Origin of the sequence: Snodgrassella sp. W8158, from assembly GCF_016100435.1 — a bacterium.
In the GTDB taxonomy this organism is placed as follows: Bacteria; Pseudomonadota; Gammaproteobacteria; order Burkholderiales; family Neisseriaceae; genus Snodgrassella; species Snodgrassella alvi.
Map to the genome: position 1 here is coordinate 1 of NZ_JACFSM010000008.1, position 57,671 is coordinate 57,671.

Consider the following 57,671-nt stretch of genomic DNA (forward strand, 5'->3'; position numbering starts at 1 on the left):
GCAAAGATAAAAATGATTTAATTATCTATGGTTATAACGAAGAAGATTCTATCCGCGTCACCGACTTCTTCTATAGTGACACTTATGCCATCGAAAATTTTGTCTTTAAAGATAAATCCTTCACATCTAAAGATGTGCATATTTATGTGCGTTCAATTGAAATTCACCTAAACGGCACTCAAAATTATAATATTTCTGCTTTTAACAATACTCCAAGTAGAAACAACATTTTGGCTTCTCAGGCACAAAATTTAATAATGGCCATGTCTAATTTTACATCTTCGCAAAATGGATCACTGGTAAATTCTGATCAAACTCAACATTTTAATCAGAGCAACATTATTGCCACATCTTGGAATAATTAAGTAGTTTATTATTATAAATAGCCACTGAAATAAAGTTCGGTGGCTATTTATAATTTCATAATTATTTAATATTATCAATAAATATAATATTATGTTCTATCAAGTAGCAATTTCAAATATCATAAAGACAAAGCAATCTTGTGATAAATTGTGTTTATGCTATAAATCATATCAATCAATTTCAACATAATTCAACCATTCATGCTCTGAACAATATCACTGTTTCAGTGGGATATAACACTAATAAATTAAACTTTAAAATCGTTTGGTAGAGCCATTTTGGTTTAGTATTAAGAGCAATACATAAGTACATTCCTCGGAGTAATTGCAGTGAATAGGTTATGATTAGCTGGTTATTACTAAGTTATAATAATTCATATAATCAGGCTATTATTTAAGATTTACATAATACTTTACCTGCAATAAAAATATCATTACATATACTATACCGGTGTAGAAAAGTTACACGGATGCAGTCACCGTGTCGTTCCCGACCGCATAGAGGCCGGAACTTTTTTCTGTGCAGTGGCTATGACCGGCGGCAAAGTCGTTCTTAAACATGCTGCACCTAAAACCATGCAGGCCATTCTGGAAAAACTAAGTGAAGCCGGCGCAATTATTGAAGCCGGTGACGACTGGATCAGCATCGACATGCAACAGCGTCCCAAAGCTATCGATATCCGCACCCTCCCCTATCCGGCATTTCCTACCGATATGCAAGCACAGTTTATGGTAATGAATAGTATTGCCAGCGGTAACAGTAAAGTAGTAGAAACCATTTTTGAAAACCGTTTTATGCATGTACCCGAACTTAATCGCATGGGTGCCCGGATATCCGCTGAAGGTAATACTGCCATTGTGGAAGGCGTAGAACAATTATCCGGTACAACTGTTATGGCTACCGATTTACGTGCCTCTGCCAGTCTGGTACTTGCCGGTCTGGTAGCCAGTGGTGAAACTACAGTTGAACGTATTTATCATCTTGATCGCGGCTATGAAAATATAGAACAGAAGCTAGGCGGAGTAGGCGCTATCATTAAACGCATCAGCGACCACTAATCATCAGTAAAACTCAAGGGCATATCTGCATATAGCCAGATATGCCCTTTTATACATTACGAAGCAATTAAAATTCAATTTGTCATAATTTAAATTTCATAAATATATTAAATAACTTAAAAATAAAATTAATTATGCATAATTTTTAATAATAAACAGATACCTACACAATAAAAAAATCATAGTATTTTAAAAAAAATATATATTGTTTGATATAAATCAAATTTTATACCGGTTATACAGAGTATATATACACTCAGATTATGATGCATAAAGCTTTGATTTATAATGATTAAAACTTAAATATCATAATTAGCGCTGATTCTGAACAGTCAGCAAACTTTATTTAAGAATATAAACTTTAATCAAGGAGATTCAGGATTATGGAAACTTTAAACAATTTATACAGACAGCAAAATAATTCCCAGCCAAAGACTGAAAAAAACTCTCTGAAATCAGCAGTTTTTGCAGAAAGTCCGAATTCAGCAAACACTAATGGTCTTATTCAGGGTAATGACTGGGTAAAAGACAGGTACGTATTCAGAAACGGCCACGGACAGCATACTATCAGTGATCAGGGGTACGATAGTTCTGACTCTTATTGGCAACAACAACGCAATGATATTGTTTTTGAAAATATCAATTCCGCTGAGGCATTATTTAAACGCTCCGGTAATAATCTGATTATCTACACTAATAACTCCAGAGACTCTGTTATCTTAAATGATTATTTTGACTATAACAAAAACAGCCGTGCCTTTACCTTCATTTTCAATGATAAAACGATAACCTACGAAAATCTGAAAAGCAGTTATACATTTAGTGTAAACGGTGATAATAATGACAATATCATTAATGGCTGGCAGGGTAAAGATCTTCTGTATGGAGGTTACGGTAACGATACACTTAACGGCAACGACGGCGATGATACTCTCTACGGCGAAGCCGGCAATGATATCTTAAATGGTGGTAATGGTAATGACACCCTTTATGGCGGTACCGGTAATGATACTCTGAATGGTGCTGATGGCGACGATATTATCAACGGCGATGACGGCGATGATATTCTCTATGGCGATGCCGGTAATGACCAGCTCAATGGCGGTTATGGCAACGATACCCTGAACGGAGGTAATGGCAACGATATTCTTAATGGTGATGGTGGAGATGATATTCTCTATGGCGATGCCGGTAATGATGTGCTTAATGGCGGTTACGGCAATGATACGATAACTGGCGGCACTGGTTTTGATATTCTCAATGGTGGCTACGGTAACGATATTCTCAATGGCGGCGATTACGAAAAAGATCAGTATATCTTCCAGCGGGGACATGGGCAGGATGTTATCAATGATAAAGGGGATGATTACGCCATTTCTTACTTACAACAAAAGCGCAATGATCTGGTATTTCAGGGTGCCAATTCAGTAAATGCCCTATTTACCCGTGCCGGTAATGATCTGATTATCCGTGCCTACGGCACTACTGATTCCGTTACCTTGCCGGATTATTTTGATCTGAATAAAAGCAGCCGTGCCTTTAACTTTATCTTTGATGATAAAACCATCACTTACGAAAATCTCAAAACCGATTATGGTATTACATCCAATGGTGATGCCGGTAACAATACCCTTATCGGCTGGGTAGGTAAGGATATTATGAACGGAGGTTATGGTAATGATGTCCTGTGGGGCAGAAATGGTGATGATATCCTGAATGGCGGCGATGGCAATGACGAACTCAACGGAGAAAACGGTGACGATATTCTTAATGGCGGCTACGGTTATGATACATTAAATGGTGGTGCCGGTAATGATATTCTTAATGGCGGAGATTTTGAAAAAGACCGTTACCTGTTCCAAAAAGGGCACGGACAGGACATTATTAACGATATGAGTAAACCTAATCAAATTTCTACAATTAATGACCTTGTCTTTCAGGGTGCGAAATCTGCGGATGCTGTCTTTACCCGTTCTGGCAATAATCTGATTATCAGTGCCTATGGTTCAAATGATTCTGTCACCTTAATTGATTATTTTGACTACATATTAGGCAGTAGCGCAAATAGTAAAATAGATAGTACGTTAGACAGTCGTGCATTTAATTTTATATTTGATGATACAACGATCACTTATGAATATTTCAAAAATAATTACACCTTTACTACTAACGGCAATGATCAAAATAATATTATTAGAGGCTGGGAAGGCAAAAATATTCTGAATGGCGGTGCCGGCAACGATACAATATATGGTGATGGTAGTAATGATATTCTTATCGGCGGGACAGGTAATGACATACTCTATGGAGGAGGCGGACAAAAAGACATTTTTCAGTTTGAAAAAGGACACGGACAAGACATTATCGGTCGAGGGGTTTTTGCCAGTGATACAGCAAACAGTAATGATCTTATCTTTAAAGGAGCCTATTCAGCCAATGCTGCATTCAGCCGGTATGGAGATGATTTGATTATCCATGCCTATGGTAGTGATGATTCTGTTACTATAAATGGTTATTTTCTCGGTAGCAATAAACAGGCTTTTAATTTTATCTTTGATGATAAAACTATTAATTATCAATATATAGTAAATAATTTTACCCTCACTTTTATAGGTGATAGTCGTAGAAACTACGAATATGGCTGGGAAGGCAAAAATATTATCAGTGGTGGTGCCGGTAATGATGTTATATATGGAAATAAACAAGATGATATTCTAAACGGCGATGACGGCGATGATTATTTAACTGGACAAGACGGTAACGATACGCTTAATGGTGGTGCCGGCAACGATAGATTAAATGGTGGCCATGGTTCTGATATCCTCAATGGCGGTGCCGGCAATGATATTCTTGATGGTGGCTACAATGAAAAAGACACTTATGTGTTTCAGCGCGGACACGGGCAGGATATCATCCAAGAAAGTTATTATATCAATCAATCTGTAGAAGTGAATGACGTTATATTCAAGGGAGCAAATTTTGCAGATGCTGTATTTACCCGTTCTGGCAATAATCTGGTTATCCATGCCTATGGTTCCGATGACTGCGTGACTATAAATAATTATTTTTACAAAAATGGTTATCTTTATCCTAATAGTAATAGCCATGCATATAATTTTATTTTTGACGACAAAGTAATTACTTATTCCGACCTTGTTAATAACGATTACTCTTTTACTGCTACTGGTGATAATACCAATAACAATATTTATGGCTGGGATGGTAAAAATATTCTTAGCGGCGGTGGCGGTAATGATTTTCTATATGGGCAAAACAAAGATGATGTTCTGAATGGAGATGATGGCGATGACGAACTCAACGGAGCAGACGGTGACGATATACTTAATGGTGGTAATGGTGATGACAAATTATATGGAGGAAAAGGTTCCGATGTTCTGATCGGAGGTGCAGGCAATGACATCCTAGACGGTGGCACTAATGAAAAAGACACTTATCTGTTTCAGTTTGGTCACGGACAGGATATTATCAATGAAGGATATTATGGTAACCAGCCAGTATATGCTAATGACGTTATTTTTGAAGATGCCTATTCTACTGATGCAGTTTTTACCCGTTCCGGGAACGATTTAATCATACATGCTTATCAGTCTGATGATTCTGTTACACTAACTGATTACTTTACTAACCGTTTCAAACAAGCTTTTAATTTTATTTTTACTGATAAAACTATCGATTATGAATATCTTAAAAATAATTACACTTTTACGCCCACGGAGATTATTAATAAAAATATAACGGGTACCAATGGTGACGATATTCTGAACGGAGGTGTGGGTAATGATACTCTAGACGGAAACAGTGGCAATGATACTCTGAACGGAAATGATGGCAACGATATCTTATGGGGCGGTAACGGCAATGATATCCTGAATGGCGGTAACGGCAATGATACCTTATGGGGCGATAGTGGTTATGACATACTGAACGGAGGCGCCGGTAATGATATCCTGAACGGAGGCGACAGAGGAAAAGACCGTTACCTATTTCAGCGCGGACACGGACAGGATACTATTAATGATACTGGATACTATAACTACTCAAATGAAGTCGATGATATTGTTTTTGAAGGTGCCAATTTTGCCGATGCAGTTTTTACCCGCTCCGGCAAAGATTTGATTGTTCGAGCCTATGGATCAGAGGATTCTGTTACCCTGACTGATTATTTCAACGGCTCAGCTAATGCTTTCAACTTTATTTTTAACGATAAATCCATTGATTATCAATATATCAGAAATAATTTCACTTTTACTGCAAATGGTGATGATACTGATAACACAATCAATGGCTGGAGAGACGGTAAAAATATTCTGAATGGCGGTGCCGGTAATGACATTCTGAGCGGCCCAGAAGGCACAAATGTGGATGATGTTCTGAATGGCGGTGATGGCAACGATAGATTATATGGTGACGGTGGCAATGACACCCTGAATGGCGGTGCCGGTAATGATTTTCTTGACGGTGGTTATTCCTCAGACCGTTATTTATTTCAGCGCGGACACGGACAAGATGTTATTGATGATAGCTTCCCCTTCGATGATGAAGTTAATGAAGTCGTTTTCCAAGGTGCTAAGTTTGCAGATGCCCAATTTACCAGCTCTGGCGAAAATCTGATTATTCATGCCTATGGTTCGAATGATTCTGTTACTATTAATGATTATTTCTATAATGGCACTTATAAACCAGTCAAGGCTTATAAATTCATTTTTGAAGATAGAATTATCACCTATCAAGATTTTCAGAATTATTATACCTATATTACCTATGGTGATAGCAGTAATGACACAATTAATGGCTGGGAGGGCAAAAACATTATCAGTGGTGGTTATGGTAATGACAAGCTATATGGTCAAGACAAAGATGATATTTTGAATGGTGATGATGGAAATGATATTCTAAATGGTAAAGACGGAAATGATATTCTGAATGGCGGTAACGGCGATGATTACCTATATGGAGGCAGTGGCTTTGATATACTGAATGGCGGTGCCGGTAACGATTATCTGGATGGTGGTAGAAATGAAAAAGATCGTTATCTGTTTCAGCGTGGTCACGGACAGGATATTATCGATGATAGGGGGAATGATATATCCAGTGAATATAATGATATTGTTTTTGAGGGAACAAATCTTACCAATGCTGTATTTAGCCGTTCCGGTTATGATCTGATCGTGCGGGCATATGGTACTAATGATTCTGTAACTTTGAGTAGATACTTTGATTCTAGTGCACGAGCCCATTCTTTCAACTTTATATTTGATGATAAAACCATCAGCTATCAAGATATTATTAAAGGAAATTACTTGTCTGCCCAAACCGGTAAATCCGGCTATGGTATAACTTCAAAAAGTTTACTTAACCGTGATTTATTGACCAGAAATTCTACTCCTGTAGCAAATGAAAGTCCGGCTGTAGCCACTCAGGCTCAGCAACTGGCTTCAGCTATATCTGGTTTTACCGCCAGACAGGATAGTTCTCTTTCCGGCACACCGGATCAGACACAACAATTTGTTCAGCACAATAATTTTGCTGCCTACTGGGGCAATTAAATCATAGATGATTTAATTAAAGCGGCTACCGAATATCATTTCGGTAACCGCTTTTCTTATTTAATCATATTTATTGTGATAAATTTTTGAATTATATCTTTATTGGTATTGATATCTTAGCTGTCATTTAATTAATCTTTTTTCTGCAGATAAAAAATACCTGCAATTAATATTCTCTGACTTAAAATATTTGAAATTATACAAATTAAATATAACCGAAGCAGATTTTATTCTAATTTAATTATTTATATACTTTTAGTATAAGATTAATATAATTAAATCACGTAATCCACCATCTCCGGCAATCTGAACATAGTCAACCGCTGAGGTCTGAACCATACTGTCTGAGCCGGCTGCAATGACAGCGTACGAAACTCGGCCGGCGACAGCCATACCTGTATACGCTGATTATTATCCTCCCGGCGCAACCATAACCTTATTTGTGCACCGATAGCATGTATTTCTTCTACGCATGCACTGGCAATTACATTATCCTGAATATGTGTTAATACCTGTATTTCCTGAGGCCGGATATAAACAGCTACATTCTGACGGTTTTTTTCTCCTGTGGTAATAGGTTCATGATAATGCCCCAGACACAATTGCCCGTGTTCAATACAGGCATCTTCAAATACATTAACCTCACCCAGAAACTCAGTAACAAATACATTTTCAGGATTATCATACAAAGATGAGGCAGCTCCGCTTTGCTCAACTTTTCCCTGATTCATCACTACTATCTGGTCGGCCATTTCCAGTGCCTCTTCCTGATCATGTGTAACCAGTACACTGGTAATCCCAAGCTGATGATGAATTTCCAGCAGCCACTGGCGTAATTCCTTGCGCACCTTGGCGTCCAGTGCACCAAACGGCTCATCCAGCAGCAGCAGCTTTGGTCTGGTTGCCAGAGCACGTGCCAGAGCAATACGCTGGCGCTGACCTCCGGATAGTTGCTGCGGATATACTTTAGCCAGCCAGTCAAGCTGCACCAGTTGTAATAATTCATGCACCCGGGCAGCTATTTCTGCTTTATTCGGGCGAATGCGTTTAGGCAGTACCTGTAAACCAAAAGCCACATTATCAAATACGGTCATATGTCTGAATAAGGCATAGTGCTGAAACATAAACCCGACCCGGCGCTCACGCACATGAAGATTACTGACCTCATCATCAGCAAAAAACAGCTCACCTGAATCTGCGCGTTCCAACCCGGCAATGATGCGTAACAAGGTGGTTTTTCCACAACCGGACGGACCAAGCAATGCCGTCAGTGAACCGGTTGGTACCTGCAGATTAATATTCTGCAAGGCATGATAATCACCATAATATTTATTTAATTGTTTAATACGAATACTCATAATCGCTACCCAGCACGGTACTTTACTTATTCAGTCGCTTACTGCAATCTGCTCGCGCCGTGCATCTTTGAACAAACGTGTCTGCCGCCAGTCGAGATACTTCTGTAATACCAGCGTGCATAAAGCCAGCAAGGCCAGTAAACTGGAAACAGCAAATGCCCCTACCATGTTGTATTCGTTATACATCATCTCTACCAGTAAAGGCATTGTATTGGTTTCACCGCGGATATGGCCTGAAACCATGCTGACAGCCCCGAACTCACCCATTGCACGGGCATTAGTCAGAATAATGCCGTAAACCAGAGCCCATTTCAGATTGGGTAATGTGACACGCCAGAACATTTGCCAGCCACTGGCACCCAGTATCAGTGCAGCCTGTTCTTCACTACTTCCCTGAGCCTGCATTAAAGGGATGAGCTCACGCGCCACAAAAGGGAAAGTAACAAACAGAGTCGCCAGCACCATACCCGGTACTGCAAAAATAATCTGTATTCCATGTGTTTCCATCCAGCCACCGAACCAGCTGTTACTACCGAAGAGTAAAACAAACATCAGACCCGCCACGACCGGTGAGACTGCAAATGGCAGATCCAGCAAGGTTGTCCATAACTGTTTACCACGAAATGAAAAATGGGTTAACAACCAGGCCATTGCCACACCCAGTATCACATTCACCGGCACAACAATAACAGTAATCAGCAAGGATAAACGAATGGCAGAGAGTGCCTCTTCATCAGTCAAAGCAGCCAGATACAATTGCCAGCCCTTTGCCAGCGCAAAACTGAATACCGATAACAGCGGCAAAAGTAACAGCACACCCAGACACAACAGCGTTATGCTTATCAGCAAGTAGCGCAGCCAGCGCGGTTCGGTAAGCAACTCATTGGTTTTAACTGTGCTCATCAGTATCGTCCCTGCATACGCCGGCTCAGACGCCATTGCCATAAATTCAGCATAAACAAAATGGTAAAGGAAATTATTAACATAAATAATGCGACCGCTGCCGCTGCAGGCAAATCAAACAATTCAAATTTACTGACAATAATCAGCGGCAGAATTTCTGATTTAAATGGCACATTACCGGCAATAAAAATTACGGAACCGTATTCTCCGGTAGCGCGTGCAAAAGCCATACCTGCCCCCATTACCAGTGCCGGTAAAACTTCCGGCAGCAGCACCCTGAATACAATGGTTAATCTGGAAGCACCCAGAATAGCCGCAGCTTCTTCATATTCTCCTGATAATTCTGCCAGCACCGGCTGTACTGCGCGTACGACGAATGGCAGGCTTACCAGCAACAATGCCAGCCAGATACCTGCCGGTGTAAATGCTATCTGCAATCCAAACCGGGTTAATACTGCACCTATCCACCCTGTAGGTGCATATAAGGTAGCCAAAGCCACCCCTGTTACTGCAGTAGGTAAAGCAAACGGCAAATCCACCAATGCATTAACCAGATCCTTACCCCAGAAGTGGTAACGTACCAATACCCATGCCACCAAAGTTCCTAGCAGCACACTGGCCAGCATTGCCAGTAAAGACATTTTCAAAGTCAGCCATACCGCAGCAAGTGTCCTTGGTTCAGAAATGACTTGTATAAAACCATGCCAGCCCAGATCAGTAACAGTCCATACCAGCATCGTAAATGGCAACAGCACCAGTACTGACAGCGATAACACACTTATGCCGAGACTAAGCGAAAAACCGGGCAGTACAGATGGCTGTTTTAAAAACAGCATAACCTTCTCTCCCACAGACCTGGCAGGCACAAACAATACCGGTAGCTGTATCAGACACACCGGCACACATTGGAAGCATCCTGTTCGGGCTATGTTCCAAGCGCAAAATACCAACCACAACAAGAAAATAATTAATTAAGTCAAAAAAACAGAATGTAAAAACAAATTCAATCATTCTGTTAAATCAGAATCAGCCAACAATATAAAAGGCTGTTCGGGTGATTGAGAAAGAATATATTTTTGTAACCTAAGAAGCTGAGGTTATAACTCTTATCGAATCAGTAGTATTGCCCGTATCATCACCACGTAATATCATGGACGCAGGTTATTCAATATAAACACAAGTCTGCAAAAGCGAGAACACAATGCCAACATCACTTCTGGACGAGCGTAAAGATGCGCCCCTGTCGGCAGATATCAAATTCCTGACTGAAGCACTATTTAACGTCCTGCAAAACGAAACCACAGCTACTGTACAAGCTGTATTGCGCCAGCTCCTCAGTGGTAATCAGCCACAAACCATCATTCAACAGGTGGTGCCTACTCTGGATTTACAACAACAGCAAGATTTGATTCGTGCATGCAGCCTGTTTGCACAAGTACTGAATATTGCCGAAGATGCGCACCATGAACGGCGGCGACAGGCATATGAAAATGACAGACAGCATCCCGGACGCACCAGTTTTACTCATGTTATCAACCAGATTCAGCAACAGCAGATTAGTGCTGCACAACTGGAACAGATTTTGCAGCAAACCAGTATCAGTGCAGTGCTAACCGCTCATCCGACTGAAGTACAGCGCCAGTGCATTCTGTGCTTTCATCGTCATATCCGCACCATTCTCAGTGAATACGACCACTCTGATAATCACTGTAATGAACAGCTAAAGCAACAGGCTGAAGCTATTCTGCTGGCCTTATGGCAGACTGATGAAACCCGCCATTTCAAAATCAGCGTAAGTGATGAAATTTATAATAGCGTTACCTATTTTCCATTGAGTTTTTTTAAAGCGGTACCAGCCCTTTACCGCAAACTGCAACAGCAGCTCACGAGCACGTATCCGCAAATAACTCTTCCTGATGTACTCAGTATCGGTGGCTGGGTTGGCGGAGATCGTGACGGTAATCCGTATGTTAATGCAGATACTTTACAGGAAGCTTTCATCTTTCAGGGTGATACTTTGTTAAAGCATTATCATCAATGTCTGGATGAGCTGCATCAGTTGCTGCCGCTTTCTTCTCGTCGTGTTCAGATTGACAGCAGCGTGTATCATATGGCCGAGCAGTCACCGGATACCGCAACGGCTCATAGCGAAGAACCATACCGCCGTGCTCTTACCTATATACAGGCACGCCTGAATGCTACCTCCCGGCAACTGAATATTGCTCCACACAACCAGCATCATGGTCTGCCTCCATATAAACAACCGGCGGAACTTTTGCAGGAGCTTAATAATATAGCCAGCTCTTTACAACAAAATGGCAGTGCCCTGCTCACACAAGGCAAACTGGCTGACCTGATTCGTTCTGTTTCCCTGTTCGGTTTTCATCTGATGTCCATCGACTTGCGTCAGCATGCAGCCAAACATGCCGAAGTTGTAGCCGAACTGTTTACACATGCCGGTCTTGAAACGTTTGAGACATTAAGTGAAGCAGCCAAACAGCGCGTGCTGTTACGTGAATTAAGCACCCAGCGTCCGCTATACAGCCCTTATATTCAGTATAGTCCGCACACCATGCGTGAGCTGGCTATATTCCAGACTGCGGCGAATATTAAAAATAACTATGGTGAAACCGCTATCAATCAGTGCATTATTTCTAACGCCGAAACCGTTAGCGATATATTGGTGGTAGCGTTATTGCTGAAAGAAACTGGTTTACTGAGCATCAGTAATGAGAAACCGACCAGCCGGATTAATATTGTTCCTCTGTTTGAGACCATTGATGCCTTGCATAATTGCATCAGTATTATGGATAAATTATTTAATCTGCCCTGGTATCGTGCTTTTTTGCGTAGTCGTGATAACCTGCAGGAAATTATGCTGGGCTATTCCGACAGTAATAAAGATGGTGGTTATGTAACCAGCCAGTGGTCACTTTATCAGGCTGAATCGAGACTGGTACAACTGTTTGGTCAGCACCATATCCGTCTGCGCCTGTTTCATGGCCGCGGTGGCAGTGTCGGTCGCGGTGGCGGACCTTCATTCGATGCAATCATGGCACAGCCGGCTGGCAGCGTAGCCGGACAAATACGCATTACTGAACAAGGAGAAGTTATTACCGCCAAATATGCTGATCCGACCAATGCAGAACGTAATCTTGAAGCACTCATTGCTGCTACTCTTGAAGCTACTGTTTTACCTATGCACAACAGCGAGCCTGACAGCGAACTGATGAATGCATTGTCTGCCAGCGCATTCACACATTACCGGCAATTAATTACCTTTCCGGGCTTTATTGATTATTTTCTGCAAACCAGCCCGATTCAGGAAATTGCGAGCCTGAATATTGGCAGCCGCCCCGCCAGCCGGAAAACACTGGCTAAAATTCAGGACTTACGCGCCATACCATGGGTATTCTCATGGACCCAGAACCGCCTGATGCTGCCGGCCTGGTATGGCTTCGGTAGTGCAGTAGCGGAACTGATTGAACAGGACAGTACCAATCTGCAACGCTTACAGCAGCAGGTCAAAAACAGTCCGTTTTTTCAAACCATGCTTTCCAACATGGATCAGGTCATGGCCAAAGCCGATCTTACTATTGCTGAGGCTTATGTAGATCTTGCCAGTGATCAGCAAGCTGCCAGAACCATTTACACCATGCTATCTGAAGAGTTTGAGCGCAGCCGGCAGGCTTTGCTTAATATTTTGCAACGTCAGCATTATCTGAGTGATAACCGCACTCTGGCACGTTCTCTGGCCTTGCGTATTCCCTATCTGAATGCACTGAACTGGTTGCAGATACATCTGCTGCAACAACTGCGCCAGCAGCCGGATAATAGTGAGATACTCCAGCTCATCCATCTGACAATTAATGGTATTGCACAAGGGTTGCGTAATACCGGCTAGATATCATCCTGTTTTGCGGACAGTATTTCCATTCTGTCCGCTCATCACCAGTACATATAACTTGAATTTTCCAATGAAATATTTACTTTTATATCCAAAATAAAACACTTGGATATTGATATATAAATATATTTAATTTTTAGAAAAATCAATGTATTAAAATTAATAAATAAAAGTGATTACAAATCTGTTACAGTCGCTTGAAATCGATATACAACGACCCAATTTAATCATATAACTTACCCTTTTGCAGAGGAAAAAATATGCAACCGGAAAACAATACCGAAAACGAAACACAGGTTAACGATAATACCGAAACCACAGAACCAATTGTCGCTCCTGAAGCTACCGTAGAAGAGTTACAGGAACGTATTAGCGAACTTGAAGGACAACTCAAAGACGAACAGTTACGTTCACTCGCCAATGAACAAAATCTGCGCAGACGTCATCAGGATGAACTGGAAAGCGCACACAAATTTGCCGGACAGAAATTTGCCAGTGCTATGCTGCCAGTTAAAGATTATCTGGAAATGGCCCTGCAAGATCAAAGCGGTAACTTTGACGCACTGAAAATGGGCGTACAAATGACGCTGACCGAATTACAAAAAGCTTTCGATCAGTCTAATATTAAAGAGATCGATCCTAAAGCCGGCGACAAACTTGATCCACACCGTCATCAGGCCTTGCAAAGTGTAGAAAGTGAGCAAGAACCCAATACAGTAGTTTCGGTAATGAAAAAAGGTTATACCCTGTCCGACCGTGTATTACGCCCTGCTATGGTAACTGTAGCTAAGGCTGCTGACGCAGAATAAACCTGCTTACACAAAAACCGTCAGACACACCCAAGGTCTGACGGTTTTTTATGTATACAGTTTCATCCCCATCCAATTAAATTACGATTCAAAGAGCAAAAACATGCCGCTCCGGTTATCCATCTGAGCAGTAAAACTGTACCTGAAATTATTGCTCAGCAATCACATCAATAAACACCAGCGGCTCCTTACCTATATTGGCCAAAGCATGCGATTGCCCCTTACGCGCAATTGTCACATCACCAGCCGTAACCTGATAAGATTTACCATCAGAATCAGTAAACAGACCTATCCCAGAAACAATAATATAAGTATCCTCATTATGCTCATGCCGATGAAAACCGATTGAAGCACCCGGTTGCAACGTCATCCAGCCAATCTCCTTGATCGCCTCATCCCTCTTTGCCGCATCTCGTCTGAAAGCAAACTGCCCATACAAAGTACCTTTACCACCAGCCGCCGCATCACGATTAAAATCAATCAATTCATCTTTTAAATAAACATCAGCCCATACCGTACTGGCCATAGCAGCCAGCATCAATGCAAGCAACCATCTGGCAAACATCATTCCGCCCCCATATCAAAATTTATATATTTAATTAAGTCTTTAGTTATAACTTCCATATTTTGCTCCATGAGATTAGATAATTTTGCTATATATTGAAAAATATCATTATTTATTTCCTTATTTTCTTCCTTAATAATATCAATCAGAGTATCTAAAGCTAATCCATATTCACCATAATCAACAAAATCTTTTATTTCATCTATTTCTTTAGAGATAAAACTCTTATTTAGTAAAGAAATTAAATTACCAAAATTTTCTTCTACATCCTGATATTCAATATTCATTTAATGGCTGTCTTGAAACAAAAGTCACTTATAATCCGGCCATACCTTTTCAGAAGCAAGCCGGGTAACATTACACACCAGTATTACTTCACACGCTCCCGCTCCCCTGTCAGTGCGTGACAATGACGATAAAACATACCTATTTCCCATATCGATCCTAACCAGCCAACCATCCACACGAACATTATCCCCAACCTTAATACCACTAATCTGAGTAGCTATTTTTTTATTTGCCGGAATCAAATGGACATTCGAAGCATTCAGGTACATATCATCATAAGAATATGACATAGAGCCCCCATCTTTAGTGCCGGCAATACCACCAAAACGAGCTCTCTGCTCAAATTTCAGGCGCTTTACTACCTTTTCATTAGCCATACCCCCCACCCCACAAACCAGTCAGTTGTAGAGATACTAGCGTGTTCATCATAAAGATAAGAAGCGCGATGTAGTACACGTGCGGGCATACTAAACCCAGCCAAAGGAGTAAGTTTCACTTTTGGAAACACAAATGGCTGCATTCCTGTAGGTACTTCTGTCTGCAATGGTTCATCACCCATAGCCATTGGCGGAAACTGCGAACAATCCACACCAGCATTTAAATATGCTGGCATAACCACCCGTGGTGAATAAGGTGAAAATCGCCACCAGCCAACACATAATAACAAAATACCTATCAATAACTTCCGATATTGATAAAAAAAATCCATGGCAAACCTAAGCAAGAATATTTAATCCAGATTTTAGTTTTATACCAAAAATAATATTTCTGTCTTAAACAACTGACAAAAATTAATAGTCAATAAATATTAAAATAAACATTCTAAGTGTGTAGCGCCTGCCTAAAAAAAACAAAAATATAACCAATCTGTCTGATTATTAAATTTAATTGTTCTTGCCTATTACCAATTAACCAAGTATAAACGCATAGTACCAATATTACCCCATATTGTAAAAAAGGATAAAATCCATGCGTTTATCAAGCCTGTTTTTTATTTTTATATGCATAGCCATAAAAACGGCCATGGCAAAAGAAGTAGTATTACCGGTAACCTTTACCAAAGATACCCATATTGCCAAAGTAGTCTTAAATATCAACGGTAAACCAAGCCAGTTTCAGCTTGATACAGGTTCACAGACAGCCTTGCATTTACCGCTAAATACACTGCAACAACTGCCAGATACGACCAAAAACCAAAATACCAATAAAAGTCTGGATTTAAGTGGAAAAATTAATAAAACACAAAAATTTCTGATAAAACATCTAGATATCAACGGGCTTAACTTTGACAACATCAATGCAGAAGAACTGAAACCATGGGGCTGGAGTTATTCCAGCACTACGGAACAGGCACCTGCACCAGATGACAACCTGCCAGTTATCGGTTTGCCACTCTTTCAGAATCACATCTTTACCCTAGATTTTGCGCACAAAAAAATCATAATCGACGATGGTCAGGATTCTACCCAGATAAACCAGCAATGGATTGCTTTTCCCTACAACATTCATCCCAAAGAAGGCATTATCATCAACCTTACCGACCAGAAAAAAACATACAGTCTTGTTCTGGATACCGGAGCATCAATGTCCTTTATCAAAGGAAAATCACTGCCAGCAGCAATAAAACCACCCGCAGCCAAATCCGAAGAAGCCACCCTGCGCCTGAATAAAAAAGGCAATCCCCAGACTGTTAAAATCATTCTGACTAACCCATCCATCCGTAAAATCCCCATTCGGGCGGCTATTATGGACGGTATGCCGGAACAATTTGAATCAGACGGCTTACTCGGCGTGGATTTCCTGAAAAAATATAGCGTGAAAATAGACCAGAAAAACCAGCAGCTATGGATTAAACCGGCAATATAATAACAAACTATATATTATAAATTTATCTATTTCGAATTAAATTTAGAAGAGCATTCTAGTAATTCTTAATTTGTAGTATTATCTTATCATTAGACTATGAACAAGTATATTCTTTCTAGAATATAGAAAGAATATACAATACTTAAATAACATAATGTTAAATTAAAGAGTTGGATGAGCAAATCAAGCAATAAAATAACTGACCAGTAAGATATCTTTTAATTAATCCAATTTCAAGATAAATCAAACTATCTCCTATATGCCAATATCATTTTTAGATATTAATACTTTCCTAAATTTTTATTGAATTAAAATTTTACCTTAGGTATACTTTAAACAAATGGATTGGGTAGCCCAGTCGGCGCTGTAGCCTTGAGTATTCTCAAGGCTCTTCTGCTTTTTGGACTTTATTTTCCGGCAAAATATTTAGCCCATAATTCAGATAATTGTTTCCCACATTAAGCCGGCCACCTTCACAATAAAATTTTAACTTTAATACCTCAAAAGCCCTATTGAGTTTTTTCCCAGAATTATTAAAATCTAAATGATTCCTACCAATAGGTCTAGCACACAAATCAGCAAACTGTAATCCAGTGCTATTAGTGTCTTTTTTCTTAATCAAAATCTCAAATGGAAAATTAGTCTTTAATGAATTATGTCCATCACAAATACGCCTAAATGCTAATTCAATGCTTTTATCTTCCTTTGCGCCCCGTGATTCTATGACAATATAAGTTTTTCTAAGGTGACTATTTTTCTCTCTCATAAAATTATAAAGATTAACCAGACATACTTCCATAGCTACATTATATAAATTATCTTCACATTTACCCTTGCGTTTATCGATGATAGTGGAAATTAAAATAAAATTAGTTTCGCACATTACTTTATTCAAATCATTTAAGAATTCATCAGATAAAGCATTGAAATTAAAATTGAAAGGGTATTCATGTTTTCTTATTTCTTTTTCATGTAGAATAACCATATCATGCCCAAAAAATTTAAATTTCAATGCTTGGATTAAAGGCACCAATTTTTCAGTATAAATACGCTTATTAAAAATGCAAAACGCCAAAACAAAAACTGGATAATTTTTATCATTATCCATAGTTGGCGTACCGCTCTCATCTGCATAAACAATAAATGGGCTAAAAGAATTATAATAATCTGCTAATGATTTTTCTTTACTATTAGCAGATTCATCCAAATCTAAGGCTAATTGAACCTGATTCTCAATATTATATATATTGTTAGTAGCTATCAAATTACTTTTAGTCATATTTATTACTACATACTGTTTAGTACAGAATGCATATCCCCGCATTGATATTTAATCAAACATTTAATATAAACAATAACTACAACTTGTATAAACTTTAATATTAATAAATTTACTTCAACATCGAGCTCAAAAACGCCTGTGTCCGTGCATGCTGCGGATTAGCAAAAAAGCTTTTCGCTTCACCCGATTCAACAATCACACCTTTATCCATAAACAGCACCTTATCAGCCACCTCACGCGCAAAACCCATTTCATGAGTGACCACAACCATAGTCATTCTGTCTTCAGCCAGTTGCTGCATCGTTTTCAACACTTCGCCGGTTAATTCAGGATCAAGCGCTGAAGTAGGTTCATCAAACAGCATAATTTGCGGCTGCATAGCCAGTGCACGGGCAATAGCAACCCGCTGTTTTTGTCCGCCGGATAATTGAGACGGATAATAATCCTGTTTATTAGCCAGACCAACCTTGCGCAACAACTCCTGTGCCAGCGGAACAATCTCATCACGCTTCATTTTTTTCACAGTTATTGGAGCTTCAATGATATTTTGTAATACGGTCATGTGCGGAAACAGATTGAACTGCTGAAAAACCATACCCATCCGAGTACAGATTTTTTTTATCAGACCTTCAGATACATAATGGGCACGATTGTGGATATTGTTCTGTACCAAAAAATCATTTTCAATGGTAATACTGCCCGCATCTATCTTTTCCAGATAATTCAGACAACGCAGTAATGTAGATTTGCCTGAACCGGAAGAACCGATAATGGCAACTACTTCTGAGCGTGCTACCTGAATATCGACGCCTTTGAGTACTTCAGTATTACCAAAAGCCTTATAAATACCGCGGGCATCTATCATTAAATCAGTCGTCGTAGCGTGCATAGCGTTTCTCCATTTTCTGGAAGCCCCAGGTCAGAATCAGAGTCATAATCAGGTAGAATGCAGCCGCCACAAAAAACGGCATCAGATTAAATTCACGCTGTACCAGCTGATAAGTTACCCGCATTACATCCTGTAATGCCAGCACATATACCAACGATGTATCTTTAACCAGTGTTATCGTTTCATTGCTTAACGGCGGCAGAATTTTTTTCCACATTTGTGGTAAAACAATACGACGCATGGTTTGGCCATAGCTCATCCCTAATGTCTTTGCTGCTTCATACTGTCCCTTACCTACCCCCTGAATTCCGGCACGGAAAATCTCTGCAAAATAAGCAGCATAGTTAAGCACAAACGCTACTACCGCTGTAGTATATGCCGGCAGTAAAATATTTACTGCCGGTAAAGCAAAGTAAATAAAGAAAATCTGTAGCATCAAAGGTGTGCCGCGCATCACCCAGATATAAAAATTAACAATATAATCCAGCACCCTGATTCCGGAAAGGCGCAATAATGCCAATACCAACCCTAACGGAATAGACAGTAATAGGGTAATGGCAAACAGGCTCAGAGTAATTTTTGCTCCTGTCCAGAGTTCAGGCAGCATATTTAACACATAATTCATGTGTATTCCTTAAAACAACAATAACGCTGCCTGAATAAATTCTATTCAGGCAGCGTTGATTCCAAAGTAAAACAACATTTATTTAATGATGTCTTTACCGAACCATTTTGTAGCAATTTTAGCAGATGTACCATCTGCTTTCATACTATCCAGAGCCCCTTGAATTTTTTGCTCTAGAGCCTGATCATCTTTACGGAAAGCAACAGCATATTGTTCTGTACCAAAATTATCACCTAATACTTTATATTCATTAGGTTTTTTTGAAACATAATAGCGACCGACCACTTCATCTACAACCAGTGCATCTACACGTTTGGCGGATACATCCATTAAGGCTGTCACATTATCTGCATATTTCTTCAATTCTTTGAATGATTTGGCTGTATTCTGATCAGCTTCTACTGCATCAACAGCACTACTGCCATCTTGAACTGCCACAATTTTACCATTCAGCTCAGCTTTAGTATTAATTCCGCTATCGGGACGGACAACAATAATCTGATGATTGTCCATATACGGTTTGGATAATAATAATTGCTGCTGCCGCTGCGGAGTAATGGTTAATCCGTTCCACAGCATATCAACACGTTTACTGTTAAGTTCCGATTCTTTAGCACTCCAGTCAATTGGCTTAAGCTCAACATTCAGACCGGCACGCTTGGCTGCTTCACGAGCCATATCGATATCGAAACCAACTAACTCATTTTTTTCATTACGAAAGCCCATAGGCGGAAAGCTGTCATCCAGCCCCATTACTACCTTTTGACCTGTACTCTCACCGGAGCTGGAAGCAGTACCTGAGGCAGATTCACCACCACAGGCAGCTAACGCCACCGCAACCACAGAACCAAATAAAAAATTACGTATGGCGTTTTGCATATATAAAGTTCCTGATTTAAAGGTATTAGATAATTGTGTCATACACACTATACCGGAATTTTTTAACACTTTCATCAGCCGGCAATCAGGTATTTACTGCAAATACCAGAACACACAGCAGACAAATACCAAGTTATTATTGGTCATTTTATCTCTGATTCAGCATGAACCGTGCTGATACTAACCATGAAGATTCACTGCGATATTATGCGGCAGCCGAATGCAACGCTTGATGGTTCATACGAAAAAACAGTTTACCATCCTCTTCAATACGCCGGATGGGCCATTGATATACTTCACTCAGCAAAGCAGATTGCATAACATCCTGAGGTGTTCCTGAAGCAACTATCTGCCCTTCATTCATTAATACAATAAAATCAGAATGATTTGCTGCCATAGTTAAATCATGGAGTACCATAACAACAGAAAAATCATCGTGATGCTCATGCAGATAATGCATCAGCTGGTGCTGATGACGAATATCCAGATGATTACATGGTTCATCAAGCAGTAGTAATGGCGCATTCTGAAGCAGCGCACGTACCACATTAGCACGCTGCTGTTCACCTCCGGATAAACTGCCTATGCGTTGCTGTGCCAGTGAGCATAAGTCGAAAACATCAAGTAACTGCCGGAGCTTTGCTGCGGGTGCCCGGGCTTTCTTAAACCAACCGCCCTGAGGAGAGCAGCCAAGCTGTACATACTCAACTACCGTAAGCGGCAAATTATATTGTCCGTGCTGCCCCACCCATGCAATCTGCCGGCGCTTTAAACTATTGTCAACCGGTTCTTCAAATAATTTGACACCGGAACCATGCAGACCTAACAGTGCACGCAGTAAAGTTGACTTACCTGCACCATTCGGCCCGATAATACTGATATGCTGATTGGCCGGTAAATCAAGTTGTGGTACCGATAAAATACAACGGCCACGTGGTTGTACATGTACATTGCGAATGGTAAATAAATTTTCCATATCCAGATCCTAGCGACGCAATGGCTGTAAAAACAACCACAGAAAAAATGGTCCGCCAAGTAAAGAAATTACAATACCCACAGGTAAATCAACCGGATAACTCAGCCAGCGCGATACACTGTCTACCAGCAGTAAAAATATTGCCCCCAGCCAGGCAGATAACAGAATAATTTTACGCCGGCTACCACCACGATTACGGGCAACCACATTCGGTACCATCATACCCAGAAAACCAATAATACCGGCCATTGATACTGCTGCTCCGGTTAACAGAGCAGAGCCTATCACTGCCCATATCCGGGTACTCCCGACAGCAACACCCATACTAATGGCTGTTTCTTCTCCCAGCATCAGAATATCCAGTCGCCTGCCCACTGCCACCAGAACACACAACCCCAGCAGCATTACTACCAGCGCATACCATGGCGAAGTAAAACCGGACTCAGCCAGACTGCCTGCCAGCCAGCTAGTTGCACTGCGTAAAACCATATCATCCGACATAAACAGAATCATGCTTACCAATGCACCACAAAAGGCACTGATAACAAAACCCATCACCAGTAGCCCCAATGTTCCTCCGCCTAGTAGACGATGTACCGTCAGAATCAGAACACATACCAGCAAAGCCCCCAGAAACGCAGCCATTGGTACTGTTACTGCACCCCAGCCACCCGCCAGGACGGCAATAACCCCCAGTGCGGCACCACCGGAAGTACCTATCAGGCTCGGATCCGCCAGCGGATTATCAAATAATGCCTGCAATGCAGCACCAGAAGCGGCCAGTGCGGCACCCACTATCAGCGCTACCAGTACTCGCGGCAGCCGGATACCTAGTGTTATCTCATCCATGGATTGCGGCCATTGCCAGCCACCCATACCCAGTCCCAGACAAAACCAGCTCAACAGTAAACTGAATAATATAGCGGCGATAAACCAAACCAGTTTAGGCCAGAACGCACTTTTCACCCTGTTGTTATCAGGCGTACCGGCCGTTTGCTGCACTTGCGTCATAATTATTGTGCCAGTTTATAAAGTTTAGGAATAACCTGCGGAGTGTTCAGACCATAACGAAAAATATCATTTGACGGCATAAAATAGATTTTCTTTTGTTTTGCGGCTGGAGAAGCAGCAATTTCCGGTCGTTTAATCAAGCCCTGCACGCCGCCTGTCAGTTTTTGGTTACGTTCGGCAATCAGAATGATATCCGGTTTCGCGGCTAGCCATGCCTCGCGTGACATCGGTTTCATACCTTCAATAGCAGCGGCTGCATTAATACCACCAGCCCGCCTGATGAGTTCATCCGCAGCAGTACCCCGGCCGGAAACATAACGACCATCATAGCTAATCAGATAGCGCTTACCGGTTTTTGGCATCTGTTTCACCTGACTGAGCCAGCGATCTGCCAATGCATTGGCTTCTTTACTCTTACCAATAAGCTGTCCGATCTGGCGAATACCGGCCGCATAGCCATTAATATCATCCTTTGGCGCAACATTCACCGCTTTAACACCTACCCGGTTCAGATTGGCGTAAATACTGGTTGGCTGAGCCATCCACGAACCCAGAACAAGAGTTGGTTTTCTGGCCGCAATCGGTTCCACACTCAGCCCGTGAAATAAGCCGATACTGGGCACATTCTTTAAAGCCGGATTAGTAGAAGCCCTCTCACGCCCTACTACTTCTTTAGCACTACCCAACTCCACCACAATATCTGCCACATCAGGCGTCAGCGTAACAATACGAGCAGCAAACGCAAATGGAAAAGCAGCGCACATAGCCGCTGCCAACAGTAATTTTTTCATAATCCACCCTTTAATTACTCATATTACAATGGCAGATATCCATATTCCTAGTAATTTATGATTTCACCATAACTACAAAATGCATATCTGCCCCGGCTACTTAGCCTGCTAACAAGCCATCCATCAGCTGATGCCATGATTGCATTTCATCATTACCTTCTTCACGGCGACCAAAAATTTGCACCACAGTTTGACGATTTTTGTCGAAACCTTCTATACAAGTAACATAACCTTCACTGATCGGACGACGTACCACCCAGGTTTCCACAATATCACTATCGCGCAGATGCAAATCAAAGCCTTCTTCCGGTACTTTGGCATCCAGTACATTCAGATAGCCATGTGAGCGCACTACATTGTGTAGTTTACCAGTCTGAATCTGCACTAAGCCACGGTTACCGACAAATACCATAATTTCCAGATTATTCGCCTGAACATACTGCAGAACTTCTTCCCATACACTGCGATCGACTTGCTTAGTACTGCCTGCCGGTGCATGACGGTAAGACTGCTGGCGGTCAATTTTAAAGGTCTCCAGTAAACCGCCAAAATGATGTACATCTTTCAGCTCATTCCAGCGCTCCTGAAAAGCCTGCTCGCGCTCTGGTGACAATGGTTCCGGTATCGTTACATTAATTTCCGGTGCCGGCAGAAATTCCGGTTTGCCACTGGTTGCGAATTCATCAATCAGAGCCTGCCATGCGTCCAGTTTAGTTTCATCACGCATGAAAACTTTTTCAATACTTATGCCGTATTCGTCATAAAACTGAATCGAACGCATGGTTCTTTCACCAATCACCACAGTTGTAGCGATAGCATGATGCCAGTTATGCAGGAAAAAACGTAAATCCAGCCCGCCCACATTCAGCGCCAGTCCTGTACGCGCAGTCAGCGTTACATGTTCATAAACACCAACTTTTTCATGTACTGCGGCATCATTACGCACCACACTCAAAACTTCTCCCAGGGTTTCCAGCTTAAGTACCAGATCGCGAATCCGGCTGCCCAGATAAACAGAGTCCGGAGCATCTGCCATTAATGCGCCTTCACTCACACCCAGATCAGCTGCTGCCTGACGCGGAAAGTACATTCCTCCTTCGACAGTTGCCTTTTTATCCAGATATTGTTGCCATAAACTCATGTCTCGTTCCTTTACAAAGTTATTATTGATAGTGATTTAGCAAATAATTCAGCTAATTATTTTAATTTCAGATTTATTTAAAAGGTGTAGCGCAACCCTACATTAAATGTCCGTCCCGGAGCAGAATAGAAATCAGCATTGTCTCTGGTTAACTTAGTCGCATTGCCGTCGCTTTGCCCGGAAGTGCCCGACTGACTGTTTACATTCGGCATCATGTAAGCAATATCTGCCCAGTTCCAGTATTTCTTATTAAAAACATTATTCACACCAGCACGGAAACTCAGATGCTTAGTTGGTTTCCAATAGCCACCCAAATCAACCAGCGCGTAATTTCTGGACGGATTATAGTAACCTGTTCCTTTTGGAACATTTTGAATGTCGCTATCATCTTTTTTCGCCACATAGGTTAAATCAACATTGGCTCCCCACACTTCCTTATCATAGGCAAGACCAAGTTTCACTTTAACCGGCATCACTGAGTTAAGTGGTCTGTCTACGCCTTCCTGGCGAATCGAGCCACGCGAATAGGCTATTGAACCATTTACTTTCCAGTCTGGCGCGAACTTCCAGCGTGCATATGCTTCACCGCCGTAAATATGTGCCTTACTGAAATTCTGTGCCTGCAATACCAGCGTCTGTTTACTGCCCGGACGGCTCCATACAGCATCAGCCGGTAGCTTCACCACATCAGAAATATTTACATAATCAATAAAGTTTTTATAGTGATTGTCAAATCCGGCTATACCGTATTCAAAAACATCATTTTTACCGCGTAAACCAAGCTCAAAATTATTTGCAGTTTCCGCTTTTAGATTCGGATTACCCCAGGAACTGTAGTTTCCCGGATTCCATGAAGAAGCCAGCTGCTGAGATGATGGCGCATTAAAACCACGGGCATACTGAAAATACGGTACCAGCAATGGAGTAATCTGATACGAAATACCCAGACGAGGTGTTAATGCACTTTGATGTTTTTTGCGCAATTCACCGATTTCACCATTGATTCCGGTTACAAAGCCATTGGAATTAGGCTTCATATTATAGTAAGCAGCCGATAAACCTGGACTGACAACCAAATTGCCCCATTGCAGATCTGCATCTATATACGCACTGGCCTGAATAGTAGTGTTATCGGCATTAGGCTTCGATCTGGCATAATATCCTTGCCAGTCACTAGTTAATTCATGGTGCGCAAAACTCAGACCATAGCGCCATTCCTGACTCAGACTACCTGTATCAAAATGCGATGACCAGTCTGTTGTCAATCCCCATACTTTATCTTTATTGGTAAAGTCAAAAATGCAACGATTATTCCGGTCAGGAACCATACTGGTACAACCTTTGACATAGTCACGCTGGGTACTTGAATCTGTTTTAGTCTGTTGCCAGTAAATCTGAGTTTTACCTGATTGAATCAATCCCTCATCACTGTGATAATCATGTCCCAGTGAAAACCGTGTTTTCTTGTTGTCATCTATACCGCGTACATCAGTATAGGTACTATTTACCTGAGACAATGAATCAGTCCACTGATTCCGGCTCAAATATTCAGCAGTAAAATTCAGGGTATTTTTGTCATTAATATCAAATTCGTGCTTAGTAAGAAAATACCGGCTATTGTGATCAACAGGGTCTGATTTAGTACGCAAAGCCCCTTTGCCGCCAATATTACCCCGGTTATCCACTTCATCACCTTTACGGTAAGTACCCAGTACCATTCCGCGCCAGCGGTCACTTCTCATTGCACCGACACCTGTTACCGCTGTAGATTTATCCACACTGTTATACTGAGTATCAATATAACCACCCTGATCTTTATCCTGCAAAATCTCATCAGGGGTAAGTGTGTGCATAGCAACAACACCGCCCAAACCAAAACCACGGGCATTTTTACTGATATCAACACTACTGAGTGCGGAAACATCCATAAAATTACCACGACCGAAAATCGCATACTGTCCCGTATGCTTCATTTCATTTGCTTCGGGCAACTCAATTCCATCAATGGTCATACCAACCCGGTTACCACTTAAACCACGAATATTGACACTATCATTACCCTGTCGTGTACCCTGAGTATCCAATACCTCTACACCCGGAATATCTTTTAATGCCGTTTTTAAATCCACCGCACCTTGTTTCTTAATAGTATCTGCCTTGACTTTAGTATCTTTGAATACACTTGGCGTAACACGTTTACCCTCAACATGAATTGTTGGCAAATGAGCTTCGCCTTCGGCATAAACTACTGCAGGAAAGCCGATATAAGCTACAGCCAGCGCAATAATCTTGGGTGAGCGGCGCATATTAAGTTAACCCCTTTTGACACAAATTAATATAAAGATGCCGCATTGTAATCAATAATGATTCTTTTATACAAGTGCAAATAGGAATTATTCTTATTAATTTTAAGTCATATTTTTCTAATACTGCTCAGCTGCTTTTTACAGTATTCTTATAAATGACAGTAAGCATAAATATGTTTTAAATCCGGACAGATCGGCCTTGCAAAAATATAATTTTTTATTAATATAAAAACATCACTTCTTCATAATTATTAAAAATTACTCTTGTATAAAATTATACAAACCTTGTTTTAGGTTATTTTATATTCTGAATTTATCTTTCAGAGTAATAAAAAATTTATTTTATCAATTATATTATCAGAATAAAATTTGCTGATTTCTATATAATAAGTTTCTCTCATCACCGCTTACTGTCGGTTTACCACTGCCTAATTCAGATTATTATTTTTTTAACATTCTAAATGTATCAATGAGAACCAGACAAATACAAAATACTTCCTGAAACCATCATCATAATTAAAATCACACATCCGGATTACAAAACCGAGCAGCCTGCTACCAGAACTTAATCAGGCTATATTACAATTATTCCATTATTTATATTGATTATCACAGACAGCCATGCAACTTGACCGTACTCTTCAGTATCAGATCCTTACCGAACTTACCGATTGTTTTCCGAATCCCTCATCGCAGGAATTTTTTGACCAGTTAGTAACACAATATAGCCTTGATCATGTACTGGGCAATCTTATCTATCTGGACGGACACGGATTAATCCGGTTAAAAATCGATCAGGGATTTAATTATAAAGAAATTCTCTGGACACTAACCGAACCAACCGTAAAGGCATTTGATTTTCTGGCAGACGATGGTGGTTTAGCAGCTATTCTGCAAACCGGAACAGAAAAACCGAATAATAAATAGGCAAATACCTGACCTGGTCAGAAAATTTAATAAAAATGAGACATTAAAGTATATAAAATCATTTGTTTTTATGTATTCTAATGGTAGAAATGTATTTAGTTTGGTAAATTACAGACTCTTAATTATTGTTAACTGATTCATATTGCTTTTTTCCGTAAGATTACGAAAGAAAGTAATATAGCAGGTGATTATCTTGCATAAAAGTACAAACCTTCATATCTTTTCGCTCAAAGAGAAAATCTATCTTTTTTTTTCATCATTTTATTACCACTTATTAGCATTCGCCTAAGCATTTACTATTATCCCTCCTCATCACAAATCCAGAGCATCAATCAGGAAATCTTTCAGCTTTCATTACAACAGCAAGAGTTACTACAGCAGCCTGAAAGTTATGAGAATAACTGCAAGCGTCAGCAAATAAAGCAAGAAATTAAAAAGCATAATTTCGCACTTACATATGCCAGACCACTCGCTACAGGCGGCATAGTTAGCGGTATTATGTGTCTTTTTTCCGGAGTAGTTGCTTTATTCCTGATTCAGCATTTGGGTAGAAAAGCAGATAAATCTTTAAAACAATTGCGCATTAATTTTACTCGTGCGTCGCATATGATACAGGCAATTTTGCTGATATTGCCCATCAGTCTTATTCTGTCTTTTTTATTCGTTTTCATAATACTTACTGATGGTACAAGACCGGAGAAGGCAATCATTCCTCTGTTTGTTGTAGCAGGATTATGCTTTTTCTATTTACACAGATATAACAAACAGGATAACACAGGAACAGCCAGAGTAAGCGGTGTGCTGATCACGACTGAAACCAATCCGGAATTATGGAAATTAATTAGGGAAATTGTACAAAAGCTTGGGTTAAACGCTATGCCAAACCATATTGTACTTTGCATAGGAAATGGCTTCAGGGTAAGTAATAAAGCAGTTCGTCTGTATCCGGACAGAATAGTATTAACAGGAAATACTTTATATCTGGACAGTACTTATATTAATTATTTAACCTTAGCAGAATTATCCAGCATAATTGCGCAGAGATTAAGTCATATTGCCAGTAATGATTTAAATGTATCTGCAAATTTTAATCGTCAGATTGATAAGTTAACTGAAACAGCTAATTTTTTATACCAGAATTATTTATCCTATTCTTTATTCGAAAATTATTTATTCTACCCTCCGTATTTGCTAGCCAAATATTTTTATTGTTCGTTCAACAAAGCAATTCATTGGTGGTATCGTTCCACAGAAGCTATGGCGGATTTAAATGTTTTAAAAGTTACCCATAAAGAGCAATTTGCTTTAGCCTTAAGTAAAATGCATCTTTTGCAAACACGAATTAATCAGGCATTGGAAAATTATTACTATAAAACACATATAAACTTTCTGCCTTTAGATTATGTTACACACTATGTAGAACACTCAGAAACACCATCGCTTAGCAAACTTCTAAAAAAATCACCTTCTGTTTATGCCCGGCACCCGACTTTAGCTCAACGACTGTCTTACATTAAATATGGCGAATTAAACCGTTTGAGTGGTTTGCTCATCAACATTAGTCCAACCACGCTTCTGAAAGATTTATTTAGTAAAGAACTAAACATCCTGCAATCAGATTATCAAAATGATATACAGGAAACAGCAGAAACTAAATTAAATTATCTGAAACATATCAGTAGTCAACATCAGGAAACCATTACCTTAAAACAGGGCGGAATAATCAGATCGTTTCTGCGATCCCTGCTGGCTGGTCTGTTTATCTTAATAACATATGCTTGTATTACAACTGATAAAGCACATGATTCAGAGTGGCTGATAACTGTCATTATCCTATCAATGATCAGTGCTTTTTGCTTATTCAGATGCTACAAAATGTATAAAAGCATTGGTTCAGCACTACTTACCATGAAGCCACGCGGATTAATTCTTCCCTGCTTTGATAAAGCTATTCCATGGAAGCAAATAGACTCTTTTGAGATAACTGGCCAAATGTACAAAAAGCTAACTCTTTATCTCAATCCAGCATTCAAACCGGGAGAATTCAAACCATGTAACGCAAAAATAAAATATAACAAACGAAATAATCATATCCAGATAACTGCATATGAAATCAGAGGCAAATTAAAGTTACCGGATTGTGAGTCTTTAATATCAGACTACATAAGAGTTGCTCATGCCCGAATAGAGCTGCAGTTATTTATGCAAAACAAAAAATAATCAGTAGATTATGAGTAAATTCATTATTATTCCTATTATTCTGCTTCTTCAGATGGCCGGCTATATATTTCTGTTTTATGAAAATAAACATGGACATGCTGATTTTCCTATTGAATGGGTCATATTTAACATTTTGGGAATTTTTAACCTGATTGTATTGGTACTGTCTTATTTTCTTTTTTTTAATTCTGAAAATAAAATTTCTTTTTGGTGGATTCCTGTAACAATAGCTGTAATTACTATTATCAAACTGATTATTCAATATATAAGAATGGCTATGGGTGAATTCTAAATTTATTAGCACAAAACGAGACAGGGAAAAGAGAAAAATTTATTTTTTGCAATAATAGAAAGAAAAGGAGGTAATATAACCGATATAAAATCTTATATTAATTATTTAACTTTAACAGCATAATCGCACATAAATTAAATCACATTGCCAGAAATCATTTAAATGCATCAGTAAGTTTTAATCATCAAATTGATAAGTCAACTGAAACAATTGATTTATTTAAAAATTATTTATTTTATCGAATATATCTGCCATCTAAATATTTTTTATCATTCATTTAACTGGACAATTTATCAATGGAATCGTTCCAAAGAGTTTTTGGCAGATTTAGATGCTTTAAAAATGATTCCTAAATAGCACTTTACCTTAGACGTATCTTTTGCAGGAGCCAATTATTCAGGCATTGGAAAATTATTATTACAAAACAGATATAAATTATCTGACTTAGATTATGTTACATATTATGCAGGAAAGTCAGAAACACTGTCACTTAGCAAACTACTTAAATAATCACCTTCTGTTTACAACTGATACCCGAATTTAGCTCAACGGCTGTCTGGTATTAAATATTACCAGCCTAAATCATTGAATATTTTACTCATTAGCATTACTCCAATCAGGCTTTCGGAAGATCCTTTTAATAAGGAATTAATCATTCTGTAATCGAATTACCAAAACGATGTACAGGAATTAGTAGAAATTAATTTAGATTATCAAAAAAGCATCATTAATGATCATCAGGAACCCATTATCCTAAAACCGGGCGGAATTATCAGATTATTTATGCGATCCCTGCTGGCTGGTCTGTTTATCTTAATAACATATGCTTGTATTACAACTGATAAAGCACATGATTCAGAGTGGCTGATAGGTGTCATTATCCTCTCAATGATCAGTGCTTTTTGCTTATTCAGATGCTACAAAATGTATAAAAGCATTGGTTCAGCACTACTTACCATGAAGCCACGCGGATTAATTCTTCCCTGCTTTGATAAAGCCATTGTATGGGAGCAAATAAACTCTTTTGAGATAACTGGCAAAATGTACAAAAAGCTAAATCTTTATCTCAATCCAACATTCAAACCGGGAGAATTCAAACCATGTTACGCAAAAATATAATATGACAAAAAATAATCATATCCAGATATCTGCATACAAAATCAGAGGCAAAATAAAGTTACCGGATTGTGAGCCTTTAATATCAGACTATATAAGAGTTGTTCATGCCCGAATAGAGCTTCAGTTATTTGTACAAAACAAAAAATAATCAGTAGATAAATTACGACTGATGATAATCAATAAAATTTTTACCGATATTTAAGTAATTTCTTTATGAATAAATTTTAAAATTAACGAATTTTAGTATATTAAATATGTTTAAAGTCCTGCATTCTTTACTTTATCAGAGTTTTTAATTTGTATATCAGTGTATGTATATGCAACAATCAATTTCTGTTCTGGGAAATAATTTGAATAATAGTACAACCCAAACGACTCAATACAAGCCCATCAAAGAGCCAGTTTAGTTCAATTGTATTTGTATTATATTATTGTTAAAATAAATTAACTTAAATTATCTTTTGATATTTAATCAAAAAAATATTAAAATTTAAATGGTTATAAGGCAACAATCTTAAAGACAAAAGCATATTTATATATATATTTATTTTAAGAGAGGATCTATTTTTAGTTCAACAACTATCTTAATATCAGTACAGGAACAATATAGCTTATGCAGTTAACCTATCAATATCAGTGAAACAGCTTTCTCTAAGCAATTTATTTAATAATGAATTAGCACATCTACATCAAATTGATACACGGAAAGTAATAAAAATGAACCAGCGTGAACCAAACCATCATGTGAATTATGATCATAATCAAGAAACCATTACCATAATACAAGGCGGATATATTCGATTATTTTTTCGCGCATTAATAGCAATTTTTTTCATTATTATGACATATTTGATAATAAGATTTGGTCATAAAATGGATTATGGAAGTAAAATATCTTCGGTTCTGATAAGTATTTATTTTTCATCTAGATGTTACAAATTGTATAAATGTATAGGTTCTGCACTACTTACCATGACGCCGCAAGGATTAGTTCTTCCTTGTTTTGATGAAGTTATTCCCTGGGAACAAATAACCTCATATCAGATAATTAAAAACATGCATATCAAGCTAAAAATTTGTCTTAATCCTGCATTTAAATTAGGGCAACCTAAATTTTGCGGCGCAGAAATAGACTATTATTGTAATAAAAAAGAAAATCGTATTGAGATAACTGCATATGAAATCAAAGGAAAAATACAGTTATCCGACTGTATTCAACTGATATCAAAATATAAAACACTTTCCGAAGCGAAAGTTTGAATACTTAAATCTACACTTAATAAATAGTTTATACATCAACTAAAGCAGATAACAATCAGAAAAATTTCACAGGATATCTAAATAAATTTTCTTATGAATAAATATTTAGATATAAAATTTTTCACTACTATTGTAGTTAAATTTCAATTCTCTATCAGTAAACTGCATGCTATACAGCTAACATGCAGCTTACTAGCTACATTTTCTGATTACAGGATTTTAAAAAATTTAATTATGCAATGATTATAAAAGCAAAGTATAAGATGTAATCTTACCAAAACATTTATCATTGATAATTAAATGCAGTCTCTACCATTCGCCCACTACAATAACGGCAGGTAAACTTTCCGCTCAAGAAGCAACATATTTTTTATCAGTTTTAATCCTATTTCAGACATAAATTTGAATAATAATATAAAAATTTGATCTCTGAATAATGCCCAATATTCTATCTAGAGAATATTTATTCAATATATATTTATTGAAAACAACTGTATACTATAGTTGTCAGTACATCTTATAGCTAGTTCAATATTTTTTCTGCTAGTTGTCTGACTTTCTTTTAACCTTTACCGGTTAATTTATCCGGGGTGCCGCTGGCTGAGATTACACCCGTAGAACCTGATGCGGTTAGTACCGCCGAAGGGAGTATAAAACACACTTTTTTCGAATAATAAGTCTGTTTTGTTACTCTTTAATATATTATTTATTAAAGGAGCTTTTATGCCTTCATTTCAATCACTCACAGAAGCCTGTCAGGATGAATGGAACCGCTATATTCAGCATGATTTTATCCGCCAGCTGGGTAAAGGAATATTAGATAAATCGTGTTTTCAGCATTATTTAAAACAGGATTATCTTTTTTTAATTCAGTTTGCGCGTGCATGGGGACTTGCGGTTTATAAAAGCCATGATGTATTTGAAATACGCAAGGCATTAGCAGGTCTCAAGGCTATTATGGATACTGAGCTGGAATTACATATACAGTATTGTAAGGAATGGGGCATAAGTGAACAGGAACTTAGTTCTCTGCCCGAAGCCAAAGCAAATATTGCATATTCACGCTATATACTCGATGCCGGACAACAGGGGGAATTACTGGATTTACATGTTGCACTGGCACCATGCTTAATCGGATATGGAATTATTGCCTGTTGGCTTAAAGATCAGCCATGGTATCAAACAATTAATAACCCTTATCAAAGCTGGGTAGAAATGTACGCAAATGATGAATTTCAGATTGCTATGCAGGAAGAAATTGACTGGATTAATCAGCGTTTAGCCGATATTGATTCACAGCGCTTTCAGCAACTGACCAAAATTTTTACTAAAGCGACGCAATTAGAAGCTGATTTCTGGCAAATGGGGCTGGATAAAAGCTACTAAATATTTTATATACATGATTTTCCCGTCAGGATAACTGATGGGAAAGTTTAATAATATTCATACAGAATATTATTTCTATTAAAATAAATTTAAATTTTAAAACAACACTAGAAATTGTATGATTGTTTATTCTCTATAAAAAATTGTTTATTTAAAACTCTGCTTCAACATTTATATTAATCAGATTTCCAATTAATCAAAACGCAGTACATCTGAAATTGAAATTTTCTGCTTTGTAATATTCCGGACAAAATTAATCAATAATGGGGCGGAATTTCATTAGCCGGATTAAATGGTTCGTTACCATTTTCTATCTTGTCTGGCAAGCGCTGGTAAAGCAGACGCAGTTGTGCCTGCTGTAAATCCAGAGTTTGCTGAATTCGTGCTATGGTATCACTCAGGCTCTGGATAGTTTCCGCCTGTAGTGCACTTTCAATTTCCAGCTCTTCGATTCGGTGTTGTAATACTTCCAGGATTTCAGGCATATTATTGTCCATTGTTTGATTATTTAATCTTTACCGGCAAAGATAATCTGATTTTGATTATTTGTAATAAAAAAACCTGAGCAATAAACTGCTCAGGTTTTTCAAACCAGTAAGAAATAATTATTTCAGTTTGGTTTCTTTGTACAGTACATGTTTACGCACTACCGGATCAAATTTTTTGATTTCAAATTTACCAGACATGGTGCGTTTATTTTTGGTAGTGGTGTAGAAATGACCAGTACCAGCAGAAGATTCCAGTTTAATTTTGTCGCGCATTGCTCTATCCTTAAATCACAATATGATTAAGCTTCACCGCGAGCGCGCAGGTCGGCCAATACTACATCGATACCTACCTTGTCGATTGTACGCAAGGCGGCGTTAGAAACGCGCAGGCGTACCCAACGGTTTTCACTTTCAACCCAGAAACGACGTGATTGCAGATTAGGCAAGAAACGGCGTTTGGTTTTATTGTTGGCGTGTGACACGTTGTTGCCACTCATCGGGCGCTTACCGGTCACTTTACATACACGTGCCATGGTTAACTCCAAACTTCTAATAATTTTGTAAAACGCGATTTATACCATGAAAAGCGGAATCTATTCAAGGGTTAAATCATTTTGTATGACATGAACAGCTGAAAATGTTGCTGTTGAATCAGGCAAACTGTAGTAAGTACAGATCTGATACAGGCTGATTACCGGTTCAGGTTACTGCCTGCACTGTATTTTCAGTAAGCTGCTTATGTCGTCAGACGGATGGCAGAGTAATACTGCCATCCGGATTTCAGACAATTACCGCACTGTGGTTGTGGTAGTAGTTGTCGTGGTAACGCTAGTGTTTTCTGCAGGTGTGACCGTTTGCTGATTCAGGCCGCCACCCAGTGCTTTATAAAGATCGGCACGGTTTTCCAGCAGAGTCTGCTGTGTATTGAGTAATGCCTGCTGTGCTGCATAACTGTCACGTTCTGCGTCCAGCTGTTCCAGTGAGCTGGCTATGCCGTGTTTATACCGTAACTGTGTGAGCTTGTAGCGATTAGTTTGTGCCTGTTCACCACGTGATTTTGCCTCATACTGCTTTTTAAGGGAATCACGCGCCACCAGTGCATCGGCCACATCACGGAAAGCAGCCTGTACAGTTTGCTCATACTGGGCTACAGCAATGTTTTTACGCGCTGTTGCCAGATCCAGATTACCTTTGTTTTGCCCCCATGTGAAAATCGGCAGGGTAATCTGTGGCGTAAAGCTCCATGTACGGTTCGGACCATTGAAGAGATGACCAATATCGTTGCTGCCGGAGCCAATACTGCCGGTCAGGCTGATGCGCGGGAAAAATGCTGCCCGTGCCGCACCGATGTTGGCATTAGCAGATTTAAGCGCAAACTCAGCTGCACGTACATCCGGCCGCTGATACAAGATGGTCGACGGCAAGCCGGCCGGCAGCTCCACATTCACAAACTGGCGGCTCAGTGGTGCTGCTGCCGGTAAATCGTCCGGCAATGGTTTACCCACCAGCAAAGTTAAGGCATTGTGCGCCTGTTCACGCGCCTGTTTAGCCGCAGCATAATCGGCACGGGCTGTTTCGATTTGTGCTTCTGCTACATCTACCTGCACCTGTGAAATCACACCGGATTTGAATTGCAGATCAGTCAGACGCTTGCTTTCTTCACGTGATTTTAATACACGGCTGGATAAGTCCATTTGTGCCTGAGCAATACGCTCAGCAAAGTAGGCTTTGGCCACGCTGGCAATCAGGCTGATCTGGGTAGAGTCGCGCACCTGCTTTTGCTGGAAATACTGATTCAGAGCCGCATCAGACAGGCTTTTAACCCGTCCGAATAAATCCAGCTCAAATGCGGTTACACCTAAACCGACATTATATGATTCTGCAATATAGCTGGTTTGCTGACCCGTAGCATCACGCATAGCGCTTAAGTCCTGCGCAACACGCGAACGTCCGCCATTACCTGTCGCACCTAATGCAGGCAGGCGGTCTGCGCGCTGAATAGCATACTGAGCCCGAACCGCTTCCACGTTTAATGCGGCCACACGCAAATCACGGTTATTAATTAAAGCCAGATTGATAATCTGTTTCAAACGCTCATCAGCGAAGTAGTCCTGCCAGCCGAGATTGGCGGCAGCCACTGAACCGGTATACCGGTCATTGGCTGCTGCACCTGGAAAGGTTTCTGCCAGCTCTACTTTCGGCTGATGATAGCGGGGTGCCATCGAACAGGCAGACACTACTCCGGCAACTAATACAGCCAGCAGAGTAGGTTTCACTATGTGTTTCATGCTTTATCCTCTTTGTCTGTCTGATTGGCAGACTGCACACTGACACTGCCATCACTGTTTACTGTCATCGGCAGATTTTTGTCATTGTCAGGAGTACCGCCATTTTTGTCGTTCTTTTTCCTGCTGAACAGACTGCGTACAGTTGAATAGAATACAGGTACAAAGAACAGAGCCAGACAGGTACCCACTAACATTCCCCACAATACGCTGGTACCAATGGCTCGCTGACTCGCAGAAGAGGCACCACTGGCAAAGTACAGAGGCACTACACCCATAATGAACGCAATGGATGTCATCAGAATCGGACGGAAACGCAGGTGAGCGGCAGCCAGTGCAGCTTCAAGCGGACTTTTACCCTGCTCTTGCAACTCCTTGGCAAACTCCACAATCAGAATGGCGTTTTTAGCACTCAGACCAATTACGGTAATTAACCCCACCTGAAAATAAACGTCGTTCTCCATACCGCGCATCCATGTACCCAGCACGACACCAAGCAGACCCAGCGGTACTACCAGCATTACGGATAATGGAATTGTCCAGCTTTCATATAGTGCGGCCAGACACAGGAATACAGCCAGCAGTGAGAACATATAGAGGATGGTAGACTGGTTACCCGCATCTTTTTCCTCTTTAGACAGACCTGTCCACTCATAACCAAAACCATCCGGCAGCTTGCTGGCAATTTTTTCCATTTCATTCATGGCATCACCAGTACTGTATCCCGGAGCAGCATTACCGGTAATCGCCATAGCGGTATAGCCATTGTAGCGGACAGTTTGTGCCGGGCCGGTAATCCAGCGTGTCTTCATGATGCCGGATAATGGTACGGGCTGTCCCTGTGCGTTATTAACGGTAAGTTTGCTCAGGTCTTCAGGTGTCATACGGGAAGCCACATCTGCCTGTACAATTACGCGCTGCATACGTCCTTTATTCGGGAAGTCGTTAACGTAGTTGGAACCCAGAGCAGTACTTAATACAGTTGAAATATCACCGAATGACACGCCTTGTGCATTAGCAGCATCGCGGTCGATATCAATCTGCAATTGCGGTTCATCTTCCATACCGTCCGGACGTACCTGTGTCAGCACTTTACTTTCACGCGCCATACCCAGCAGCTGATTACGCGCGGCCAGTAACGCCTCATGACCTTTACCGCCACGGTCTTGCAGCCGGAAGCTAAAGCCGGTACTGGTACCCAGTTCAGGAATGGATGGCGGTACCAGAGCAAAGATATAACCATCACGTACTGAACCCATCATAGCACCGGTAATACGGTTAGCCAGTGAATTGGCGCTGTGTTCCGCACCGCTACGTTCTGACCAGTCTTTCAATACAAGGAAGCTCAGACCAACGTTCTGCCCCTGACCGGTCATACTGAAGCCCAGTACGGATACCATGTTTTTCACTTCAGGCTGATGAAGAGTGAATTCTTCCATCTTCTTGAAAGTATCCAGTGTACGATGCTGAGTCGCACCCGGCGGCAACTGAATCAAAGCAATGGAATAACCCTGATCTTCCTCCGGCAGGAATGAAGTCGGCAGACGTACCATTACTAATAACGCACAGGCTGTGATAGCAGCATAGATGATGAACATACGTACGCTGCGATGCAGTACATAAGCCACTTTGGATTCGTATTTTTTGGCACCGCTGGTAAATTTGCGGTTAAACCAGCCATAAAAACCCTTTTTCTCCGCTTCATGTTCGTTAACTGGTTTAAGCAAAGTAGCACACAAGGCCGGTGTCAGCGACAATGCCAGAAAAGCAGAGAAGAAAATGGCTACCGACATCACAATAGAGAACTGACGGTAAATATTACCAGTAGAACCGGAGAAGAACGCCATCGGGATAAATACGGTAATCAGTACCACTGTAATACCGACTACAGCGCCGGAAATCTGCCCCATAGCCTTTTCTGTAGCAGGCTTTGGCGGCAAATGTTCATCGGCCATGATACGTTCTACGTTTTCCACCACCACAATGGCATCATCGACCACAATACCGATTACCAGTACCATGGCAAACATGGTCAGTACGTTAATCGACAGACCGGCAAAGTACATGATGGTAAAAGCACCCAGCAAAGCAATCGGTACCACAATCGTCGGAATCAGGGTATAGCGAATGTTTTGCAGGAATACCAGCATAACAAGGAATACCAGTACAATCGCTTCTACCAGAGTATGTACCACTTTTTCAATGGAAATACTAACGAAAGTGGAGCTGTCATATGGTGCAGACCAGCTCATGCCGGCAGGGAAATATTTTTGCAAATCGGCCAGCTTAGCCTTAACTGCATTGGCTGTAGCCAGTGCGTTACCTTTAGTCGTCAGCTGAATACCTGCACCCACCACGTCTTTACCATTCAAACGGGCACCAGTAGAGTAATCCTGTTTACCCAGCTCTACACGAGCAACATCTTTCAGACGTACCAGTGAACCATCGGTATTGGCTTTAACAATAATATTTTCAAACTGTTCAACTGTTTTCAGCTGACCTGGGACAATGATAGTCGCTGTAGTCTGAATATTATCAGGTGAAGGCAAAGCACCCAGACTACCTGCAGAAATCTGCTGGTTCTGTGCAGCTACTGCGGCATTAACTGCTGCCGGGGTCAGATTAACACTGCGCAGCTTGTCTGAATCCAGCCAGACACGAATGGCGCGTTCAGAACTGAACACCATTACATTACCTACACCGTCAATACGCTGTAATTCCGGCTGAATGTTACGTACCACATAGTCTGCCATATCTGCCGGGGTCAGATTAGGACTATCACTGGTATACATGGTTACCATCAGGAAGTTACTCCGTGATTTAGCAATCTGTACACCAGTCTGTTTGACCATAGCCGGCAAACGCGGTTCTGCTCGTGAAAGCGCATTCTGCACATTCATCTGTGCAATATCATCATCAGTACCCGGGTAGAAGGTCAGGGTTAATGTACCCGTACCGTTGGATAACGATTTTGCTTCCATGTATTCCAGGTTTTCCAGACCGTTCATTTCACGTTCGATACGTGACAATACAGTATCTTCAATGGTCTGGGCATCAGCACCCGGATAGGAAATAGTCAGACTGATGGAAGGAGGAGCTACTGTCGGATACTGGGCAACAGGCAGCTTGGTAATACACACTATACCGGCAATGATGATGAACAGCGCCACCACCCATGCAAAAATCGGTCGGTTAATAAAAAATCGTGACATATTACAGATTCCTTACTGAGCCTGAGAGGCAGATGCCGCAGAAGCTTTAGGTGCAGATGCAGAAGCAGTCTTAGCCTGAGGCACAGGCGCACCATTAGCAGGTGCAGGTTTCCACGGCTGAGTCTGTACTTTCTTCGCACCGGTTAACTGCACTAGTGCCAGACCATCCATTGCTACTTTATCTCCCGCACGCAAACCTCCGCTGATTACCCAGTTTGTGCCTTTTTGCTGTACTACGGTTACATTGCGCACAGCCAGACTGCCATCAGCATTAACCACCGTAACCGTATCACCACTGGCACCACGGGTTATTGCCTGCTGAGGCAAGACGATGGCATTCTGAATTTCAGCCTGCGGAATCTCTACACGTACAAACTGTCCGGGCAGCAGCATATCATCATCATTAGGAATTTCGGCACGTACTTTAACTTCACCGGTACCTTCATCTACTGTCATATCTGTAAACAGTAAACGACCTTTTTGCGGATATTCACTACCGTCATCAAGCTTGATGGCCACTTCGACGGCACCATTGATGGTTTTCATCTTACCGGCAGCAATATCCTGACGGATCTTCATTGCCTGTGCGGCAGTCTGGGTCAGGTCAACATATAAAGTATGTGTTTGCTGAATCAGCGCCAGCTGAGTAACATCATTCTGGCCGACCAAAGCGCCTTCAGTTACCAGCGCCTTACCAATACGGCCTGAAATCGGAGCACGGACATAGGCATAACCAACATTAATCTGTGCGCTTTTAATTGCAGCCTGTGCGCTGTCAATCTGTGCATGCGCCAGGCGCTGTTGTGCGATTGCCTGATCAAATTCCTGTTTACTGATTGCGTTAGCTGCAACCAGCGGGCGATAACGGACAATATCGGCATCAGCCTTCGCCGCATTAGCCTGTGCGGTTGCCAGACTGGCACGTGCCGATTGCAAAGAAGCTACATAAGGCGCATTGTCGATCTGAAACAGTGGTTGGCCTTCTTTAACATAAGTACCTTCTGTAAACAGACGTTTCAGCAAAATACCAGCCACACGGGCACGTACTTGTGACTCGCGAATCGGCTTCAAACGACCAGTCAGCTCGGTATCTACAGTCACCGTTTCCGGATGTACAGTCAGTACACTAACCATTGGTGCAGGTGGTGCTGGTGCTTTGTCGCCTTTGCCACATGCAGCTAATGCCAGCGCACTTGCCAGTACTATCGCACTGATGCGCCATTTATCTGCTTTTCGATTCGTTCCCATATTCACCTCAATATGTGCATATATACTTTAAAAATTAAATAACTTTTTACTATACTGTGCTAAAAATATGACAAAAATAGCGCTGGTGCCAACACTTAGGGCTGCCGAAATCTAAATATCAGGCAGCCAGCAATGCGACAACAGACGATTAAATAAGAATAGCTTTACGCTGCGCATTATACATGCAACAATGTATGTATACCAGATGCAATAATTTAATACTTAAGTTATTTTAATCAAAAAATCTTGTGCTAATCTGAATTAAATACAGATTTGCCTAATTTAATTTACAGATAAACGGAAATTTATTATGCGCAAGACCAAAGAAGAAGCCCTGCAAACCAAAGAGGCTCTCATGGCTGCTGCACTGGATATATTTTACCGGCGCGGTGTCAGCCGTGCTTCACTGCAAGAAATTGCCAGCGCAGCCGGCGTGACTCGCGGTGCTTTATACTGGCATTTTAAAAATAAGGAAGACTTATTCGATGCGTTATTCCAACAGGTTTTCAGTAAACTGAGCAGCCAATTGCAGCATGACATTGACACCAGTTCTCCTGACGCATTGAACAATCTGATGCAGGCGCTAAAACACATGTTTCAACGTATGGCTAGTGATAATAATTATCGTAAATTCTGTCATATCCTGCATTTAAATTGTGAGCACACTGCTGACAACCATGCGATTGTGGCTTTGTTGCAAAAATACCAAAATTTATGGTGGCAAAATCTGTGTGCTGTATTTCATATGTGCTGTCAGCAGCATATTTTGCCGGCAAATATCAATATCCAGCAGGCTGCCCTGTATTTTCAGGCTCTGTTTATGGGATTAACCAATTTATGGCTGACTGACCCGGATAATATAGATATTACCAGTATTGCCCCTAATTTTATTAATATTGCCCTCGAATCACTGCACCACAATCCGAATCTTCGCCAGTAAATCATCCATCCTGATTAGAATTGATATTTTACATAAATAAATAGCAGGCAATAACCGAGCTCATTGCCTGCCAGATTTCAATAGAAATAACAAATTGTTAATCAATCATCATCACGTACACGTAATAACATCACCGGAATATCAGACTGGCGTAAAACACCTTCAGCCACAGAGCCCATTAATATATGCATAAAACCACTGAAGCCGTGAGTACCCATCACCAGCAAATCAACATTATGTTCCGTCGCTTCCTGAATCAGCATATCAGCCACTTTATCACCGGCACTTTCCAGCACTTCAATTTCATACTGCATACCGGATTCTTTAAGTAGTTTTTCTGCCTGCTCTAAACCTTTTTTACCTGCTGCATTAACTGCTTTGCGTACTTCTTCAGAGGGCAGCGCTCCTACACCACCCCAGCTAAACTGTGCCAGATCCACAACATTGACTACCCGTAGAACCGCATTACATAATTTAGCCAGCATTATTGCTTCCTGCAAGGCTCGCATAGCAGCTGCACTTTCATCTACCGGTACCATAATTTTGTGATACATCGTTATTCTCCCTGCCCGACAAACCATAACTGCGTTTGTTAATAAACTGAAAAACAACAATACAACCTAAGAAATACTGGCAAAGCTTAGCACAAATTTGCCTGATACAAACACCAGCCGGCTACAGAATACCTCAAAAACTGCTACCATCTAGCCTGAATTCAGTAAGGAAAACCCATGAGCCGTATTCATATCGAACCACTCGAACACTGGCTGTTTCATACCACAATCAAGGTATATATCGGTGACATTAATTATGGTAATCATCTGGCCAATGATGCTGTATTACGTCTGTGCCATGAAGCACGGCTGCGCCTGCTGGCCTCGTTCGGCTTTAGTGAAATGGATATTGGGGGTACCGGTTTGATTATGCTTGATGCTGCTCTGCAATTTCAGGGACAAAGCTTTTATGGTGATGAATTAAACTTTGATTTGGGTATATCTGATCTGAGCAACACCGGTTTCAGTATTTTGTACCGTATAACCCGTGTCAGTGACGGTGCTGCTATTGCCATGGTAAAAACCGGTATGGCTTTTTTTAATTATGAACGCCAGCGTATCAGTCGCACACCAGAGGCTTTTCGTCATCTCCTTGCACAGAGTAATTAAATGCAGACTACTTCATCCCCCAACTGGATACTCTGGAATGAATTTTTTCAGCACTTACAGCAGCGTGGTCTGTCTGCTTTAACCTGCACTGCCTACACTCGTGACCTGATTCAGCTCATCCGGCTTCTGCCCGATAACCTTACTGCTGAAAGCATTACACGGTTGCATCTGGTCGGTGCATTGAAAAAACTTAGCGGGATGGGTGATAAGCCTGCCTCACTGGCTCGTAAGCTTAGTACGTGGCGAGCCTATTTTAATTTCCTGCAACGTCAGGGAAAAATTGAAACTAACCCAACTAACAACATTAAAGCTCCTAAAGCGGGGGCACGTCTGCCAAAAGCCGTTCCGGCAGAAAAACTAAATCACACTTTTGACCAGCCCACAGCCGAAGATACACTATCACTGCGCGATCAGGCTATTTTCGAATTGCTGTATGGCAGTGGCTTACGCCTGAGTGAACTTGTGCAGCTGGACTTGCATCACCTAATGCTGAATGAAAACTGGGTTCATGTTAGTGGTAAAGGGAATAAACAGCGTCAGGTTCCTTTGGGTCAGAAAAGTATTGATGCTTTACGGCGCTACCTGCCCCGCCGTTATGCCATTGCGGGAGAAAATGCCGTTTTTACCAGTCAGCGCGGTACACGTCTGTGTGCGCGTCAAATTCAAAACCGTTTAAATGTCTGGTCAATTACTCATGGCAGCGACCGCCATTTATCACCGCATATGCTGCGGCATAGTTTTGCCAGCCATGTTTTACAAAATGCTCATGACATTCGCGCAGTACAGGAACTGCTTGGGCATAAATCCATCAGCACTACCCAGCAATACACTAAGCTGGATTTCAATCATCTGGCACAAATTTATGACAGTACTCATCCGCGTGCCAAACGTCGTAACAAATAGCCGTTATAACTCTGAATCTGTTTATGCTTAATCAAACACAATCCATGATTGCCAGTATCGTTTTGCTTAATCTTCTGGGACAGCTATCTCCGGGGCCGGATATGCTGCTTATCAGCAAAACCGCACTGAATTATTCACGCTGGGCTGCATTTTGCGTAGCACTTGGCATTACTACAGGCGTGGCTTTCTGGTTATTACTGACTATTGAAGGTTATAGCGCCTTATTGCAGCAGCTGCCCTGGTTACAGAATATCCTGATGCTGGCTGGCGGTTCATACTTAATCTATTGCGGCTACCAGATGCTACGTACAGTTATACCCCAGAATAATTCCATTACTTCACCAATACAGGAAAAGCATTTTTTCTGGAAAGGTCTGATTACCAATCTGTCCAATCCGAAAATCATTTTTTATCTGGGCAGCGTTATGTCCATGGCTATGGCTAATGTACATAAACCCACATTAAAATATGAAATTATGCTTATTTTACTGGTACAGGTTTTACTGACTTTATGCTTAATGATATGGCTGTTCTCCTTACCCATAATTAAACGCAATTATTTGCACTGGAGTCTGGCTATCGACCGCATTGGCGGCTGTGCATTCATCTGCTTTGGCTGCTGGTTATATATTCAGATTATCACCAGTCTGCTTTATCATTAACTGATAAATAAAAAGGACAGATAAATCATCTGTCCTAATTTTTGACTGCCATAATTTATTTTACCCAGCGCACGATCATTCTACTGGCTAAATCCATCATGATAAAATGCCGCCAGCAGTACCATAGTTACCCGATGTGTAATCACCAATTTCCGCACAAATTCATTTTCTGGCGCAGTGCTGACATCTCCGTAATTGAGTACCCTAAAATATATTCCCTGAGGCACATAAACCTCAAAACGTGAATAACGCAAACCAGTCAGCATAAAATCGCATTTTTGCTGAAAAAAGCAGCCTAACTTTTCATAATGTGAAGCATCTGCCAGATAAACAGCAATAGCATATAGTATAGGCGTATGGATACCAAATACATCAAACTGATGAACCTTGCGAAACGCTGGCATCAATACAGCAGCTGCTACACAATAGCCTATTTTCCAGCCAGTTGCATGTAACAACTTAGCAAACAACCGATAACCAAAGTTCGTTTACGTAATAACGGGTGATATAACAATATCTGCGAGCGAGGTAATACACAAAGGCATTATTACCAGTGTTCATCTCTGCCAACGCATTCCTATATAATCATTTATCCTGCTCAATTGAACGTAATTGATCGGCTCCTTCAAGCATTTTTCCATATGATGATTTATCTTCAATAAGAATTTATTTGAATTGTTAGCCTCATAAGTAAAAATGAGACTGTATTTATTTTTTTATTCTAAATAAAGAGACATATGAATAAACAAACATAATAGAGAGTACACTAAAAGTAATACCCCATAATTTTTGATAGGTAGAAATATTCTCTAAAGGCGAAATCTTTGCTTCTAATAACATTAAAGAACATGCTGACCCAATAATAATTCCTCCATTTTGAAAAAGCCTTAATAAGCCTCCAATCGTTGATTGTTTATCTTTTTTCTGATCCATCGCTATCTGAATTAATGAACCTTGAAACAGTCCGCCACCTAAACCATAGCACAAAGCAGCTATAACATAATTAAAAATTGAAATATTAAAACTCACAAAGAAAAGCAAGGCAAAAGCAAATAGCATAAGCGGTAAAGCATAAATTAGTATAATTTTATTACAACTTGAATTTATTACTTTTCTGCCAAACACACTTAAAATAACGCCAATGGGTGCGGCAGTACAGATTAATCCTATATAATCGATTGGATAACCAGCTTCTCTAATAAACAAGAGAGGTGACGCTGAAAAAATGATGCCCGCTGTGAACCCAAATATCAAACTGCCAATTGAAACGTATCTAATTGACGAGATGAATAATAATTTGACAGGAAAAAAAGGATTGGAGCATTTTGACTCTATTCTCAAAAAAATAAAAAAAATGAATAAAGTAGAAATACCAATAAAATTTTTTTCAATCAATAACAGATTTAAATTATCAGAATAAATAAGAGAAACACAAGCCACTAACATTATAAAAAAAAGTATCATTCCTTTTAAATCAAAAGTCTCTCTTTTTAGTGTGTTTACTGCTTTAGTTATTTTCAAACTAAAAAAACATCCCACAATACACAATGGAACATTAATTAGAAACAAAAATTGCCATCCCCATAATTTTAAAATAACACCACCGAAAGAAGGCCCTAAAATTGGTCCTAAACTTATCGCCAACATTATGAAAGAATTTAACCTTATTTTCTGTTTACTTGATTGTAAACCAGCCAGCCCCAAGCAATTTGCCTGCAATAGCGCCGCACCAATTCCTTGCCCGCATCTTGCTATAATAAGCTGATTTGCAGACCCAGAAAAACCAGCTATCAATGAGGTTAGACCAAAAAGCACGAAACCTGCTATTAACGCTATTTTTTGCCCCCAAAAGTCACCAAGCCAACCGCCAGGAACAAGAAAAATAATTAAAAATAATAAATATAAAGTAACAGATAATCCGATATATTCCAAAGAAACGCCAAAATCGATGGAAAACGTATTCAGAGCTAAGTTTATAATACCGGTATCCAGTGTTGATAAGAACAATCCTAAACAACATGTAATATAAATAGAATATATTGGTTTAGAACTATCTACTACTTTGGTCATTTATAGTCCCCGTCTTAATTTGATTAAACCATTAGCTAATTGCCTGCAGAAGAAAGTGATTTCACCCTTAACCAATCATCAAATTTGCAATAATTAAATATCCATTTTTCATATTGACACAAATCTTTTCTCTCTTGTTTTTATTGGTGAAAATATCTGATTAGCTTATTTACTTTTCAGGAATAATGTTTAAAAAGAAATTTAAACAAATTAGCTAAAAAGCGTATATTAATTCGCTGTGCTTAATTGATTTCAAATTGAATAATAATAAAAATCATAGATTTTTCATGGAGATTCTAAAGAGTGAATAAATTATATTGTAAGGATTTAATACGATTTTCAGACGCAATGTCTGATTTCAGTAGAGTTATAATTATCACTGAATTAATGAATGGCAGAGCTCTTTCAGCCTCATGGTTAGCAAATCGACTGAATCTGTCGCCACAGGCTACGCGTTTTCATTTAAAAAAACTAGAAAATGTTGATCTTATTCATCACAGGGCATGTGGTAAACACCATTACTATGAAATAAAAAATCAAGATACCGCAATGTTTATTGAATCAACTTTTAATATTATTCCCCCGAAAGAGTGTTTATTTTTATCCAATACTAACACTAAAGAAAAATTTAAAGAGGCAAGAACATGTTATAAACATCTAGCCGGTTCATGGTCTGCTGCACTTACGCAGTCATTTATTAATAATGAATTTATTGTTATACAAGATAATTTTTTTATAGTTACTGAACTTGGTAAAAATTTTTTTAAAGGACATAAGCTATTAATCAACGTATCTAATACAGCTAGTGTTGGAAAGCGCTGTATAGATTTTACTGAGCATAGGGATCATATTGGCGGTCCATTAGGGACTTTATTGCTTCAATCAATGCTACAACAAGAATGGTTTAAACAAAATGATAATAATCGTGAATTGACAATTACGCCAAAAGGTAGAAAAAATTTAAATGTATTATTAATTGATAAATAGAGATTTACAATAAAAATTAACTTTTTGATGATAAACTAATTATATATGTTTAGCATGATGTCAATTCTGGATTAACTGATTCTAAGCAATTTTTAGCTCAAATAAGAGCTTAAGCAGATCATGCTTTAATTGAAAATGATTGCTATCATATCCAGATAAATCAACAATTAGAAGGGGGGCTTTAATTATTATGAAAAAAACATTATTTATATTTTTCTGCTTAATATTTTTTTCTTTCCACACGGCTTTAGCAGGACAAAATAATTTAATACTATTCGAGAAAAAAACAAAAATTATTTTTGACAAAGATATAGTTATATTAGTCACTCCCAGTGAAAATACAATTAATAAGTTAAAAACTAGTATGGGTGATGATTTCTATATTATGGCCGATGACGCTAATTATTACTCCTTCTTAGTTTTTAATTACCTTAAATCTATTAATAAACCATATTTAATAAAGAACGATGAAACTATTTTTTATTTTCAAAAAAATGACGTACTACACAAAATACAAAATAATAATTCCCATCTCCATTGGTGGGCATTGTTATATAAACATAACGAAGGAAAATACAAAATTGTAGCTTTAATTGATTTTGAAGATGAATATAAAAAATTCATATCAGATGGAGATACTTATTCAAAAGATGAATGGATTTTTAATAGTAAAGTTAGCGATATACAAAAATACTTTTTGAGGTTCTGCATTAGACTAATTTTACTAATCTAAAGAGCTCTACATATACTACGTTTACCATTTAACAGTAAGTACTGTCGCAAACTTGATTTATATATTTTATTTGATAGCAAATTAATTGATGTTTTTTATATAACACCATCACAAACTGCAGTTCCTATTGACGGTAATTTAAAATTTAGATTCAACATGATTTAAACCAGAAATAGAATACTATATAAAAAATATTTAATATATTAATAATATATCAAATTCTAACAACAAAAATACTACCCAGCTTTACCAAATAAGACTAAACTAAAAAATAATAAACCATAGAAACTACATCATGAGAAAAAATATTTTAGCTTTATGTCTTAGTCTTGGTCTGGCTACCTCTGCCATGGCAGAACAAACCCACTGGGGTTATCAAGGTGATAATGCACCGGAAAACTGGGGTAACCTGCCTGATGCACAAACTTGTGCATCAGGCAAAACTCAATCCCCTATTGATATTTTTGACAGCAAAAACAATAAGCAATTACCGGCACTGAAATTTAATTATCAACATGCCGATATTAAGCAAATTATTGATAATGGTCATTCACTTCAGTTTAACTTTGATGCAAACAGCACATTTAGCTACGAAAACAAAACATACAAACTGGTTCAGTTTCATGCTCATGAACCGGCTGAGCACACGATTAATGGTGTCCGCTATCCGCTGGAATTACATTTTGTTCATCAGGCTGCTGATCACAGTAATCTTGTCATTGCCGTATTTGTACAGGAAGGCAAAGAAAACTCCTACTTTGAAAAATTATCCATATTTAAACAACTTGCCAAAAATAGCAGTGAAAACACCGATATATTATTCAACCCTGAACACATTTATCCGAAAAATCACAGCTACTATCGCTATACCGGTTCACTGACTACTCCACCATGCAGTGAACCGGTAACGTGGATCTTATTCCGTCAGCCGATTACCCTGTCCAAGGATGAAATCGAAGAAATTTCTCATTATCTGCCGAAAAATAACAACCGGCCGGTTCAGCCACTCAATAACCGCATTATTGAAAACAACTAAGCCAGAATTGCTCAATAAAAGGTCAGAAGAGCATCAGCAAAGTCTGACCTTTTATTAAACCTGACAGCCTATGTGTTTTTTAATCCTGCATTTATAAAACAAAATTACATCAGCTAAACTTAAGCAATACTGGAAAAACTATTATCCATGTATGCTTATTGTTATTCTCAGTTTTATAAGCTTCAAACTCTTCACTCGTCTTTTCTCAGTTCACCTCTGTCAATCAGCTCATTTTCAATTTATTTCAGCATTACTAGTTATTCTGATTACAACATTTTTATATTTTTACAACAGAATTATCCACGGATTAAGTTCGAATACTTCACAAATTCATATCTAACTGAAAAATAGTCTAAATTTTAATTATATCTAGATAAATTCATATCCTATATTTTTGGATTTTCCTAATTTTAGACTCCACTATCCAAGTACAAATAAGCATCTGAGAAGTGAAAAAATGATATGCTAGTCATATTCAAAACAATATCCAGAAATTTATCTTTTCAACCCGTCTACACTAAGGAAAAATGATGCACATCTCAATTATTCTATATCCTGATTTCGAAACCCTTGATGTTTTCGGACCTGTAGAAATATTTGGAAAAGTTCCAGACTGGAAAATGCAGTTTTATTCCCGTGATGGTGGCCTAATAAGCAATCGAGATGGTGTACAGATTGCTACCGAAAGTTTTAACACGATGCCGCAGTCCGAAATCGATACGCTTTTCATTCCTGGTGGAACAGGAGCCAGAACACTTATCCTCGAAGCCGACTATATCAACCAGCTAAAGCAACTGGCACAAAAAAGCCGGTATGTATTAACAGTATGCACAGGCAGTGCTCTGCTGGCTAAATCAGGATTACTTGATGGAAAACGAGCAACATCCAATAAACTCTCTTTCGAATGGGTAAAAACCTCATCGTTACAAACTCAATGGATAGAAAAAGCCAGATGGGTTACAGATGGGAAATACTACACATCTTCAGGTATTAGTGCAGGTATGGATATGGCTTTAGCCTTTGTACAAGACAGGGCCGGAGAAACCGTTGCCCGACAAATCGCAACCAGAATCGAATATCGTTGGCAGCAAGACAGCCAGCAAGATGAATTCTGTCTGAAATAAAATTTTATTGTTATAAAAATTAACCCGGGAAAAATTATGCTTTTAGATGAGCAACAAAAAATAGGACTGTTTTTTGTAGTATTGTATTCTGTCTTTTTTATCATATTTATGGAAATACACTTAATGTCCGGTGTTATTTCCGGCTTACTCACCTATACCCTGACACAGAAGCTTGAAGATTTTCTGGCCAAAAAAATGCATCGCTGGGGCAATAAAGCCAAACTTTTTTCCGTATTATTACTTTCACTGCTCATCATGGCAATACTCATTAGCGGCTTTGGTTACCTGATTAGCTGGGTAATCAGCGTAGCCAAAGATCCGCAACAAACCCTTACTCATATTCAAAGCTTATTTAACAGCATTGCTAGCTCACTGCCCAAAGAACTAAATAAATATATTCCTGATAATCTGATTGAATTGCGAACCAATGCACTAAACTTTATCAAAGAACATGTTCTATATCTTCAGTCTGTAGTTAAGCAATTATTTCATTCATTGCTAATCATCATCATTGGTATGGTTATCGGTTTGATTGCCGGCTATCAGCAGAACAAACGCAATATCACTGAAACCCATTCCTCATCAACAATTTATATGCAGGCACTCAAAGAGGGGTTAAATCGTCTGGTACTGGTATTTCAATATGTTGCCTTCTCACAGGTAGTGATATCCTTTTTTAATACCATTCTGACTGCTATTTTCCTGCTTATCATATTACCTTTATTCGGTATTCATCTGCCTTTCAGCAAAAGCCTGATACTGGCTACTTTCGTTCTTGGGCTGATCCCCATTATTGGCAACCTCATAGTCAATACTATTATGTGTCTGGTTGCATTTACTATTTCATTCTGGATGGCGGTAATTGTCCTGTTATATCTAATTATCATCCATAAAATCGAATATATACTCAATGCCAAAATAATTGGTAACAAAATTCACGCCGGCATTTGCGAACTGCTGATTGCAATGGTATTGTCTGAAAGCTTATTTGGCGTAATCGGATTGATTTTTGCGCCTATCTTTTATGCTTTCCTGAAACTTTCTTTAAAACAACTCAAAATCATTTAATCTGATTTCGTATATTAATAAAAAGGCCATGAACAATGGTCTTTGGGTATTTTAGCGTTTATACCGCTCCACATCCGGTAACAAAATTGTCAGTATTCCAAGTAATGGCAGGAAAGAACAAAATTTAAAAATAAGTTGTAAGCTGGTTTTATCGGCCACATATCCTAAAACTGCTGCTGCAATTCCACTCATCCCAAACATAAAACCAAAAAACAGACCGGCAATCATGCCGACGCGGCCGGGAATCAACTCCTGAGCATAAACCACTATTGCCGAAAAAGCTGAAGATATAATTAAACCAATCAAACAGCTTAACAGCGCCGTACCCCAAAGATTTGCATAAGGTAAGGCCAGAGTAAAAGGCGCAGCACCTAAAATAGAGAACCAAATAACATATTTCCGACCAATACGGTCACCTACTGGACCTCCGACAAACGTACCAATTGCCACACAGGCCAGAAATAAAAATAGAAATAACACTGCAGATTGTTTAGTTAGAGCAAATTTTTCAATTAGATAAAAGCTATAATAATTGCTCATACTGGCCATATAAAAAAATTTAGAAAAAATTAATACGGCAAGAATGAATAAGGCCAGAACAGTCTTACTTTTATCATAAGGTAAAATACAATTTGCTGCTGCCTTGTGTCTATTTGCGGCCAGATGACGAGCACTCCATGCACTGATGCGGCACAAAAGCAAAATAGCAATTACACCAATAACGATAAACCACAGAATATTACTTTGCCGGTTATATCTCAGCACAACCAAACTCACCAGTAGCGGCCCAAGTGATGAACCCAGATTACCGCCTACCTGAAATGCCGACTGAGCCAGACCAAACCGACCAGCAGAAGCATTACGTGCAACACGGGATGCCTCAGGATGGAAAGTAGATGATCCTACTCCTAGAAATGCTGCGGCCAGTAATAATAAATAGAATTGACTGACCAAACCCAGCATGCACAAGCCAAACGTCGTTGAAACCATACCTAATGGTAATAAATAAGGTTTCGGATGCTTATCTGTGTAATAACCGATTGCGGGCTGTAAAATTGAAGCTGTAAGCTGATATACCAGACTAATACAACCCACCTGAGCGAAACTTAAACGATATTTTTCTTCCAGTAAGGGATAAGTAGCTGTCAGCATCGACTGAATTAGGTCATTACACAGATGTGCGCCTGCTACCATTAAAATAACCGAAAGAAATAACTGATTAGATGAGAACTGACTATCTTGCTGATTCATTATTTTCAAATTGTTATGTATGTAATTAGGATAATATAATAAAAAGAAAAAACTTTTGAATATAAAATAAACAGTAAAAATTAAATCAAGATAAATTATATAATAAAATTTGGTCTTAATACTCATTTTTGTATTTTTAAAACAACAATAAATAATTATAAAAAACAATAAATTCTATATAAATTAACTCTATATTTGTTTTTTTAAGTTGATATCAAAATAGTAGCATTCTAATTTTGTTAATATTTAATTTTTTATTACCTATATGACCAAGTTGACCAAAGGAAGTTATGAATAAATCAAATTTGGAGAAATTAACACAATGCTATAAAAATCAAATGACTAATTTTGAGCCATTCATTCGCAAGGTTGTATTTCATAATTTTAAAAATATTGCTTCATCGCAAGAATTAGAATTAGATTTTCCTATTACTGTACTAATCGGAAAAAATGGAACAAATAAAAGTTCTGCACTTTTGGCACTATATGCTATACGTGAAAATACTAATCTAAGCGATTACTGGTTTGGAACATTAATAGATAGCTTTAATACCGAAGAGGAATTCCCAAGATATTTTTACACCTATCAAGATCCAAACACTAAAGAAATTGCAGAAGTATTACAAATTAATAATCAAAAATCCAGTGATTCTGACTATTGGGAAACATCTAGACCAATTTTAAAAGATGGAATGAAGCTTTTCAACAAACATCCATCTTCAGCACAAAAAACTAAAACTAGGTGGAGAAAATTAAATAAACCTGTTTTATATGTTAATTTCAAAGCTCACATTAGCGCATTTGATAAATATTTTTATCATTCAAACAAATTAAGTCAATTATCAAATAAAAAAGAAGTAATTCGTAGAGGAACTAATAGGCTTAGTCAAGCAATAAAAAAAAATCTTTTTAAAGTTAAATATAATGGTAGTGAGAAAATAATAAACAAAATTAATTATCAGTTAGAACCAGAAGAAGTGAAAATTATATCTGATATTTTAGGCAAAAATTATTCTAGTATTCACTATATAGAACATAGATTTTTTGATAAAGTTGAAGGCGGAACAGCGATCCTAAATTCACATAATTTAACATACTCTGAAGCTTTTGCGGGTAGTGGTGAGTATTCCATTGTTTCTTTGATTTTCAAGATTATGCGTTGTAAGGAAAGAAGTCTAATACTATTAGATGAACCAGAAGTTTCGTTACATCCTAGTGCTCAGGTACAATTAATGGATTTTTTAATGAATCAAGCATTAATAAATAAACATCAGATCGTTATTTCAACTCATGCACCTGCTTTAATTGAAGGTTTACCGCCAAGTGCAATTAGATTATTTATTGAAAATCAAAGCACACACAAAGTAGAAATATTAAAAAATATTCATTATTTACATGCATTTGAAGAAATTGGGGTTCAAACAGAAAAAATTGTCATTTATGTGGAAGATAAACTCGCTCATGAAATCATAACTCGTATAATTGATCAAAATAACAATTTGGCAAGTAGATTTACATGTAAGTTTTATGTGGGTGGCGGTGATATAATAACAACAAAAGCTACATCTGTTCTTGCTGCTGCTAATATTAAATGCATTATTTTTTTAGATGGTGATAAAAAAACAAAAGCATATATAGAAAATAATAATCAATTTCCAAATCATGAAAATATTCCTCAAGCTAAATTGGCAGAAACAATAGAAAATTATTACGGAAAAGTAAAAGTATATCCAAGTGGCAGTGGCAGTAGTAATGAAACAGAAAAAAATGAATTATTATCACAAGTCTGGAAATTTATTGAAAACAATGTTTTTTATTTTAATTTTGATTACCCAGAAAAATTTATAGTTGAAATTTTAGATAAAGATGACAAAATCAACATTCCAGATATTGAAACCAAAGATAATAAAGATTATTTCAAAAAACGAATCAAGGAGTATACAATAAAGGAAATCGGGTATGGAGAGGTTTCATCGGAAGAAATTTTCACGATATCCAAAACATTGATTAATCGTATTTTTGAAACTAATCCTGCGGAATTAGAAGAAATAAAACAAATGTTGAATAATTATGAAGCATAGGTCTATATCAGTATTTGATTTTTTTTCTGGATGTGGCGGAACCAGTCAAGGATTTCAGCAAGCACAAATGAATATCATGTTAGGTATAGATTATGATAAAGATGCATGCGAAACATTTAAGTTGAATTTTCCACATGCAAAAGTTATAAACGATGACATACATAATATTCCAACATCTTCGATAAGAGAACAAGTTGAATTAGCACAATCGAAAGGATTTGTTCTTTTTTCTGGTTGCGCTCCCTGTCAACCCTTTTCTAAACAAAATAAAAATAAATATGCATCTGATCCTAGAAGATCTTTACTTAATGAGTTTGGTCGTTTTGTCGCAGAATTTCAACCCGATTTAGTATTTATTGAAAATGTCCCTGGAATACAAAAGGTTGGAAAATTACCTACACCATTCAACGATTTTTTAAATCTACTCAAAAATTTAAACTATAGCTATGATTTTAAAATTGTTTCAGCACTATGGTATGGAGTTCCACAGAATAGAAAACGTCTTGTATTAATTGGTGCTAAAAATTTAGAGATTACACTTCCTTTTCATAACTATCTCCAAGATAATGAGTTTTCGACTGTACGAGATTGGATATATAACTTACCCGCAATTAAAGCAGGCGAAAAACATATGTACATTGAAGATCATCAGGCAGCTAGGCTATCAACAATAAATTTAGAACGCATTAAACACACCAAAGAAGGTGGTGGTCGAGAAACTTGGCCATCCCATCTTAAATTAAATTGCCATAAAAAATATAAAGGACATAATGATACTTATTCCAGAATGGCTTGGGATAAGCCAGCTAGTGTTTTAACTACACGTTGTATAAGTTATTCTAATGGAAGATATGGGCATCCTGAACAGAACAGAGCCATCTCTTTAAGAGAAGCTGCTTTATTACAAACTTTTCCTATGCATTATAAATTTTATGGTACTCAAGTCTCTAAAGCAAAACAAATTGGAAATGCTGTTCCACCATTAATGGCTCAAAAAATAGGTGAGTATTTTTTAAATTTTATTAATCAATAGCAAAAAACAAAAATAAAATGACAATAATTAAAAAATAACCCATTACTGAACTGCCCTGGGCATTCGCACAGGCACGCGCCGAGCAATGTCTGCGAATTCCGCAGCAGCGCACATCCGCTCACTGAACCTGTCCAACGCCGCCGCCATCGTCCTCTACGAAGCACTGCGTCAGCAGTCCTTCCCCTCTCTGACCTAGATACAGCAACAGCAGCCATATGGCTGCTGCGGTATTGTTTTTCTTCTGTTTTATTCTCAGCACTTAAAGTAAGAAACCCGGCTGACTAATCAACCGGGTTCTTCTATAGGGAGTCTGGCGGTGTCCTACTTTCACATGGGCAATCCATACTATCATCGGCGCTAGGTCGTTTCACGGTCCTGTTCGGGATGGGAAGGCGTGGGACCAACCCGCTATGGCCGCCAGACATTAAACTGTCAAATCAGAAAGCCTTAATCTCGGTGATGATGTGTATTCATCAGTAAGCTTTATCATTCTCTGTGCATTTGCTGCACGAAGTTCTTCAAATGATAGAGTCAAGCCTCACGAGCAATTAGTATCGGTTAGCTCCAAGTGTTACCACTCTTCCACACCCGACCTATCAACGTCCTGGTCTCGAACGTCTCTTTAGAGGGATTAAATCCCTGGGGAAGTCTCATCTTCAGGCGAGTTTCACGCTTAGATGCTTTCAGCGTTTATCTCTTCCGAACTTAGCTACCCGGCGATGCGACTGGCGTCACAACCGGTACACCAGAGGTTCGTCCACTCCGGTCCTCTCGTACTAGGAGCAGCCCCCGTCAAACTTCCAACGCCCACTGCAGATAGGGACCAAACTGTCTCACGACGTTTTAAACCCAGCTCACGTACCACTTTAAATGGCGAACAGCCATACCCTTGGGACCGACTACAGCCCCAGGATGTGATGAGCCGACATCGAGGTGCCAAACTCCGCCGTCGATATGAACTCTTGGGCGGAATCAGCCTGTTATCCCCGGAGTACCTTTTATCCGTTGAGCGATGGCCCTTCCATTCAGAACCACCGGATCACTATGTCCTGCTTTCGCACCTGCTCGACTTGTCGGTCTCGCAGTTAAGCTACCTTGTGCCATTGTACTATCAGTCCGATTTCCGACCGGACCTAGGTAACCTTCGAACTCCTCCGTTACTCTTTGGGAGGAGACCGCCCCAGTCAAACTGCCTACCATGCACGGTCCCCGATCCAGATTATGGATCCGGGTTAGAACCTCAAAGTCACCAGGGTGGTATTTCAAGGACGGCTCCACAAGAACTAGCGTTCCTGCTTCTTAGCCTCCCACCTATCCTACACAAGTGACTTCAAAGTCCAATGCAAAGCTACAGTAAAGGTTCACGGGGTCTTTCCGTCTAGCAGCGGGGAGATTGCATCTTCACAACCATTTCAACTTCGCTGAGTCTCAGGAGGAGACAGTGTGGCCATCGTTACGCCATTCGTGCGGGTCGGAACTTACCCGACAAGGAATTTCGCTACCTTAGGACCGTTATAGTTACGGCCGCCGTTTACTGGGGCTTCGATCCGATGCTTGCACATCTTCAATTAACCTTCCAGCACCGGGCAGGCGTCA

48 protein-coding genes, 2 rRNA genes and 1 riboswitch (1 of these 51 running past the window's edge) are annotated in these 57,671 nt (G+C 39.4%); of the genes, 22 read left to right on the plus strand and 28 right to left on the minus strand.

The features are described 5' to 3' along the window. The 3 genes from H3V11_RS10900 to H3V11_RS10910 form a co-directional block, all read left to right on the plus strand. Positions 1-365, plus strand: a 365-nt coding sequence (locus tag H3V11_RS10900) for a calcium-binding protein (RefSeq protein ID WP_198224984.1), incomplete at its 5' end; no start/stop codon positions are given. Between the two features lie 438 nt (positions 366-803). Further along, the gene (locus tag H3V11_RS10905) at positions 804-1,424 is read left to right on the plus strand and encodes a hypothetical protein (protein WP_370570187.1); all 621 of its coding nucleotides are present in this window, start codon (positions 804-806) and stop codon (positions 1,422-1,424) included. Positions 1,425-1,807: 383 nt separating this feature from the next. Beyond that, a complete protein-coding gene (locus tag H3V11_RS10910; RefSeq protein WP_198224986.1) occupies positions 1,808-6,991 on the plus strand; it encodes a calcium-binding protein in 5,184 nt (1,727 codons plus the stop codon). A 275-nt stretch (positions 6,992-7,266) separates the two neighbouring features. Here the strand turns inward: H3V11_RS10910 and H3V11_RS10915 are convergent, their stop codons facing one another. From H3V11_RS10915 to cysT, 3 genes are read right to left on the minus strand one after another with little or no spacing between them, the layout of a single operon-like run. After that, entirely contained in the window at positions 7,267-8,349 is a 1,083-nt protein-coding gene (locus H3V11_RS10915; protein WP_198224988.1) for a sulfate/molybdate ABC transporter ATP-binding protein, read from the minus strand. Between the two features lie 30 nt (positions 8,350-8,379). Then, positions 8,380-9,252: a sulfate ABC transporter permease subunit CysW gene (gene cysW, locus H3V11_RS10920; RefSeq protein WP_198224990.1), complete on the minus strand. Its 873-nt coding sequence runs from the start codon at positions 9,250-9,252 to the stop codon at positions 8,380-8,382. After that, the gene (cysT, locus tag H3V11_RS10925) at positions 9,252-10,088 is read right to left on the minus strand and encodes a sulfate ABC transporter permease subunit CysT (protein ID WP_037393176.1); all 837 of its coding nucleotides are present in this window, start codon (positions 10,086-10,088) and stop codon (positions 9,252-9,254) included. The genes cysW and cysT overlap by 1 nt, the downstream gene beginning before the upstream one ends. A gap of 365 nt (positions 10,089-10,453) precedes the next feature. On the opposite strand from cysT, the gene ppc reads away from it, so the two are divergent. Together ppc and grpE are read left to right on the plus strand one after the other, a co-directional pair. Further along, positions 10,454-13,156 (plus strand): phosphoenolpyruvate carboxylase, encoded by a 2,703-nt coding sequence (ppc, locus tag H3V11_RS10930; protein WP_198224992.1) that lies wholly within the window; start codon positions 10,454-10,456, stop codon positions 13,154-13,156. Positions 13,157-13,419: 263 nt separating this feature from the next. Then, the gene (grpE, locus tag H3V11_RS10935) at positions 13,420-13,968 is read left to right on the plus strand and encodes a nucleotide exchange factor GrpE (RefSeq protein ID WP_037476114.1); all 549 of its coding nucleotides are present in this window, start codon (positions 13,420-13,422) and stop codon (positions 13,966-13,968) included. Positions 13,969-14,116: 148 nt separating this feature from the next. On the opposite strand, the gene H3V11_RS10940 is transcribed toward grpE, so the two are convergent. The 4 genes from H3V11_RS10940 to H3V11_RS10955 are packed head-to-tail and all read right to left on the minus strand — an operon-like array spanning position 14,117 to position 15,530. Continuing rightward, positions 14,117-14,506, minus strand: a complete 390-nt coding sequence (locus tag H3V11_RS10940) for a cupin domain-containing protein (RefSeq protein ID WP_100126007.1) — start codon at positions 14,504-14,506, stop codon at positions 14,117-14,119. Between the two features lie 26 nt (positions 14,507-14,532). After that, entirely contained in the window at positions 14,533-14,820 is a 288-nt protein-coding gene (locus H3V11_RS10945) for a MafI family immunity protein (RefSeq protein ID WP_078475034.1), read from the minus strand. Between the two features lie 24 nt (positions 14,821-14,844). Then, positions 14,845-15,198, minus strand: coding sequence for a hypothetical protein (locus H3V11_RS10950; protein WP_198224994.1), 354 nt, complete (start codon positions 15,196-15,198; stop codon positions 14,845-14,847). After that, entirely contained in the window at positions 15,180-15,530 is a 351-nt protein-coding gene (locus H3V11_RS10955; protein WP_198210378.1) for a hypothetical protein, read from the minus strand. The genes H3V11_RS10950 and H3V11_RS10955 overlap by 19 nt, the downstream gene beginning before the upstream one ends. A 260-nt stretch (positions 15,531-15,790) precedes the next feature. Between H3V11_RS10955 and H3V11_RS10960 the strand changes: the two genes are divergently transcribed. Continuing rightward, complete coding sequence (locus H3V11_RS10960; RefSeq protein WP_198224996.1) at positions 15,791-16,687, plus strand: hypothetical protein; 897 nt, start codon at positions 15,791-15,793, stop codon at positions 16,685-16,687. Between the two features lie 382 nt (positions 16,688-17,069). On the opposite strand, the gene H3V11_RS10965 is transcribed toward H3V11_RS10960, so the two are convergent. The 9 genes from H3V11_RS10965 to H3V11_RS11005 all read right to left on the minus strand — a co-directional run bounded on the left by H3V11_RS10965 (position 17,070) and on the right by H3V11_RS11005 (position 26,587). Beyond that, positions 17,070-17,966: a DUF3800 domain-containing protein gene (locus H3V11_RS10965; RefSeq protein WP_198224998.1), complete on the minus strand. Its 897-nt coding sequence runs from the start codon at positions 17,964-17,966 to the stop codon at positions 17,070-17,072. Positions 17,967-18,078: 112 nt separating this feature from the next. Further along, on the minus strand, positions 18,079-18,834 hold the full coding sequence (locus H3V11_RS10970; protein ID WP_198225029.1) for an amino acid ABC transporter ATP-binding protein: 756 nt from the start codon (positions 18,832-18,834) through the stop codon (positions 18,079-18,081). A 4-nt stretch (positions 18,835-18,838) separates the two neighbouring features. Next, positions 18,839-19,483, minus strand: a complete 645-nt coding sequence (locus tag H3V11_RS10975) for an amino acid ABC transporter permease (protein ID WP_198225000.1) — start codon at positions 19,481-19,483, stop codon at positions 18,839-18,841. A 78-nt stretch (positions 19,484-19,561) separates the two neighbouring features. Continuing rightward, entirely contained in the window at positions 19,562-20,362 is an 801-nt protein-coding gene (locus H3V11_RS10980; protein ID WP_198225002.1) for an amino acid ABC transporter substrate-binding protein, read from the minus strand. 205 nt (positions 20,363-20,567) lie between these two features. Next, on the minus strand, positions 20,568-21,338 hold the full coding sequence (locus H3V11_RS10985; protein ID WP_198225004.1) for an ABC transporter ATP-binding protein: 771 nt from the start codon (positions 21,336-21,338) through the stop codon (positions 20,568-20,570). 9 nt (positions 21,339-21,347) lie between these two features. After that, the gene (locus tag H3V11_RS10990) at positions 21,348-22,349 is read right to left on the minus strand and encodes an iron ABC transporter permease (protein ID WP_078475040.1); all 1,002 of its coding nucleotides are present in this window, start codon (positions 22,347-22,349) and stop codon (positions 21,348-21,350) included. A gap of 2 nt (positions 22,350-22,351) precedes the next feature. Continuing rightward, positions 22,352-23,140 (minus strand): hemin ABC transporter substrate-binding protein, encoded by a 789-nt coding sequence (locus tag H3V11_RS10995; protein ID WP_025329843.1) that lies wholly within the window; start codon positions 23,138-23,140, stop codon positions 22,352-22,354. Positions 23,141-23,240: 100 nt separating this feature from the next. Beyond that, a complete protein-coding gene (locus H3V11_RS11000) occupies positions 23,241-24,281 on the minus strand; it encodes a ChuX/HutX family heme-like substrate-binding protein (protein ID WP_078475041.1) in 1,041 nt (346 codons plus the stop codon). A gap of 77 nt (positions 24,282-24,358) precedes the next feature. After that, the gene (locus H3V11_RS11005) at positions 24,359-26,587 is read right to left on the minus strand and encodes a TonB-dependent hemoglobin/transferrin/lactoferrin family receptor (protein WP_198225007.1); all 2,229 of its coding nucleotides are present in this window, start codon (positions 26,585-26,587) and stop codon (positions 24,359-24,361) included. 621 nt (positions 26,588-27,208) lie between these two features. Here H3V11_RS11005 and H3V11_RS11010 point away from each other — a divergent pair. The 5 genes from H3V11_RS11010 to tenA all read left to right on the plus strand — a co-directional run bounded on the left by H3V11_RS11010 (position 27,209) and on the right by tenA (position 33,791). Next, positions 27,209-27,514, plus strand: a complete 306-nt coding sequence (locus tag H3V11_RS11010) for a hypothetical protein (protein WP_078475043.1) — start codon at positions 27,209-27,211, stop codon at positions 27,512-27,514. 1,257 nt (positions 27,515-28,771) lie between these two features. After that, entirely contained in the window at positions 28,772-29,734 is a 963-nt protein-coding gene (locus tag H3V11_RS11015) for a hypothetical protein (protein ID WP_198225009.1), read from the plus strand. A 10-nt stretch (positions 29,735-29,744) separates the two neighbouring features. Then, positions 29,745-30,026 carry a hypothetical protein gene (locus H3V11_RS11020; RefSeq protein WP_084585796.1) on the plus strand — a complete coding sequence of 94 codons (282 nt, stop codon included), beginning with the start codon at positions 29,745-29,747 and terminating at the stop codon, positions 30,024-30,026. Between the two features lie 1,836 nt (positions 30,027-31,862). Next, the gene (locus tag H3V11_RS11025; RefSeq protein WP_038648597.1) at positions 31,863-32,405 is read left to right on the plus strand and encodes a hypothetical protein; all 543 of its coding nucleotides are present in this window, start codon (positions 31,863-31,865) and stop codon (positions 32,403-32,405) included. A 576-nt stretch (positions 32,406-32,981) separates the two neighbouring features. Beyond that, positions 32,982-33,071: riboswitch (TPP riboswitch) on the plus strand. Between the two features lie 57 nt (positions 33,072-33,128). Next, positions 33,129-33,791 carry a thiaminase II gene (tenA, locus tag H3V11_RS11030; RefSeq protein WP_198225011.1) on the plus strand — a complete coding sequence of 221 codons (663 nt, stop codon included), beginning with the start codon at positions 33,129-33,131 and terminating at the stop codon, positions 33,789-33,791. Positions 33,792-34,048: 257 nt separating this feature from the next. Here the strand turns inward: tenA and H3V11_RS11035 are convergent, their stop codons facing one another. The 6 genes from H3V11_RS11035 to H3V11_RS11060 all read right to left on the minus strand — a co-directional run bounded on the left by H3V11_RS11035 (position 34,049) and on the right by H3V11_RS11060 (position 41,024). Beyond that, entirely contained in the window at positions 34,049-34,276 is a 228-nt protein-coding gene (locus tag H3V11_RS11035) for a SlyX family protein (RefSeq protein ID WP_025329835.1), read from the minus strand. A gap of 120 nt (positions 34,277-34,396) precedes the next feature. Then, on the minus strand, positions 34,397-34,552 hold the full coding sequence (gene rpmG, locus H3V11_RS11040) for a 50S ribosomal protein L33 (protein ID WP_025329834.1): 156 nt from the start codon (positions 34,550-34,552) through the stop codon (positions 34,397-34,399). A 26-nt stretch (positions 34,553-34,578) separates the two neighbouring features. Next, the gene (gene rpmB / locus H3V11_RS11045) at positions 34,579-34,812 is read right to left on the minus strand and encodes a 50S ribosomal protein L28 (RefSeq protein ID WP_002216391.1); all 234 of its coding nucleotides are present in this window, start codon (positions 34,810-34,812) and stop codon (positions 34,579-34,581) included. A 255-nt stretch (positions 34,813-35,067) separates the two neighbouring features. After that, entirely contained in the window at positions 35,068-36,567 is a 1,500-nt protein-coding gene (locus H3V11_RS11050) for an efflux transporter outer membrane subunit (RefSeq protein WP_198225013.1), read from the minus strand. Further along, positions 36,564-39,776 carry an efflux RND transporter permease subunit gene (locus H3V11_RS11055; RefSeq protein WP_078475051.1) on the minus strand — a complete coding sequence of 1,071 codons (3,213 nt, stop codon included), beginning with the start codon at positions 39,774-39,776 and terminating at the stop codon, positions 36,564-36,566. The genes H3V11_RS11050 and H3V11_RS11055 overlap by 4 nt, the downstream gene beginning before the upstream one ends. A gap of 12 nt (positions 39,777-39,788) precedes the next feature. After that, positions 39,789-41,024, minus strand: a complete 1,236-nt coding sequence (locus H3V11_RS11060; protein WP_198211589.1) for an efflux RND transporter periplasmic adaptor subunit — start codon at positions 41,022-41,024, stop codon at positions 39,789-39,791. Between the two features lie 310 nt (positions 41,025-41,334). Between H3V11_RS11060 and H3V11_RS11065 the strand changes: the two genes are divergently transcribed. Next, positions 41,335-41,964: a TetR family transcriptional regulator gene (locus H3V11_RS11065; protein WP_025329830.1), complete on the plus strand. Its 630-nt coding sequence runs from the start codon at positions 41,335-41,337 to the stop codon at positions 41,962-41,964. Between the two features lie 101 nt (positions 41,965-42,065). Here H3V11_RS11065 and H3V11_RS11070 read toward each other — a convergent pair whose 3' ends face one another. Next, the gene (locus tag H3V11_RS11070; RefSeq protein WP_084551508.1) at positions 42,066-42,518 is read right to left on the minus strand and encodes a universal stress protein; all 453 of its coding nucleotides are present in this window, start codon (positions 42,516-42,518) and stop codon (positions 42,066-42,068) included. Between the two features lie 177 nt (positions 42,519-42,695). Here H3V11_RS11070 and H3V11_RS11075 point away from each other — a divergent pair, with 177 nt between their 5' ends. From H3V11_RS11075 to H3V11_RS11085, 3 genes are read left to right on the plus strand one after another with little or no spacing between them, the layout of a single operon-like run. Then, complete coding sequence (locus H3V11_RS11075; protein ID WP_198225015.1) at positions 42,696-43,127, plus strand: thioesterase family protein; 432 nt, start codon at positions 42,696-42,698, stop codon at positions 43,125-43,127. Next, positions 43,128-44,030 carry a tyrosine-type recombinase/integrase gene (locus tag H3V11_RS11080; protein ID WP_198225017.1) on the plus strand — a complete coding sequence of 301 codons (903 nt, stop codon included), beginning with the start codon at positions 43,128-43,130 and terminating at the stop codon, positions 44,028-44,030. A 23-nt stretch (positions 44,031-44,053) separates the two neighbouring features. Beyond that, positions 44,054-44,692, plus strand: a complete 639-nt coding sequence (locus tag H3V11_RS11085; RefSeq protein WP_174829689.1) for a LysE family transporter — start codon at positions 44,054-44,056, stop codon at positions 44,690-44,692. Between the two features lie 80 nt (positions 44,693-44,772). On the opposite strand, the gene H3V11_RS11090 is transcribed toward H3V11_RS11085, so the two are convergent. After that, positions 44,773-45,096 carry a hypothetical protein gene (locus tag H3V11_RS11090; protein ID WP_198225019.1) on the minus strand — a complete coding sequence of 108 codons (324 nt, stop codon included), beginning with the start codon at positions 45,094-45,096 and terminating at the stop codon, positions 44,773-44,775. A gap of 304 nt (positions 45,097-45,400) precedes the next feature. Then, a complete protein-coding gene (locus tag H3V11_RS11095) occupies positions 45,401-46,762 on the minus strand; it encodes an MFS transporter (RefSeq protein WP_198225021.1) in 1,362 nt (453 codons plus the stop codon). A gap of 303 nt (positions 46,763-47,065) precedes the next feature. Here H3V11_RS11095 and H3V11_RS11100 point away from each other — a divergent pair, with 303 nt between their 5' ends. The 5 genes from H3V11_RS11100 to H3V11_RS11120 all read left to right on the plus strand — a co-directional run bounded on the left by H3V11_RS11100 (position 47,066) and on the right by H3V11_RS11120 (position 51,710). Continuing rightward, positions 47,066-47,749 carry a winged helix-turn-helix domain-containing protein gene (locus H3V11_RS11100; protein ID WP_198225023.1) on the plus strand — a complete coding sequence of 228 codons (684 nt, stop codon included), beginning with the start codon at positions 47,066-47,068 and terminating at the stop codon, positions 47,747-47,749. A gap of 190 nt (positions 47,750-47,939) precedes the next feature. Beyond that, positions 47,940-48,482 carry a hypothetical protein gene (locus H3V11_RS11105; protein WP_198225025.1) on the plus strand — a complete coding sequence of 181 codons (543 nt, stop codon included), beginning with the start codon at positions 47,940-47,942 and terminating at the stop codon, positions 48,480-48,482. Between the two features lie 295 nt (positions 48,483-48,777). Further along, a complete protein-coding gene (locus tag H3V11_RS11110; protein WP_084552700.1) occupies positions 48,778-49,518 on the plus strand; it encodes a carbonic anhydrase in 741 nt (246 codons plus the stop codon). Between the two features lie 530 nt (positions 49,519-50,048). Further along, positions 50,049-50,642, plus strand: coding sequence for a DJ-1/PfpI family protein (locus tag H3V11_RS11115; RefSeq protein WP_084552699.1), 594 nt, complete (start codon positions 50,049-50,051; stop codon positions 50,640-50,642). 36 nt (positions 50,643-50,678) lie between these two features. Beyond that, on the plus strand, positions 50,679-51,710 hold the full coding sequence (locus H3V11_RS11120; RefSeq protein WP_198186703.1) for an AI-2E family transporter: 1,032 nt from the start codon (positions 50,679-50,681) through the stop codon (positions 51,708-51,710). Between the two features lie 51 nt (positions 51,711-51,761). Here H3V11_RS11120 and H3V11_RS11125 read toward each other — a convergent pair whose 3' ends face one another. After that, positions 51,762-52,961, minus strand: a complete 1,200-nt coding sequence (locus H3V11_RS11125; protein WP_198225027.1) for an MFS transporter — start codon at positions 52,959-52,961, stop codon at positions 51,762-51,764. A 290-nt stretch (positions 52,962-53,251) separates the two neighbouring features. Between H3V11_RS11125 and H3V11_RS11130 the strand changes: the two genes are divergently transcribed. Both H3V11_RS11130 and H3V11_RS11135 read left to right on the plus strand, forming a co-directional pair. After that, complete coding sequence (locus tag H3V11_RS11130; RefSeq protein WP_198207741.1) at positions 53,252-55,042, plus strand: ATP-dependent endonuclease; 1,791 nt, start codon at positions 53,252-53,254, stop codon at positions 55,040-55,042. Beyond that, on the plus strand, positions 55,032-56,075 hold the full coding sequence (locus tag H3V11_RS11135) for a DNA cytosine methyltransferase (protein WP_041879922.1): 1,044 nt from the start codon (positions 55,032-55,034) through the stop codon (positions 56,073-56,075). Before H3V11_RS11130 ends, H3V11_RS11135 begins: the two co-directional genes overlap by 11 nt. Before the next feature lie 308 nt (positions 56,076-56,383). Here the strand turns inward: H3V11_RS11135 and rrf are convergent. After that, a 5S ribosomal RNA gene (rrf, locus tag H3V11_RS11145) occupies positions 56,384-56,497 on the minus strand. Positions 56,498-56,602: 105 nt separating this feature from the next. After that, positions 56,603-57,671: ribosomal RNA gene (locus H3V11_RS11150) — 23S ribosomal RNA — on the minus strand (it continues 2,006 nt past the right edge of the window).

Coding starts and splice junctions, on each gene's coding strand:
- H3V11_RS10910 (WP_198224986.1), top strand. CDS start 1,808: ATGGAAACTTTAAACAATTTATACAGACAGCAAAATAATTCCCAGCCA.
- H3V11_RS10915 (WP_198224988.1), bottom strand. CDS start 8,349: ATGAGTATTCGTATTAAACAATTAAATAAATATTATGGTGATTATCAT.
- cysW (WP_198224990.1), bottom strand. CDS start 9,252: ATGAGCACAGTTAAAACCAATGAGTTGCTTACCGAACCGCGCTGGCTG.
- cysT (WP_037393176.1), bottom strand. CDS start 10,088: ATGCTGTTTTTAAAACAGCCATCTGTACTGCCCGGTTTTTCGCTTAGT.
- ppc (WP_198224992.1), top strand. CDS start 10,454: ATGCCAACATCACTTCTGGACGAGCGTAAAGATGCGCCCCTGTCGGCA.
- grpE (WP_037476114.1), top strand. CDS start 13,420: ATGCAACCGGAAAACAATACCGAAAACGAAACACAGGTTAACGATAAT.
- H3V11_RS10940 (WP_100126007.1), bottom strand. CDS start 14,506: ATGCTGGCTGCTATGGCCAGTACGGTATGGGCTGATGTTTATTTAAAA.
- H3V11_RS10945 (WP_078475034.1), bottom strand. CDS start 14,820: ATGAATATTGAATATCAGGATGTAGAAGAAAATTTTGGTAATTTAATT.
- H3V11_RS10950 (WP_198224994.1), bottom strand. CDS start 15,198: ATGGCTAATGAAAAGGTAGTAAAGCGCCTGAAATTTGAGCAGAGAGCT.
- H3V11_RS10955 (WP_198210378.1), bottom strand. CDS start 15,530: ATGGATTTTTTTTATCAATATCGGAAGTTATTGATAGGTATTTTGTTA.
- H3V11_RS10960 (WP_198224996.1), top strand. CDS start 15,791: ATGCGTTTATCAAGCCTGTTTTTTATTTTTATATGCATAGCCATAAAA.
- H3V11_RS10965 (WP_198224998.1), bottom strand. CDS start 17,966: ATGACTAAAAGTAATTTGATAGCTACTAACAATATATATAATATTGAG.
- H3V11_RS10970 (WP_198225029.1), bottom strand. CDS start 18,834: ATGATAGATGCCCGCGGTATTTATAAGGCTTTTGGTAATACTGAAGTA.
- H3V11_RS10975 (WP_198225000.1), bottom strand. CDS start 19,483: ATGAATTATGTGTTAAATATGCTGCCTGAACTCTGGACAGGAGCAAAA.
- H3V11_RS10980 (WP_198225002.1), bottom strand. CDS start 20,362: ATGCAAAACGCCATACGTAATTTTTTATTTGGTTCTGTGGTTGCGGTG.
- H3V11_RS10985 (WP_198225004.1), bottom strand. CDS start 21,338: ATGGAAAATTTATTTACCATTCGCAATGTACATGTACAACCACGTGGC.
- H3V11_RS10990 (WP_078475040.1), bottom strand. CDS start 22,349: ATGACGCAAGTGCAGCAAACGGCCGGTACGCCTGATAACAACAGGGTG.
- H3V11_RS10995 (WP_025329843.1), bottom strand. CDS start 23,140: ATGAAAAAATTACTGTTGGCAGCGGCTATGTGCGCTGCTTTTCCATTT.
- H3V11_RS11000 (WP_078475041.1), bottom strand. CDS start 24,281: ATGAGTTTATGGCAACAATATCTGGATAAAAAGGCAACTGTCGAAGGA.
- H3V11_RS11005 (WP_198225007.1), bottom strand. CDS start 26,587: ATGCGCCGCTCACCCAAGATTATTGCGCTGGCTGTAGCTTATATCGGC.
- H3V11_RS11010 (WP_078475043.1), top strand. CDS start 27,209: ATGCAACTTGACCGTACTCTTCAGTATCAGATCCTTACCGAACTTACC.
- H3V11_RS11015 (WP_198225009.1), top strand. CDS start 28,772: ATGGCGGATTTAAATGTTTTAAAAGTTACCCATAAAGAGCAATTTGCT.
- H3V11_RS11020 (WP_084585796.1), top strand. CDS start 29,745: ATGAGTAAATTCATTATTATTCCTATTATTCTGCTTCTTCAGATGGCC.
- H3V11_RS11025 (WP_038648597.1), top strand. CDS start 31,863: ATGAACCAGCGTGAACCAAACCATCATGTGAATTATGATCATAATCAA.
- tenA (WP_198225011.1), top strand. CDS start 33,129: ATGCCTTCATTTCAATCACTCACAGAAGCCTGTCAGGATGAATGGAAC.
- H3V11_RS11035 (WP_025329835.1), bottom strand. CDS start 34,276: ATGCCTGAAATCCTGGAAGTATTACAACACCGAATCGAAGAGCTGGAA.
- rpmG (WP_025329834.1), bottom strand. CDS start 34,552: ATGCGCGACAAAATTAAACTGGAATCTTCTGCTGGTACTGGTCATTTC.
- rpmB (WP_002216391.1), bottom strand. CDS start 34,812: ATGGCACGTGTATGTAAAGTGACCGGTAAGCGCCCGATGAGTGGCAAC.
- H3V11_RS11050 (WP_198225013.1), bottom strand. CDS start 36,567: ATGAAACACATAGTGAAACCTACTCTGCTGGCTGTATTAGTTGCCGGA.
- H3V11_RS11055 (WP_078475051.1), bottom strand. CDS start 39,776: ATGTCACGATTTTTTATTAACCGACCGATTTTTGCATGGGTGGTGGCG.
- H3V11_RS11060 (WP_198211589.1), bottom strand. CDS start 41,024: ATGGGAACGAATCGAAAAGCAGATAAATGGCGCATCAGTGCGATAGTA.
- H3V11_RS11065 (WP_025329830.1), top strand. CDS start 41,335: ATGCGCAAGACCAAAGAAGAAGCCCTGCAAACCAAAGAGGCTCTCATG.
- H3V11_RS11070 (WP_084551508.1), bottom strand. CDS start 42,518: ATGTATCACAAAATTATGGTACCGGTAGATGAAAGTGCAGCTGCTATG.
- H3V11_RS11075 (WP_198225015.1), top strand. CDS start 42,696: ATGAGCCGTATTCATATCGAACCACTCGAACACTGGCTGTTTCATACC.
- H3V11_RS11080 (WP_198225017.1), top strand. CDS start 43,128: ATGCAGACTACTTCATCCCCCAACTGGATACTCTGGAATGAATTTTTT.
- H3V11_RS11085 (WP_174829689.1), top strand. CDS start 44,054: ATGCTTAATCAAACACAATCCATGATTGCCAGTATCGTTTTGCTTAAT.
- H3V11_RS11090 (WP_198225019.1), bottom strand. CDS start 45,096: ATGCCAGCGTTTCGCAAGGTTCATCAGTTTGATGTATTTGGTATCCAT.
- H3V11_RS11095 (WP_198225021.1), bottom strand. CDS start 46,762: ATGACCAAAGTAGTAGATAGTTCTAAACCAATATATTCTATTTATATT.
- H3V11_RS11105 (WP_198225025.1), top strand. CDS start 47,940: ATGAAAAAAACATTATTTATATTTTTCTGCTTAATATTTTTTTCTTTC.
- H3V11_RS11110 (WP_084552700.1), top strand. CDS start 48,778: ATGAGAAAAAATATTTTAGCTTTATGTCTTAGTCTTGGTCTGGCTACC.
- H3V11_RS11115 (WP_084552699.1), top strand. CDS start 50,049: ATGCACATCTCAATTATTCTATATCCTGATTTCGAAACCCTTGATGTT.
- H3V11_RS11120 (WP_198186703.1), top strand. CDS start 50,679: ATGCTTTTAGATGAGCAACAAAAAATAGGACTGTTTTTTGTAGTATTG.
- H3V11_RS11125 (WP_198225027.1), bottom strand. CDS start 52,961: ATGAATCAGCAAGATAGTCAGTTCTCATCTAATCAGTTATTTCTTTCG.
- H3V11_RS11130 (WP_198207741.1), top strand. CDS start 53,252: ATGAATAAATCAAATTTGGAGAAATTAACACAATGCTATAAAAATCAA.
- H3V11_RS11135 (WP_041879922.1), top strand. CDS start 55,032: ATGAAGCATAGGTCTATATCAGTATTTGATTTTTTTTCTGGATGTGGC.